This window comes from Mesorhizobium sp. M0816 (assembly GCF_040320005.1).
Taxonomy (GTDB): Bacteria; Pseudomonadota; Alphaproteobacteria; order Rhizobiales; family Rhizobiaceae; genus Mesorhizobium.
Map to the genome: position 1 here is coordinate 1 of NZ_JAMYOT010000032.1, position 54602 is coordinate 54602.

At 59.1% G+C, this 54602-nt stretch carries 29 protein-coding genes, 16 pseudogenes, 1 riboswitch and 1 other annotated feature; of the genes and pseudogenes, 17 read left to right on the top strand and 28 right to left on the bottom strand.

The annotated features are described in order from the left end of the window. Positions 1–509: 509 nt before the first annotated feature. From NKI17_RS37125 to NKI17_RS30840, 14 genes and pseudogenes are all read right to left on the bottom strand, one after another. Positions 510–1163, bottom strand: a complete 654-nt coding sequence (locus tag NKI17_RS37125) for a hypothetical protein (RefSeq protein ID WP_502894663.1) — start codon at positions 1161–1163, stop codon at positions 510–512. Positions 1164–1176: 13 nt separating this feature from the next. Further along, positions 1177–1865, bottom strand: a pseudogene (locus tag NKI17_RS30780) (IS6 family transposase). Between the two features lie 178 nt (positions 1866–2043). After that, positions 2044–2730 carry a response regulator gene (locus tag NKI17_RS30785; protein WP_352722050.1) on the bottom strand — a complete coding sequence of 229 codons (687 nt, stop codon included), beginning with the start codon at positions 2728–2730 and terminating at the stop codon, positions 2044–2046. A gap of 717 nt (positions 2731–3447) precedes the next feature. Further along, the gene (virB11, locus tag NKI17_RS30790) at positions 3448–4488 is read right to left on the bottom strand and encodes a P-type DNA transfer ATPase VirB11 (protein ID WP_023673699.1); all 1041 of its coding nucleotides are present in this window, start codon (positions 4486–4488) and stop codon (positions 3448–3450) included. Continuing rightward, the gene (virB10, locus tag NKI17_RS30795; protein WP_023679589.1) at positions 4472–5611 is read right to left on the bottom strand and encodes a type IV secretion system protein VirB10; all 1140 of its coding nucleotides are present in this window, start codon (positions 5609–5611) and stop codon (positions 4472–4474) included. Before virB10 ends, virB11 begins: the two co-directional genes overlap by 17 nt. Further along, the gene (locus NKI17_RS30800) at positions 5604–6488 is read right to left on the bottom strand and encodes a TrbG/VirB9 family P-type conjugative transfer protein (protein ID WP_023679588.1); all 885 of its coding nucleotides are present in this window, start codon (positions 6486–6488) and stop codon (positions 5604–5606) included. The genes virB10 and NKI17_RS30800 overlap by 8 nt, the downstream gene beginning before the upstream one ends. Then, a complete protein-coding gene (locus NKI17_RS30805; protein WP_023679587.1) occupies positions 6485–7198 on the bottom strand; it encodes a type IV secretion system protein VirB8 in 714 nt (237 codons plus the stop codon). The genes NKI17_RS30800 and NKI17_RS30805 overlap by 4 nt, the downstream gene beginning before the upstream one ends. Then, positions 7195–7353, bottom strand: coding sequence for a type IV secretion system lipoprotein VirB7 (locus NKI17_RS30810; protein WP_081731114.1), 159 nt, complete (start codon positions 7351–7353; stop codon positions 7195–7197). Before NKI17_RS30810 ends, NKI17_RS30805 begins: the two co-directional genes overlap by 4 nt. Before the next feature lie 27 nt (positions 7354–7380). Next, complete coding sequence (locus tag NKI17_RS30815; RefSeq protein ID WP_023679586.1) at positions 7381–8268, bottom strand: type IV secretion system protein; 888 nt, start codon at positions 8266–8268, stop codon at positions 7381–7383. A gap of 58 nt (positions 8269–8326) precedes the next feature. Further along, the gene (locus NKI17_RS30820) at positions 8327–9010 is read right to left on the bottom strand and encodes a TrbJ/VirB5 family protein (RefSeq protein WP_023673704.1); all 684 of its coding nucleotides are present in this window, start codon (positions 9008–9010) and stop codon (positions 8327–8329) included. Between the two features lie 13 nt (positions 9011–9023). Beyond that, entirely contained in the window at positions 9024–11393 is a 2370-nt protein-coding gene (virB4, locus tag NKI17_RS30825) for a type IV secretion/conjugal transfer ATPase VirB4 (RefSeq protein WP_023679585.1), read from the bottom strand. Then, a complete protein-coding gene (locus NKI17_RS30830; protein ID WP_023679584.1) occupies positions 11393–11719 on the bottom strand; it encodes a type IV secretion system protein VirB3 in 327 nt (108 codons plus the stop codon). Before NKI17_RS30830 ends, virB4 begins: the two co-directional genes overlap by 1 nt. Next, the gene (gene virB2 / locus NKI17_RS30835) at positions 11719–12024 is read right to left on the bottom strand and encodes a pilin major subunit VirB2 (protein WP_245274807.1); all 306 of its coding nucleotides are present in this window, start codon (positions 12022–12024) and stop codon (positions 11719–11721) included. The genes NKI17_RS30830 and virB2 overlap by 1 nt, the downstream gene beginning before the upstream one ends. Positions 12025–12098: 74 nt before the next feature. Next, positions 12099–12884 carry a type IV secretion system lytic transglycosylase VirB1 gene (locus NKI17_RS30840; RefSeq protein ID WP_023673708.1) on the bottom strand — a complete coding sequence of 262 codons (786 nt, stop codon included), beginning with the start codon at positions 12882–12884 and terminating at the stop codon, positions 12099–12101. Between the two features lie 1291 nt (positions 12885–14175). On the opposite strand from NKI17_RS30840, the gene virG (NKI17_RS30845) reads away from it, so the two are divergent. After that, positions 14176–14901: a two-component system response regulator VirG gene (virG, locus tag NKI17_RS30845; RefSeq protein ID WP_023685159.1), complete on the top strand. Its 726-nt coding sequence runs from the start codon at positions 14176–14178 to the stop codon at positions 14899–14901. A gap of 692 nt (positions 14902–15593) precedes the next feature. On the opposite strand, the gene virD4 is transcribed toward virG (NKI17_RS30845), so the two are convergent. The 3 genes and pseudogenes from virD4 to NKI17_RS30860 form a co-directional block, all read right to left on the bottom strand. Beyond that, positions 15594–17339: a type IV secretion system ATPase VirD4 gene (gene virD4, locus NKI17_RS30850; RefSeq protein ID WP_352726340.1), complete on the bottom strand. Its 1746-nt coding sequence runs from the start codon at positions 17337–17339 to the stop codon at positions 15594–15596. Between the two features lie 247 nt (positions 17340–17586). Further along, the gene (locus NKI17_RS30855; protein WP_023766568.1) at positions 17587–18453 is read right to left on the bottom strand and encodes a hypothetical protein; all 867 of its coding nucleotides are present in this window, start codon (positions 18451–18453) and stop codon (positions 17587–17589) included. A gap of 211 nt (positions 18454–18664) precedes the next feature. Further along, positions 18665–18967: pseudogene (locus NKI17_RS30860) on the bottom strand (transposase domain-containing protein); the annotation flags it as partial. A 43-nt stretch (positions 18968–19010) separates the two neighbouring features. On the opposite strand from NKI17_RS30860, the pseudogene NKI17_RS30865 reads away from it, so the two are divergent. Continuing rightward, positions 19011–20445: pseudogene (locus tag NKI17_RS30865) on the top strand (IS30 family transposase). Here the strand turns inward: NKI17_RS30865 and NKI17_RS30870 are convergent. Then, positions 20424–21323: pseudogene (locus NKI17_RS30870) on the bottom strand (IS3 family transposase); the annotation flags it as partial. The pseudogenes NKI17_RS30865 and NKI17_RS30870 sit on opposite strands and share 22 nt — an antisense overlap. After that, positions 20956–21072 (bottom strand) — a sequence feature (AL1L pseudoknot). Its footprint overlaps the pseudogene before it by 117 nt. Positions 21324–21608: 285 nt before the next feature. Here NKI17_RS30870 and NKI17_RS37130 point away from each other — a divergent pair. Continuing rightward, a pseudogene (locus NKI17_RS37130) lies at positions 21609–21743 on the top strand (IS6 family transposase); the annotation flags it as partial. Between the two features lie 83 nt (positions 21744–21826). Then, a complete protein-coding gene (locus tag NKI17_RS30875; protein WP_352726342.1) occupies positions 21827–23746 on the top strand; it encodes a potassium transporter Kup in 1920 nt (639 codons plus the stop codon). A gap of 127 nt (positions 23747–23873) precedes the next feature. Here NKI17_RS30875 and NKI17_RS30880 read toward each other — a convergent pair. From NKI17_RS30880 to NKI17_RS30890, 3 genes and pseudogenes are all read right to left on the bottom strand, one after another. Beyond that, positions 23874–24583, bottom strand: a pseudogene (locus NKI17_RS30880) (IS6 family transposase). A 50-nt stretch (positions 24584–24633) separates the two neighbouring features. Then, positions 24634–24797 (bottom strand): annotated as a pseudogene (locus tag NKI17_RS30885) (DUF1403 family protein); the annotation flags it as partial. A 230-nt stretch (positions 24798–25027) separates the two neighbouring features. Then, positions 25028–25405, bottom strand: coding sequence for a hypothetical protein (locus NKI17_RS30890; protein WP_023679574.1), 378 nt, complete (start codon positions 25403–25405; stop codon positions 25028–25030). A 293-nt stretch (positions 25406–25698) separates the two neighbouring features. Here NKI17_RS30890 and NKI17_RS30895 point away from each other — a divergent pair. From NKI17_RS30895 to NKI17_RS30905, 3 genes and pseudogenes are all read left to right on the top strand, one after another. Then, positions 25699–26429 (top strand): annotated as a pseudogene (locus NKI17_RS30895) (IS6 family transposase). Continuing rightward, positions 26426–26605, top strand: coding sequence for a hypothetical protein (locus NKI17_RS30900; protein ID WP_031194388.1), 180 nt, complete (start codon positions 26426–26428; stop codon positions 26603–26605). Before NKI17_RS30895 ends, NKI17_RS30900 begins: the two are co-directional and overlap by 4 nt. Further along, entirely contained in the window at positions 26605–27222 is a 618-nt protein-coding gene (locus NKI17_RS30905) for a hypothetical protein (RefSeq protein WP_023679572.1), read from the top strand. The genes NKI17_RS30900 and NKI17_RS30905 overlap by 1 nt, the downstream gene beginning before the upstream one ends. Positions 27223–27327: 105 nt before the next feature. On the opposite strand, the gene NKI17_RS30910 is transcribed toward NKI17_RS30905, so the two are convergent. Continuing rightward, complete coding sequence (locus tag NKI17_RS30910) at positions 27328–27534, bottom strand: acyl carrier protein (RefSeq protein ID WP_352907272.1); 207 nt, start codon at positions 27532–27534, stop codon at positions 27328–27330. Between the two features lie 144 nt (positions 27535–27678). Here NKI17_RS30910 and virG (NKI17_RS30915) point away from each other — a divergent pair. Further along, positions 27679–28393 (top strand): annotated as a pseudogene (gene virG / locus NKI17_RS30915) (two-component system response regulator VirG). 152 nt (positions 28394–28545) lie between these two features. Here the strand turns inward: virG (NKI17_RS30915) and NKI17_RS30920 are convergent. Next, positions 28546–37413, bottom strand: a complete 8868-nt coding sequence (locus tag NKI17_RS30920) for a Ulp1 family isopeptidase (protein WP_352907273.1) — start codon at positions 37411–37413, stop codon at positions 28546–28548. A 283-nt stretch (positions 37414–37696) separates the two neighbouring features. Then, positions 37697–38241, bottom strand: a pseudogene (locus NKI17_RS37135) (aldehyde dehydrogenase family protein); the annotation flags it as partial. Between the two features lie 507 nt (positions 38242–38748). Between NKI17_RS37135 and NKI17_RS30930 the strand changes: the two are divergent. The 3 genes and pseudogenes from NKI17_RS30930 to NKI17_RS30940 all read left to right on the top strand — a co-directional run. Then, positions 38749–39095: pseudogene (locus tag NKI17_RS30930) on the top strand (DDE-type integrase/transposase/recombinase); the annotation flags it as partial. Positions 39096–39932: 837 nt separating this feature from the next. Beyond that, positions 39933–40353 (top strand): annotated as a pseudogene (locus NKI17_RS30935) (type IV secretory system conjugative DNA transfer family protein); the annotation flags it as partial. Between the two features lie 596 nt (positions 40354–40949). Continuing rightward, positions 40950–43484 carry a two-component system VirA-like sensor kinase gene (locus tag NKI17_RS30940; protein WP_352724973.1) on the top strand — a complete coding sequence of 845 codons (2535 nt, stop codon included), beginning with the start codon at positions 40950–40952 and terminating at the stop codon, positions 43482–43484. A gap of 862 nt (positions 43485–44346) precedes the next feature. On the opposite strand, the pseudogene NKI17_RS30945 reads toward NKI17_RS30940, so the two are convergent. Together NKI17_RS30945 and NKI17_RS30950 are read right to left on the bottom strand one after the other, a co-directional pair. Continuing rightward, a pseudogene (locus NKI17_RS30945) lies at positions 44347–45039 on the bottom strand (oxygen-independent coproporphyrinogen III oxidase); the annotation flags it as partial. 907 nt (positions 45040–45946) lie between these two features. Next, entirely contained in the window at positions 45947–46105 is a 159-nt protein-coding gene (locus NKI17_RS30950; protein ID WP_023679701.1) for a hypothetical protein, read from the bottom strand. 149 nt (positions 46106–46254) lie between these two features. Between NKI17_RS30950 and NKI17_RS30955 the strand changes: the two genes are divergently transcribed. The 4 genes and pseudogenes from NKI17_RS30955 to NKI17_RS30970 all read left to right on the top strand — a co-directional run. Continuing rightward, positions 46255–47289, top strand: a complete 1035-nt coding sequence (locus tag NKI17_RS30955) for a Fic family protein (protein ID WP_352907275.1) — start codon at positions 46255–46257, stop codon at positions 47287–47289. A gap of 663 nt (positions 47290–47952) precedes the next feature. Next, positions 47953–48144: a hypothetical protein gene (locus NKI17_RS30960; RefSeq protein WP_023679698.1), complete on the top strand. Its 192-nt coding sequence runs from the start codon at positions 47953–47955 to the stop codon at positions 48142–48144. 189 nt (positions 48145–48333) lie between these two features. Next, a pseudogene (locus tag NKI17_RS30965) lies at positions 48334–48716 on the top strand (PfkB family carbohydrate kinase); the annotation flags it as partial. A 234-nt stretch (positions 48717–48950) separates the two neighbouring features. Beyond that, positions 48951–49492: pseudogene (locus NKI17_RS30970) on the top strand (transposase); the annotation flags it as partial. Positions 49493–49498: 6 nt separating this feature from the next. On the opposite strand, the gene NKI17_RS30975 reads toward NKI17_RS30970, so the two are convergent. Beyond that, positions 49499–49882 (bottom strand): isopentenyl transferase family protein, encoded by a 384-nt coding sequence (locus tag NKI17_RS30975; RefSeq protein WP_352907279.1) that lies wholly within the window; start codon positions 49880–49882, stop codon positions 49499–49501. Positions 49883–50030: 148 nt separating this feature from the next. Then, positions 50031–51476, bottom strand: coding sequence for an oxygen-independent coproporphyrinogen III oxidase (hemN, locus tag NKI17_RS30980; RefSeq protein WP_352907277.1), 1446 nt, complete (start codon positions 51474–51476; stop codon positions 50031–50033). 1008 nt (positions 51477–52484) lie between these two features. On the opposite strand from hemN, the gene NKI17_RS30985 reads away from it, so the two are divergent. Both NKI17_RS30985 and NKI17_RS30990 read left to right on the top strand, forming a co-directional pair. Beyond that, positions 52485–53642, top strand: coding sequence for a porin (locus NKI17_RS30985; RefSeq protein WP_352907278.1), 1158 nt, complete (start codon positions 52485–52487; stop codon positions 53640–53642). Positions 53643–54188: 546 nt separating this feature from the next. Continuing rightward, a riboswitch (TPP riboswitch) is annotated at positions 54189–54305 on the top strand. A 104-nt stretch (positions 54306–54409) separates the two neighbouring features. Continuing rightward, positions 54410–54602, top strand: a pseudogene (locus NKI17_RS30990) (phosphomethylpyrimidine synthase ThiC); the annotation flags it as partial.

Genomic DNA, 54602 nt, shown 5'->3' on the forward strand with positions numbered 1-54602 from the left:
CCGGCCTGCTGGTCACCACCGAAGCCATGATCGCGGAGGCTCCGAAGAAGGAGTCGGCTGGCGGCGGCATGCCTGGCGGCATGGGCGGCGGCGGCATGGGCGGCATGGGCGGTATGGATTTCTAATCCAGCCCCTATCAACCTACAGCGGAAAGGGCGGCAGCAATGCCGCCCTTTCCTTGTGTGCCGAACATGATCGACAACTTGGAGTGCGTCCCGAGGATCTCCTTCGAGCCTCACCGCATGGTCGAGAATTAGGATCTTGTCCGATCGAGCAATTCGCGGGCTCAACCTGGTCAAACCGGCGCCCCCTACGAACTGCCCGATCCTTGAGGATTCCGCTGCGCGACAATCACGATGATTCATTCAGTTGGTAGCTATAGGCGGTGAATCATGAGGGGCATTGAGGAGCGTGGCAAGGCGCCCATCTCGGCATTTAACCCCATCGAGCGTGATATCAGGGACAATTCTCTCATCGGACCGGCGGCTGGCGTTGAAGGACCCGGTGAATCATCCTGTTCTATAGTGGAGCAGACGCGCTCTGAGCCTCAAGATCAAGGGTTTCCTCCTCTGAGTATCCTTGATCTGCCGCTGGACATTCTCGTTGATATTGCTGAGCGGCTCAGCCCGATGGATCTGCTGAGGATGTCGCACACAAATCAAGAGCTGCGTGTCGCCGCGATGATAGTCGCAACGCCTCAAGAAAGGCGGATCCAGGTTCAGGCCATCTGTGGAGCCCTTGCAACCGGGCTCCAGCAGCGTCTCGTCGTCGTGGCAGAGGGGCCTCGTGACCCCGACGACTGCGCTTCGGCCTTGTGGGGCCTCGGAGCGGGCGTGGCAGCGCTTGCACCCGAGCTCCAGCGGCGTCTCATTCTCCTCGCCGAAGGGCTTGAGCCCAGGTCTCAGACCATTGCCCTGGAGGGCCTCGGAGCAGGCGTGGGTGGCCTTGCCCAACTTCAGCCGATCCAGGATTGCGATCAGCAGGTCATGATCTAGCGTCGTCATCACCAGCTCCCTCCGACCACCGCTTCGTACTCGGCGAGTGGCCGCAGCAAGGTGGCCGGGGGTGATCTTGATGCGCTCGGCGCGCACCGGCCCTTCGAAGCCGGCAACGCCGACAAAAGGCTCTGTCGCAAACCTGGAAATGGGGGTGTGAACGGCCATTTCGGCCTGTCCGTCAGGCAGCGAGGATATCGAAACAGCGATCGACAGACTTGTAGGCATACCTCGCCTGTCGCTTGCCCATCATGTGGATCATCTCGATGCCGGAGAGGATAACCACGGCGCTCGCCTGCGACTTGAAGCCGAGCATGGATGGAATGCGGCGCTTGATACGCCGGTGATCCTGTTCGATCCGATTGTTGAGATACCGGCTATTGCGGATGCGGATCGGCTTCAGCGGTCGCCGCGATCGCTGCCGCAGCCGGCTTTCAGCGTCGCAGGAAAGGATCGCTTCGTAATTGGTCTGGCTGCCGTCGGTGACGATGCGCTCCGGCCGGCCATGGCGCGTCAGCGCCTTGTGGAGGAAGCGTTGGGCCGCCACCAGGTCACGGTTTTCGCTGAAGAACAACTCGACCGTGTCGCCGAGGCTGTCGATGGCGCGGTAGAGATACATCCATGGCCGCAGACCTTGATGTACGTCTCGTCCATATGCCACTTGCTGCCGACCACACGCTTGCGCCGGTTGAAGCGCTCCAGCAGCTACGGCGAGAAGTGGGCGACCCAGCGATGCACGGTGGAATGGGCGACCTTCAAGCCGCATTCGGCCATCATCTCTTCCAGATCGCGCAGGCTCAGAGTGTAGGCCAGGTACCAGCGCACGCACAGCAGGATCACCGACTGGTCGAAATGGCGGCCGTTGAACATCACGTGCTCCTCCACAGCTGAGGCGTTTTTCTTGCCATGCTCCGCTTACCAAAAGGTTTGCGACAGAGCCGTTCGAACCGCATGCCGACACCATCGTCAAGGGCGGCCGCGATGTCCATTATGGCCACAAGCTCAACATGACGACGGGCAGGCAGTCTGTTCTTTCAATTTAGACCAACTATGCGGATGCCGCCTCAGTCAATTCAAGAAGGTAACCAATGCCGCGCACGGTCGTGATCCGTGGCGTTGCACCTGACCTACTCAGGTGTCCACGTAAGCGATAGATTCCGACTTCAAGCGCGTTGGCAGATACCTCGTCGTTGAACGAATAGAGGTGATCTTCCAACTGCGCACGAGGCACGATGCGGCCTGCACGGATAAGCAGATGCTCTAAAATACATAGTTCGCGGCGTGCGATCTTCAGAGGATGACCCGAGACGGAAACCTGTCGGCCGATCGGATCGAAATTGAGATTGCCAAATACAACGATGGGGTCGGTCACCTGTGTCGACCGGCGCAGAATGGCTCTCATTCTGGCGATGAGCTCATCGAAAGAGACGGGCTTGAGCAGAAAGTCGTCCGCGCCACCGTTGAAAATTGCAATTCGCTTCTCGAGATCGTTGATGCTACTCATAATGAGGGTTGGAACTGAATGCCCGTCGCTCCTTAGCTGTCTCAGCCAGCCCAAGCCATCGCCATCTGGCAGAGCCAACTCCAGCAGGAGAATTTCATAGGTTGCGCAACAAAATGCCCTCGACGCCTGTTCCAGGTTGCCAACTACATCAACGGCAAAACCGCTATCCCCGAGCGCAACTCGCACAGCGCGCGTAAGATCCACATGATGATCAATGAGCAGCGTTCGCATTTCACGTCCTATCAAGGTCGGACAGGTCACCGTCCGCTGTAAGACCGGGGCGACAGCGGAAGTCGCGCAACTCTTCGTAGTGTTCGTAACGCTCTTTCCGATGGGTGATCGCGGGAGCATGCAAGCCGCACGCCTGCAATAGTCGGGGATGGAACACGTGAAGACCTGTTGACGGGCTGAAACCGTCGGTCGGCCAGCCCACAATGCCACCGACTCTGCCTGCGATTTCTCTGCGCATCGATCCTCCTATGGGTTGGGTCGCAAACTCCAGCTGAGGTCGCAAGGCAGGTTGCGGCTTTGTTCATTGAGAGGACCCCCTGGAGGCAATACCAGGAGGATTCCCTATATGGCACTTCCCGATTTACCACCGGTCATTCCGAACCACGTTCGGCGGCTTTGAAGACACTCATTGAGCGCGGCTAGGTAAATCAAGGGTACGACCTGCCGGGTGTGGATGCCGCTTTTGAAGCAGGCATCGGCACCAGCTCGGTGAGCGTCGCCCGCGCAATTCAGCGGACGCGCTCGATACACCCAGTCGAATCGTGCCGCAACTTGCCGCGCCGAAAGGGCGCCCGAAGACTTCAGACTTGTGACCGAAGGTCTACGCCCAGTCCTCCTCCCATTATCCACCTCCCTCAAATCAAAGTGGACGTTCAATCTGAACAAATTACGCCATCGTATCACAAACGACTTACCGATCCCCGACGTGCTCTAGCCTTAGTGCTTGTTAAGAAGGTCGGCTACTGTCTCTCCGCGTCGCCGGGCATCGGCGGCGAGCCACACCTCCCCCACCTCATACACGTCGCCGTGGGTACTGAACGGCACAATGACGTCAATGGCAGCCGACAGCAGGTCAAGAAGCGTGTGGTCTTCCACAGCAGCTCCTTGCGGGCTGCTCTTGACGAGTGAAAAGAGCTTTTTAAAGCCTTGGACCGGATCCGCCCCATGAATCGTTGATATTGATCCCGCATGGCCGGAGACGACTTCGCTAAGGTAGGCCCAAGCAGCATCATCGCGCATCTCGCCAAGCAATATTCGATCAGGGCGCATGCGCAAGCTGGCTTGCAACAGTTGCTCGGCTGTCACCGCACCTACGCTTGCTCGGTCCTTCGGATAGAGTAACCGGACATGGTTCTCGTGCGGGATTGCAAGTTCGAGCGTGTCCTCGATACTTATCAGCCTCTCTTGCGGGGGTATAGCGTTGATCAAAGTCTTGCTCATTGTCGTTTTGCCGCTTCCAGTAGGTCCGCAAAGCAGCATCGTGAGCCGCCCGCAAACGCATGCTCGCAAAAATTGCTCCAAGTCACCATGGTCGTAGTGCTGAAGAATCGTTTCGTCCTGCCGCTCTTGGCGCTCCTTTCGTGACCGCCATTGATTCCAACGCGAGTATTCGTAGCGAGAAGAAACTTCCTTGAGTTCGGTCACACGACTTGAGGGACGCCGTATCGTCAGGCTTATTGTTCCTGAGGGAACAGCGGGCGGCAAACAGATCTGCAGCCGCTCTCCGTTCGGCAGCTCAGTCGCACAGAGGGGGCTTTGCGGTCCGACATCTTGCTTGCGCAGCGCTCCAGCGAGGATCGCGATGTCCTCCAGATCGTCATAAGATAGCGGTAGCGGATGTTTCGTGAAAACGCCGGCCTGTCGGACAAAGGCTTCCCCAGGCCGGTTGATAGCGACCTCTTCGGTCCTTGGCTCCTCAAGCCATTTCAAAACAGGGTTGAGAAGCAAACGCAATTGAGGGTCAGCCTCCGGTCGCATTGTTGTCTCTCCGGCGTTGGCGATGTTGGGGGGCTGGCGCCACGGCGATCGGTCTAAGATCGTATACATCTGAGAAATCGAGGTCCCGAGCCACAAAGATCGATACAGCATCTCCCTGGTTTTTCTTCAGAGTTGGCGGAACGTTGATCGTTGCTCTAAGGGTCGTGTCAACGGCTTGTCCGGCGTTGCTCTGGAAGCTGTTGATGCCGCTTCCTCCACCTGAGCTGCCAGCGTATTGACCGGCGGCCTGAAACGCGCCTTGAATGACGCTCATGAGCATTGCTCCGCCAAAGCGCTGCCAGAAGTGATTATCCACCGTGCCAGGCATTCCGGAGCGGCCGAGCTCGTCAGCGCCCGGCGACGCTAGCGAAACGAGGGCATGGTCAGGCGTTTCGATGCGCGTCCACAGCACGAAGACACGCGCATCCCCCTGTTGGAGACCACGCTGGATCTCGCCAATCACGGTCGTCCCGCGATCCAAAAGCACCACGTTGTTGGTGGCGCCGCGGACGTCTTTAGGTAAGACGCACTTCACATAACCCGGTAAATTTGTGTCGACTGCCGTTTGCAAAATGCAGGGAATTATCGTTCCTTGGGTAATCACGAGATCAGGGTGCGGCAAAAGTGTGGCCCGGCTTGGCTCCTGTATATCTGGCTTCAATCGCCCCGTCAGATCGCCAGCGTCTGAAATCTCATGCGAGGTCGCGGGAGCATCCCTATGGTTGTCTTCGCTCCGCTGACCGTCGTTGGGCATTTGACCGCTGCCACTGTAGGCGAAAATTGGTGTTTCCTCCGGCGGCGGATCAGCTGGCGCCGGAGGCGGCGTGGATGGCGCAGGATCTCCTGCCTGCGCCGCCTGTACGGGTGCTGGAGCTTCGGGAGCAATCTCAATCGGCACGGGGCGGAATGGCTCGGCGTCGGCGACAATTGGAGGTTTTGGCTGAGTTGGCTCGTCTTGTGTGCTGGGACGACCGCCGAGCCAGATGAGCGATAGAGATGAGATGAGAACAAGAGCAGCGACGGCCAACTTCTGCAATCCCGAAACATGCCGGCGGGCCGGCTCCGAGACCATCGATCCTGAGGCATGGACATCATGTCCCGACTGTGGGCCGGTTTCATTCATCGGCCGGGCCTTTCAAAACGCGCCACACGTCGGGTGTCACTGTACCGGTCCCTGGCGCTCGTCCCACAGGGTCATAAGCCCTGTTGAAAATGGACAAGACCGTATTGCCATCTCTCAGACGCCATTCCCGGGCGACTGCGGATACTTCAACATAGTCTCCTTTGACCGTGTAATTGGCAGCGGCTTCCTTGCCGTCGGGATTGATAATGTAGAGGGAGGGTATGCGGGAATTGCTTGCGAAGCCAAATACGGTGGTAAAGCCATTATCGAAAACTTCCAGCGGCGCCAGCGATCGATCGCCCTTTGCGACGTAGTGAAAATTGCTTTCGTCCGGACTGGTAGTTGCGGCGGGCCGATTCAACAAATCCTGAACTCTCTCGTCGCGCAGCACTTTCGCCCGGGCCTGACCAAGAATCGAGCGCCTTTCTGCGTCCTTTCTCTGAGCAGCAGCCTCATCAGCAGGATAGGTGAACTGCACACTGTAGTATAGGTCAGGTTGCTGCTCATCGAGTTTTGGCATCGCTCTCGTTGAAATACTGAAGACGTATCTCCGTGTACCGGACTCACTCTCGGCCAGCACGATGACCGGCTGCGGCGGGAGCATCCGGCTAGCCTTAAAAAAGAGATAGTTGGCGCGCGGGAGCGCAGCCAGGTCTTTGCTATTGGAAACGGCCACGGCTGCGACTGTCTCGTTGGCCGCGAATGTGACAACCAGCGTTGCCCCCACTGCGGTAGACAGGCGCACCACTTCGTCAGGACGGTAAGCCAGGTAGCGCATGCGCGCATCATGCTTGCCGGCAAGTGGTGTGTCTTCCGCGGACGCTTCCATCGTTAAGAAGAGTGAACAGACCAGCGCGAGAAACGCTCTTTTTGTCATGGCTGCACATAGCCCAGGTTCGATACGCTATCTTCCGAGCTTTGATAGGAAGTGACGAGTAGACCTCCCGGATTGGTGAGCCTCGATTGCCCAGGCAGACCCGTCAAGCGCTCGTAGCGGATGGTAGCTGTCCAGGTGGTCACTATCGGCATCTGCCCATCGACAACAAGCGTACGTTTGTAACGGATCTGTTGAACGTCCGGACTGATGTCGTTTGAAGAAATATGCCCGACCTCGAGCTTGCCGCGTTTGCCGACCGTGACTTGCGGCGAGGTGGGATTCGGATAGTTGAAGAAATCTTGATATTGCTGTCGCACAGCCGGCGCGCTGAAACTGGATACGAGGTCATAGGCGTATTGGGCTGTATCTGCTGTGTACCCCTCGCGCAGGCGTACATATTCCCACAGCGAAGCATTTATGACGGCTCGGTCTTGGGTTGCCGGCAGTCGAGAGACTGACACTTCGCTGTCGACGGTCCCATCCGGCCGGACCCAGAGGAACACAGGTACGAGCTTGGCCAACGGGACCATGGCAGCAATGGTAAATGCCTGGGCAACATTTCCTAGGACCGCCGCTGCGGCAAAGGCTATCAGGGCCTTTGACAGGCGCCGCGCAGACTTCGCTCGTGAAGTTTGAAACGCTTCCACCTTCTTATAGTGGGCGGCTAGCGTTTCTCTCTCCACCAGAAGGGCATGTTCAGGAACTTTCACTTTGGCTCTTCCGCGCATTCGACCTGAAGATCCTCAGGGGTGGTTTCCCATTGTCCCACGTTCAGTTGGAATGGGGCACCCGCGCATGTCGCAAGCCCATGGCTCGTCTTGCAGGCGGCCAAAGCGAGGATTGACAGAAGTAGGCAATATTTCATGTTTTTGGCACCGAGCTTGTCGATTGATTAACCACCCGCCGTTTTGGCAAAGTGGCGATTGAGGCTGTTAAGAGGTCGGTTCGCACCTCCCCAAGAGCCGCCGGCGATGCTGCTGGCGATCGTCGGAAGCGCGACGATCAGAGCGTCACCAGCTAGGAAAAGCATGTCGAGCTCGTAAAGCCCGATGATCTTGGCTGCTGTCGTGCCCGAGAATTTGATCATCAAAAGCATGGCTGCCAGCGAGACTGCTTCGGCAGCGATTACTATCGTTGCAACGATGTTGAGGAGGAGAAGCAGCAGCCCGTACGAGAGCAGTTGGCCGATCCATCTGGTGGCTATGTCTCGAGTGTGATCAAAAAGGTAGCCTACAAGGACCAGGGGGCCGATCGTCAAGAGCACCTTCGTCAGAATTCCAACGGCATCGTAGATCTCGAACGCTGTCCACAGCGCGCCGTAGAAAATCCATTGCGCTCCCTCGAAAGCAAGTATGTCCTGGCCGTTCATAGGCCCAATTTCGGAAGCAATCAGCTGAAAGACATACTGGCTTGAAGCAAACATGAGATCGAGCTTCTGGGGGATTCCGATGAAGGGCAAGTCGCTGCCACTGATGTCGTGAGCCAACCTCGGAATCGTGTCGTCGAAGAGCGCTTCAATGTACTGCTGATAGTTGGCCTGCCCTAAGATAAGGGCAACGACAATCGACACCATGATTACGCGCGAGATACCCCCGCGCGCATCGACTTGACCACGCATGACCAGACAGCCTTGGATTATTATCCAGAGCGTGACACACGCAACCAGAGGCGCACTGACCGCCTCTTGGATGTTTTCAAGCACTTTGTGCAGCCCGGACGTGAAGGCCCCATGAAAGATCGTGTGTATAGTCGTGAATGGCGCGGGAATTTTGAAATTCATGGCGTGAGCCTGATGTGTCCCTGATCAGCGCAGCTTAGCAGGATGAACTCTGTGTGGTTTACGGGAGGATGCTAAACATATTAGCGGTGTCCTGATGTTCGCGACGCTGCGTGGCGGCCTCCTCCACGGCGTGAAGGCTCCCTTGTGCAGTGGCCATTGTCAGCAGACTCGTGGCCTGGACATTTTGGATCATCGCATCGTGAATCTGCTTGAGGACCAGACCGTTGGTCACGGTGGCCTGCATAATATTTCCCGAGCGGGAAAGCTGACCAAGCGTGCCGGCGTTATCCTTAAGGCGCTTGTCCATCATGCCCAAAGTGTCGGCTGCAATAGCTGCGGCATTGGCGGCCCCGGCGATTTGTCCCTGTAACAGTTTCGCTTCTGAATCGGTGCCGTTGACTATCCGATTTGGGTCCTTCGCAATGTTACGGGCCATAATCGAAGCTGGCGCCCGAGCATCAAACATCTGCTCCTCCAGCTTATTGCTCGACGGGTAGTGATTTCCTTGGTTCAGTGAGCTTAGCAGTCCCGTGACAGCGAATGACGACGTTAGAATTGTCACCATTTCAATCGTGGTAGCGAGCGTCTCGATTGACCTCTCAAGGATCGCCGCATTGGAAAGCGCTGTTAAGGTCGCTTGTGTTTCTGTTACAGGGTCGCTGACGATAAATTGCGAACGGGCCTGTCCGTGAAGCAGAAGGGAAGCAGCAAGGGTCGTTACTGCAAGTTTGGCAAATTTCATGAATATTCCTCCGTCAGTCTTGAACTTCGTGGTACCGGGCCATGAACTTGTCGAGCCACCCACTTGGGGCGTCTCCGTGCTGGTTACGAAGCTGGTCGGCAAAGCGCACTGTGTTGGCCCGCCCCGAGAGTACGGCTACGTACTCGCGCATCTGCCCAAGATCGAATTCGCAAACAATACTCCCGCTATCGCGCTTGAGCAAAAACTTGCGGCTGCCGATTGCCATTCCCTGGCGGATTGCCTCGAACTCCTGCGCAGTGCACTTCAAGCCATCGACATACGCAGAGCGGTCCGCCGTCGGTGATGGGTAGAAAATTTTCGTCATACATTGCGCAACGAGACTAGCTCCGAGAGGCGATTCCAGAACGTGTTCAGGCTGCTGCGTTGCGAGTATCAACATGCCGTTGTTTTTGCGGACCGTGAGCAAGAACTTGTCGATAACGGCCGAGAATTGGGGGTTTAGTAGATAGAATCGAAATTCGTCGCAGCTCATGACGAACCGACGACCATCGACGATAGCGCCCACTCGATGCAGAAGGTATGCGGCGGCCGGTGCACAGACCTCCTCATATTCCAGGAGCTGCGTCATGTCGAAGCCCGTAATGGAGGCATCCAGCCTTACTTCGTCCACGTCGCCGTCAAAAGCCCATCCAAGCGCCCCCCCTCTACACCACCGCTGCAGCCGTGCTCCTGCGCCCTCGGAGGGGCTGTGCAATAGGAATTCGCGCAGGCCCGCAAGTGAGCGCATAGGGGGTTCGAACGAAAGCTGACGAACAATGCCGCGTTCCAGCCGACGGCTTTCCTCCGGCGAGATCGGACCACGGCCGTCACTCTCGATCAGGGCCATCAACCACTCGCGTAGAAAGTCTCGCGAGGCGGAGGTGTTGTCCAGTCCACGCAGAGGGGCCAAGCCGCTCGGAGCGCCTCTGCGCAACGCAAGATATGTCCCTCCCGTGGCTCGCACCAGCAGTTCACCACCCCGATCCTTGTCGAAGAAGACGATCGCACCATTGCGATCGACCAGGCTTTGCTCAAGCATCGCGAGGACAAAGGTCATCAGCGTCGTCTTGCCTTTGCCAACGGGCCCGAATATTGCCGTCATGCCGACGTCATTCTCATGGGGGATGTAGTCGAAAGAAGTTCCACCGTTTGTGCGAAAGCGCGCAACAGCATTGCCCCAGTGGCCGGAACTGGAACCGCTTGGGAAGTTCTCAAATGAGACGAGCCCGGCAAAATTGTGTGAGGTGATCGCCCCCGGGCGCGTGCGCCACCTGTTGTTCCCCGGAAGTTGGGACCAATATGCGGCCTCCATGCCGATGCCCTCTTGGACGATAACGGCGCCCGCGTCGGCCAGCCGTGCGCGGGCACTTGCTGCGCGATCTGCAAGGGTATTGAGGCTGTCGGCATAGACGCACAGGCTCAGATGATGCGAACCCATCACGAATTCGTTGCTTGCCAGTGCGTCCTCTGCCTCGGCAAGTTCATTGATCTGGGTGAGGGCCTTGTCGCCGGCACTCGTCATCTGGCTGGACTTAAGGCTTAGTTTGGCATGAGCTTGTGGGCGAGTGAGGAAGGAAAAGCTCTGGCTCAGGACAAGCGGGAAGTTGGCGGACAGCAAGGAATTTAGCATGCCCGGCCGCGTCGTCGCCGGATATTCACGGAACGAAAACAATGATCCGACGGAGCTATCCCCGGGCCTTCGAATCTCAAGCGCCCGCTTCCCGCAGATGACCTGGTCAGTGTAGATCGAGGCGCCAAGTGAGCCGGTAACCATCGGAACCGGAAGAAACCGGCAAGTCATCATGAGCCGAAGCGCCTCGCCGATTTCCGTGAAGAGCACGTTGCCTTTCTCTCGAATGCCCAACCGGCGCAGACCGTAACCGCCGAGTGCGCCAGCAATGATGTGCCAGAGGTCTTCCAGGCTCCGCATTTGGGTGGCTAGATCGTGCTCATTCCGTCTGCGGGACTTGGCAATCCGCAAGCCGATCTTGCCGATTGCGGTGCGGGGGGACACGATCAAAGTGAGGAAGTGATCGTTGCGAAAGAGCTTTCCCGACAGCACACGACGCTCGTAGGCCTCGCTCAGACTGCCAGCGAATGCACTTTGAAACTGGCGCGGCGCCGGCGCCGGCACATCGTTGTGTCTCACAAGATGAGCGTATATCGAGACATTGTCGTCGGCGATGTTGCGCAAGAGAGTGTTGAACGCGCGGCAGCGCGAGTTGCGCATCTCAGTGTCTTCCAAATCAAAGGGCAGACCGTTCACATGTGCCATGGCCATGATCGATCCGTCTTCCAGAATGACAACCTGATCGCTTACGTGACCAACATACGGAAGGTAGATCTCGCCAGACCTCTCGGTCCGGCCGCTGGCGCCGAACATTACACCATTCCTCTTCCGCGTTTCGGCACTCTGATCGGATTGGCGCTGACGCTTGCGCCTCCCCAGACCGGCCCGTCCACGCTTCTGCCGGCCGTCTGCAAATAGAGCAGCACGACGCTTGCCGCGTTATAGTCACGCTCAACAACCAGCCGTGCTCCGAACCAGAGTGGCGCGAGAACGATTTCGTAAAGCGGGTTCTGAAGGATAATGATAACAAGCCCAGCCAACATCATGAGCAATCCGGCCAGCGTCAGCGGCACCCCCAGAAACAGTGCGGGGCGCGTCGCCGCCACATAGAGGGTGCTCACTTCCAACCGGTCGCTCATCAGCCACCGCCTATGAGCGCCTTGCCCAGGAAGCTGGCCCCGAACATGATGACGATCCCTCCAACGACACCCGCAACCAGGCCAAGTGAAGCACGACCGAACATCCAAGAGATACCGATGGCTACGAGCCCGAGCACGGCCAGTGATTGTCCAAAGGGGCCAAGTATGAACGTGCAGATATTCTGGACCATCTTGGCAGGATCCGTCCCTCCGGTCACCTGAGCCGCGGCTGGCCCGCTGTAGAAGACCGTCCACGCCGCGCCTGCAGCAGCGGCCGGTACATATTCAGCCGCTATGCGCAGCATGGAAAAAGGCGAAGGAACACGCGTTTTAAGCGCACGAAGTATCTTGAGTGGCGTCATCATTGCATCTCCATGTTTCAATCGAATACGAGTTTGTTCGGGTTCGAGGGTTCCCGTGCTTTCGCAGCCTGGCTACCTGTCGGATCGGAGGGATCGGCCCCGGAGCGGTCTGGCTGATACGAGCCCCAGATGTCCCAAGAATCTTGGTTGGGCTGCTTCTTTCTATTGGCCTGTTGGCTCTGCTGGAGCAGAGGCGGCACGGCTTTCCGACCGGGTGCCTCAAGGTGCGGCACATCTCGAGCAGTCGGCTCCAGCGTTCTCTCAAGGAGACTTGAGATGTCCTTTGCGGCCGACTCGACCTTGCGTACATAACCGTTGGCGAAGCCATGCGTGACGTCGCCCGTGTTATAGGCCGAGATGGCACGGCGAAGCGCCAGTTGCTGTGCCACAGCAGTGGTGCCGCCGGCATACCGGCTTTCAAGCAAGTGGGCGGCAGCCGAAAGCGAGGCGCAGGGCTCGAAAGCCCTTTCCGGCGTGAGATTGAGCATGGCAAAGTTCTTGCTGTTTATCTGCATCAATCCAACATCGACAGAATGTTGTGCTTCGAGGCGTTCCTTGATGCCCCGCGTGGCTTCCAGGTGGTCTATCCAGCGAAGCTGCTCACCTGTGGTGTTGTCATGAGCCACCAGCGTTTCAAAGCCACTTTCAATCTTGGCAATCGCGGCGAGGGTGGACGGCGCAACCCAGGGGGCGCATTTGCGCGACAGGCTGCGGAACTCACGCGGAGAAAGTGGCGCGGGCTCGGCTGGGAGTGACATGGATGTCATCAGGACGATGGCCAGCGGCCAAGCTGCAATAAACATTCCCTATCACCTACCTTTCCAAGCCGCCGGACGGGTTCTGGCCCTGTCCGGCACGCGCTTATCGGGGAGGTTTGTTACTGTGTGATGTTCAAGTTCAGCTTTTCGGTTTCAATTGAAGCAAAGACCGTGTTCGTATCAGCGTGGGTGAGCATCTTGCGCATGCGTGGGTGGCGCGGGCCCGATCAGCCAGCGACATCCGGAGCATCTTGGTACAATGACTCCTGTACAGGATTGCTCGTCCCGGCCGTCCGTTGCTCCTGGAGTGTGGGCCGCGACTTTGGCGTCATGGATGGTACTTCTGTCAGCGCCAAGCCAAGGACAAAATGGGGAGCTTGGCGGGCTTGTTCAGGCTCGGGATCACCGTGGGGAATCGACTAAGGCGATAAAGCGGCCCAACTTTGCCGGTATGCTGCCGGTCCTTAAAGAGCAGCCATGCGCGGCCCTGCACACTCAGATCATTGCTTGAGACGCGAGCTCGTCCGTGAAGCTGGCTCGAAGGCGCAAATCCGCGGCGGCGAGGGTCAACTGGGAAGACGTGGCGGCGCAGCCCATCCTGGTGCGAGCCTCGTTCAGCTGTTCGGCCGCCGCCGCCAAAGGGTGGATCATGCACAGTCCCATCGGCAGATAACCGCACGTCATTGACGGAGTCCGACGGCGCAATGGACAAGCATAGTGACACGCTCAAGATGGAGGAGTTGCAGTAACTGAGAAATGTTAGCCCGGACGTTCACCGCAACCGGCGACCTGCCGGTCGCCGAACAGCATTTGAGGCCGCCGGCCACCTTGGACGAAGCCGGCTTGGCAGGAGACACACTATTTTGCACAAGGCCGCTGCAGCGAATCACGGTCTTCTTCCGCCGACCGCCTCTCCGATCAAGCCAAACGCCGCGCTGCTCAACCATGTCCGAGCTGGATCCACGAGCCGGAGGATATCGAGATGATCCAGGTCCGCAAACTCCAGGATGACCAGGATGCAACGGCATAGCAGGAAACTTGGCATCCATGAGGTCGAACTTGAGTGATATTGGCAGGCCTGCACCAACGGGGGAGCTCGAAGCGAAAAAGCGAAGGACCACACGGCAGGGTCATGTCGGCGCTTGGACCTGTCTGGTGGCCACGGGCTGCCTTGGTGCGGTCAATTCGCTGGGGATGAAAAGAACAGGACGAGCACGGCCTCACATTGGCCGCACGCAACGGCGAGTGGTATCAAGGAGCAGCTGTTCTGGGTCGGTGCCCCAGGGTTGCTCGGCAACAGGTTTAGACAAGGGGATTCAAGATTGAAGGTGCGCCGTTGAAACATGTTCTTGTCATTGACGATGATGCCGCAATGCGGCGCCTCATCGCCGAGTATCTCACGATGCATGCCCTGAAGGTAACCGCAGTCCACGATAGCAAGCAGTTTGACTATGTTCTTTCACGTGAGCCAGTCGATCTCGTGGTTGTTGACCTTAACCTAGGCCGGGAGGATGGACTTGCGATCGTCCGCAATCTGGCGACAAAATCGGATGTTCCTATCATAGTGATCAGCGGCGACCGGCTTGATGAGGCGGAAAAAGTGGTTGCACTGGAGCTCGGCGCAACCGATTTCATTCCCAAGCCTTTCGGGATGCGCGAATTCTTGGCCCGCATTCGAGTAGCGCTACGCCAGCGCATTTCTAGTCCGCGAACCAGAGAGCAGCGCTCATTTCGCTTTGGGGCCTGGAAGCTCAGCGTGAAGCAGCGGCGACTGATCTGTGCGGAGCGTGGCGAGGTCAAGCTTACCGCATGTGAGTTCAATCTCTTGATCGCATTTCTGGAGAACCCCCGCAACGTGCTATCCAGAGAACGGCTTTTGCTCGCGAGCCGTGTGCGTGGAGAAGAGGTGTACGATCGAAGTATCGATGTCCTAATCATGCGCTTGCGCCGAAAGCTGGAGGCTGATGCGGCCAACCCTCGCCTGGTCAAAACATCCCGTGGCGCAGGGTACTTCTTCAACGCTGACGTAGATGTTAGCTACGGAGGCACGTTGGCCGCGTGACAGTGAGCTATGCTGGAGATTGGGGTGACGAGGCTGATCAAGCCTTCCAACAGTACCAGCCTGATCAATTACGGCGAGAGCTACCGGTCCGGAGATCGCATCAGCGCCTCTCTGCATATGCACGCGGCCGCCTGAATTGCCGATTTCGCTCAGCTGCTGCTGAATGGCGACGGCTTGCGGCGTATTCAGGGCCCTCTGCGTCTCCGCTGGCCACAACAGCGCTGGGGAATGTTCATTGTTGGGACGACTCACTCGGGTGGCAGGTGGTTGCCCTGGTCAAGCGCATCCGGCGAAGGGCGGATCTGCTGTTCGCTGGCAGCCAAGACTGGGGGCGGCGGCCCGAACTCCGGCGTCCCAGAGCTTGCGAAAGCCTCCGACACGCTTCTGTTGAGGTCATCCCGTCCAGCGGGCATCCCTGGGTTGCTGAAAAAAGACGAGGCGGCTTGATGACCCTGCCCTCGCTGAAGCACCTCGCGAAACCCCTGTTCCAGTCGCAGAAGCTCCTCTGGATCGGTTGGCGGCTCGTCAGCTCGACCATCGAACAGCGGCCGGAGCGCCTCGGACACGTGCTGCTCAAAGCCCGCTCGCCGGGCCTGGACCGCTTGCCCGTCTTCCAAGCCGGCGTCCTGCACCTGCGACAAAGCTGTTACACGGGATGGATTGCTATTTCGCGGGTCCACACTAGCCTCACATCAAACTGTATCGTCAAAGTCCTGCGCCAATTCACACAGCGGGTCATCGAGTTGAGATTCTGCGGAGAGCGCCTCCTCTGCTCCCATCAAGGGCGCCGGCTCCGGGAGGGCGCCTGTCTGGCTTTCAAAGATGCGTTTCAGAATGCGATCCGAGAAATAACGCACCTTCCTCAATTTTAATGGTGGCAGACCTTTGATGAGAACAATCTCGTAGTCGTCATCGAGCAGCCGAACCTGTTCGGGACGCAATAGCGGTGCACCTTGATGGGAATTCTGAATGGTCCAGTCGAACGTTCGCGCCTGGCTGTGGGAAATCGATTTGGCTTCAAACGTGTATTCACCGATGGCCTTGGAAATGTAGTTCGGAGTCTCGTCATCAGCCGTGGCCATGAACACTTGCAGTCCGGTATTGCTGAGAAAATTCTGCTTGCCAGCCTCTCCATAAGCTCCCGTCAGTGCCGAAAGGCTTTGGATGATGAGCATGAAACGCCCCTTGTAGCCCGCGATAGTCGTGATTGCGGTCTCGATCGCCTCCAGCTTACCCAAGTGCTTGAACTCGTCGAGCAGGAAGAGAACCTCGTGCTTTTCATCCCGGCGGGCCAGCGACCGCTGCAGAATTGAAACGATTTGCTGAAAAAACAAGCGTATCAAAGGCGCGATCACCTCAAGGTCGTTCGGACCAACGCAAAGATAGATGCACGTTCTGCGACGGCGAAGATCATAGACCGAAAAGTCCGAGCGACTTGTGGCCGCCTTTACAGCGGGATCCGCCCACAGGTTGAGCCCGCCATCGCCGAGCACGGAAGTGTAGGAGGTTAGGATTTTCGTATCGTTCCCCGCCATGTCGTCGAAGATGCGTTGTGCCTCTTTGTTCTGGGTCTCCATGGCGAGTCGCGCGAAGAGCTTAAACTTCTCCCCCGGCTGGGCGAAGAGGTCATAGACGGCGCCGATTGTTGGCGTGCCCCGCTCGATGCAGGCAAGGATTCCCGCGACAAAGATATCTCGCGCGCCGCTGACGAAACCTTCCGCGCCCTCCCCCTTGGCCGTAATCAGGTTTGCGGCCAAGCGGCGGGCTTCGGTGAATTGCTGCTGTGGAGGCAGCGCTATAAGATCCAACAGCGGATTGTAGCAGTTTGTGCGCCGCTCCGAATCCAGCGGCGCGAATTTAAACACGTCGTCACCTGCGGCTTTGCGCGCCCTCGAGGTGAGCTCAAAGAGCTCCCCCTTGACGTCCAGAGCTATCACCGAGCCTTTGAATGTAAGTAGCGTTGGAATGACTATGCCGACGCCCTTGCCAGCGCGGGTCGGTGCAACGATGAGGCTGTGAGGCTGCTCGCCATTTGTCAGGTAGTAGCCAGGCCAGAAAGGGCCACTTGTCTTCCCAAACACCGGCCCTGTCACGCCACGGTATCGTCGCAGATATCCCGTGCGTCGCATTTCATCCACTCGAGCCCAACGAGCCGTCCCGTGGTGTTCGAGCTTGCGGCGCAATACGATCTGCTGAATCAGCAAGACGACCGCGGACGTCGAGAGCACGATAGCCGCGCCCCGATAGAAAACGGGGGTTGCGAAACCCAAATAGAAGGGCGTCTCAAACCAAAAGGCACGGACATCAAACGCCATCAGAGCCTCGCCGCTGCCGCCGTGGCGGAAGGTTGCGTAAAGACTTGCCGCACAGAAGCCCACGGCGAGTGAGCACGCGATGCTAATGGCTATGTTGGGGGGCGTCGTTTTTGTTGAAAGCATTGTTCCATTGCCGGATTAGCCGTAGCTAATGCTGCGCGTGCTTCAGAGACCGAACCGGCGTCGCGCGATGTCGCCGCTCGACAGATCGATGCCGCAGTGGGTGGTGCGATGCTTGCAGCGCATCACCCGGCAGACGTGGGTTTTGAAAGTTACACTAAGCAGGTACGTCAACGGCCAGCGAATTGGAAACGGCAAGGCCGTAAACGGATTTCGGGAGAGAAAGCGTCACTGTACCATGGCCGAGACCTCAACGGCCGGAGCGATCTCTGCTTCTGGTGGCCTCCATTAGGTCCTCTCGGGCGTGATTGAAGGCGTGGTTTATGGACCGCCCGATTTGAGCACCCCGCTGCAGCTGTTCATAGGAGGTTTGCGGGCCTACTGTATCACGGACTGCAGCCTCAATACCTGCTATGTGGCCGTCCAGATTCGCACTCCGTTCCTCTGCTGCATGCTGCGGCGGCGGCATGTGCGGCAAGATGTCTTGCATGCCGGGAAAAACTGAGTGAGCTTGGGCCTGTTGATTTGCGTCTAACTGTTGATACATGTTGAGAATAGCATTGGATGCCATCATCCTGACATTGCCATCCGGATCAGAAGAAGCCAATCCAATGGCCTGATCAAGAATGCGAGATTTGTTTTCGTCAGTAAACTTACTGAAGTGTGGCGCAACGTAATAAGCTCCGAGAGCTTGCGACGGCGGATCCATGTTGCCAATGCGATTAACAATAGCATCTTGCAGCCCTGGCGTTAGGTAATCGCCTAGATTACTGGCCGCTCCGACTTTCTGCAATGCTATGTCATCCGTGCTGTACCCCAATTCGGCTGTTAATGTCGCGGCCAGATCGATGGCTGATCGTCCAAGCCGATTGGTCCGCCTTTCAAATCTCGCGAGGTCAGTTTCTGGCCCGGGTTGAGTGCCCCGAACGGCTGTTCGCTCGTGCGTCCCGAGGCCTTTGAAGCCCCCAAGATTTCGCGCTGTATCGCGCGGGTTAGCGGTTACCAGCCGTTCTGCAACATCGCTCAATGGCCCCTCTGGAACGTCACGGAGGCTACTGCTCCCCACGCCTTGAGATGATCTTGCAGCTGCACGTGCCCGTTTGTTATCGCGATCCATTGCTCGCCTCCAAAGTAGTTATTCTACCCAATGAGGTTACCACCGAAGCTTGACCTGCTAAACCGATATGATGTTACAGTTGTAGTATGGCAAAGGGTTCCCAGCTCTGTGGGTCTGCCAAGTGCCCGTCCAAGCCGAAGAAAATACGATGAAGCTGGCATCAAATGCGATGTGAACTGCCCCGGGCATTCCGGTGGCCGTTTCGTTTGAGTCACGCGGCTATGGCTGGTTCATCCAACATGGCGTAGTAGCGTTCCTCGGCTTCGGCCGGCGGGATGTTGCCGATGGGCTCCAGCAGCCAGCGATTGTTGAAGCAGTCGACCCATTCGAGCGTGGCGAACTCGACGGCCTCGAATGAGCGCCAGGGTCCGCGTCGATGGATCACCTCGGCCTTGAAAAGACCGATGATCGTTTCCGCGAGAGCATTATCGAAAGAGTCGCCGACACTGCCCACTGCGGGTTCGACGCCGGCCTCCGCCAAGCGCTCGGTGTATTGAATGCTGACGTGTTGGGCGGATTCAACCGGTCGTCGCAACACCAAGGGATTGGAGGTTGCAATGACGGTTCACCAACGCGCTTCAGATCGGTGCACTCGAAAGAAGCTAGATTCGCCCGGGCGTCCGCCTGCCTGGCAGCGTGAGAATCGCTTCCGGTTCTGGCAAGCTATTGCCTTGGGACATTCGAGCGAGGAGGCCGCACTGGATGCCGGTACATCAACGCCTCTTGGTCCGCGCTGGTTTCGGAGTGCAGGAGGGATGCCGCCAACGCATTTGGCGCCGTGGGCGAAGCCGCCTTCGGGGCGATATCTTTCTTTCGGGAGCGCGAGGATATTGCGCTTGAGCTTGCCAAGGGAATCGGCATCCGGGCCATTGCTCGTAAACTAGGTCGGCCGCCGAGCACAATCTCGCGGGAGGTCAGGCGCAATGCCGCGACGCGCAGCGGCAATCTGGATTACCGGCCAGTGCCGCCCAATGGCACGCCGATCGTGAGTCCCGGCGGCCTCCTGGCAAGCTGGCGGTCAATCCGGCTCTGCGTGAATATGTTGAGGAGCGCTTGGCCGGCAAAGTCACCAACCCCAATGGCGCCTCATTCGAGGGCCCCAAGGTGGGTATGGAAAAAACGACAGAGCCGGAGGTGGTCGGCAGCCTGGAGCCCCGAGCAGATCGCTAAATCGGCTTCAGATCGATTACCCAGAGGATCAAACCATGCGGATCAGCCACGAGACGATCTATCAGTCCTTGTACATTCAAGGACGCGGAGCATTGCGCCGAGGACTGACCGCATGTCTGCGTTCAGGCCGAGCGTTGCGCGTACCGCGCGAACGCGCGTACCGCGCGAACGGGCCCGAGTTCGCAACAAGTCCTTCATTGGAGACGCCCTTATAATAAGCGACCGTCCGGCCGAAATTGCCGATCGGGCTGTCCCCGGACATTGGGAAGGCGACCTCATCCTTGGCCTCGGAAGCTAGGCGATCGGTACGCTCGTGGAACGAAGTTCACGCTTCACAATGCGTGCTTCACCTGCCGCGCATGCATGGCTATCAGCAGAGCCTGCGCATCAAGAACGGTCCACCACTTGCAGGCCACGGCGCTGAAGCAGTCCGCAGAGCCATAGCCCGATCCATGGGCAAACTTCCCGAGCAGCTGCGTCAGTCGCTGACTTGGGACCATGGAGCGGAAATGGCGCAGCAGCCGACCTGCGCATCGACACCGGGCTCGAGATTTACTTCTGCGATCCCCAAGCCCGTGGCAGCGAGACTCCAACGAAAACACCAATGGCTTGCTGAGACAGTACTTTCCAAAGGGCACGGATCTCAGTCGGCACACAGCCCGGGAACTGGACGCAGTTGCCCATGCTATCAACACAAGACCGCGCAAAACGCTCGGCTGGAAAACACCTGCCGAACTCCTCGACCAGCTCCTTGGGGGACAGTATGATGCCGGTGTTGCGACGATCCGGTTGAATCCGCCTTGGCTGCCTCTATCGCTGTGATGGATGAGCCCGCCTCCCCGCGCGGGCCGCCGATCATGGAGAGCCTGTTCCAGGGCATCGAGAACGAAGGCTGCATGCGCCGTCCGGCTCACCCGCCAGCCGACGATCCGACGGGCATAGGTGTCGATGACAAAGGCGACATAGACGAAGCCCGTCCAGGTCGCGACGCAGGTGAAGTCGGAGACCCGCAGCATGTTCGGCGCCGGAGCATGGAACTGGCGGTTGACGTGGTCGAGAGGGCAAGGTGCGGCCTTGTCGCTCACCGTAGTGCGGATCGGCTTGCCGCGGACGATGCCTTCGAGGCCCATGGCCTTCATCAAGCGGGCAACCGTGCAGCGGGCGACCTCGAAGCCCTCGCGACGCAACCGCCGCCAGACCTTGCGAATGCCGTAGACGCGGAAGTTCGCCTCAAACCCGTCGGACCTCATCCTTCGAGGCTGTATCCCATCTTGCCCGAGCCGACAGCCGGCAGGGGTCGACGCGCTTGGCGACATGGTCGTGGTAGGTCGACGGGGCGATCGGCAGCACCTTGCAGATCGGCTCAACCCCATGCGCCTTGCGGTGATCGTCGATGAACGCGATCGTGGCCTGAACCGGCGGTCGAGCTTCGCCTGGGCAAAATACGCGGAAGCCTTGCTCTCGTTGGCCTGCGAAGCTCGCGGCTCTCGCGTTCCAGAGCCTTCAGTTTCGTCGCAGCATCCGTGGGAACTCCGGCGCGCACGCCGCCGTCACGCTCGGCTTTCTTGCAGCCGATCTTGGCGGCGATCGATGAAACCGCCGCCCACCGCGACGTATGCTCGCGTTCGTGATCCAGAACCAGCCGCACCGCGGGGGGTCCGGACCTCGGGAGAGAACTTGTTGGTCGCCTTGCTTGTCATGGTTCCACCTTCTCAGGAGTTGGAGCCTCCGATCAACCCGGGGCGGCACACAACAAGGGTCACGGATCAATCTGGGCGGGAACCCTAGAGAATCAGCCCTCAGAGCCTTTGGTAATAGACCGACCCCTCGCACCTGTTTGGGCTGGGTGTACAAGTCAGGTTTTCATCAGGTTGGACGAGTATGTCTGGCAGCCAGAGCGCGACCACTTCCGTGCCCGCCCGCTCGTCTGGCAGACACACAAAGGAGAAAGATATGCCGTCAGCTACAAGCAGCGCCATCGTTTCCTGCCGCAGATCATCGCCCATCCGGTCTGGCCCTCCTTCAGGTCCCCTTTAGCCTGTGTCTCGTCGAGGAAATGGCCCGGGAGCGGGATCGTGGTTTCGTATGAGACAATCCGCCGGTGCGGCAACAAATGCGGTCCGCATACGGAGCCATTACCTCGCGGCACTTGATATTGCAGTGCAGCAAAGGTAGAGGGCCGCCCCTTATCGGAGTGTCGTCCATGGTCCTTACCAATACTGGTAGCGAGGCAGAACCCGTCGAACAGTCGAGCCATCCGGCAATCGAACAGCAAAGCCCCAAGGTGCTGATGCTAGGCGCGCTCGGCGTTGTCTATGGCGATATTGGCACCAGCCCGATCTACGCGTTCCGTGAGGCGCTGGTGGCGTCGTCGGGCGGCAATGTCGCCGAGCGCGGCGATATCCTCGGCGTGCTGTCGCTGATCATCTGGTCGCTGACGATCATCGTCACCATCAAGTACATCATGTTCGTGCTGCGCGCCGATAACGGCGGCGAGGGCGGCGTGCTGTCGCTGATGGCGCTGGCGCGCGGCAGTTTCCCCAAGCGCTCGGCGCTGATGCTCGGCATCGGCATCGTCGGGGCATCGCTTTTCTTCGGTGATGCCGTCATCACACCGGCGATATCGGTGCTGTCGGCGGTTGAGGGCATGAATGTCGTCACGCCGACCTTCCAGCCCTATGTCGTGCCGCTGACACTGGTCATTCTTGCCATGGTGTTTGCGGTGCAGCGCTTCGGCACGGGCGGGGTAGGATTGGTGTTCGGCCCGGTGACGGCGGTGTGGTTCCTGGCAATTGGCCTTTCCGGGCTCAACCACATCATCGCCGATCCGGAAATCCTGTGGGCGGTGAGCCCGCACTACATCGTCGCCTTCCTGATCAATTCGCCCGACGTCGCTTTCGTGACCATCGGCGCCATCTTCCTCGCCGTCACCGGCGCCGAAGCACTCTATGCCGATCTCGGCCATTTCGGCCGCAAGCCGATCGTGCTGGCCTGGCTGGCGATCGTGTTTCCCTGCCTGCTGCTCAATTATGCCGGGCAAGGCGCCTTCGTGCTGGCCAAGAATGGCGTCGTCGGCCATCCATTCTTCGAGATGAACGAAGGCTGGACGCTGATCCCGATGGTCGTGCTGGCGACGGCCGCGACTGTCATCGCCAGCCAGGCGGTCATCTCCGGCGCCTTCTCGCTGACCCGGCAGGCGGTGCAGCTCAATATGCTGCCGCGCCTGGAAATCCTGCACACCTCGGAGAAGCAGTCGGGCCAGATCTACATGCCGCGCGTCAATCTGTTGCTGGCGCTGGCGGTGATGCTGCTGGTCGTCGGTTTCGGCGAATCGAGCAAGCTCGCCTCCGCCTATGGCATCTCGGTGACCGGCAACATGCTGGTGACGACGGTGCTGCTGTTCGTCGTCATGACCCGGATCTGGAAATGGCGGCTGTGGGTGGCGGTCGCCATGACGGCGCTGTTCGGCTTCATCGATGTCGGCTTTTTTGCCTCCAACATCGTCAAAGTGTTCGAGGGTGGCTGGGCTTCGCTGGCGGTGGCCTTCACCATTGTGCTGGCTATGTGGACCTGGGTGCGCGGCAGCCGCTATCTGTTCGACAAGACCCGCCGCAACGAAATCCCGCTCGATTTCCTCGCCGGCAATCTCCTGAAGAAAAAGCCGCAGCTGGTGTCCGGCACCGCGGTGTTCCTGACGAGCGATCCACTCAGCGCGCCAACCGCGCTGATGCACAGCCTGAAGCACTACAAGGTGCTGCACGAGCAGAACGTCATCCTTTCGGTGGTGACCGCGCCGCAACCGGTGGTGCCCGACAGCGACCGGGTCAAGATGGAGACGGTCAACGAGCTGTTCATGCGGGTGACGCTGACCTTCGGCTACATGGAGCAGCCGAACATCCCGCGCGCGCTGGCGATCTGCCGCAAGCAAGGCTGGAAGTTCGACATCATGACGACCTCGTTCTTCCTGTCACGGCGTTCGCTCAAGGCCTCGCCCAATTCCGGCATGCCGGTGTGGCAGGACCGGTTGTTCATCGGCCTGGCGCGTACGGCGGCCGACGCGACGGAGTACTTCCAGATCCCGACCGGACGCGTCGTCGAGATCGGAACGCAAGTGACGATTTAGGGCATGCCGCGGTTGAGAAGAATCGGTGCTGTCACATTGATTGAGCGGTAAGGAAATTCAGGTAGCAGCGCGCCCGGCACTGTAAGTTTCAGCGGCTTGATGCAGCGATAGCTGGCCGGGACGGCTGTCACGCTGTGGCGACACACGCGATTTTGTTCCAGATTTGCATGGGGCGTTACGCAGGTCTCGATGTTGAGCCGATGACAGCGCATTGCAGGGAAAGTGAGCAGGTCGGCAATCGGATCATGGATGGAAACGAACCGCTGAAGCTGGCGTGCCGACTTGAAGCGTTTCATGATCCTTTCGCGTCGTCGGGTCGGCTGGTGCGAATTTTCCGCTCGATTATTCAGGCCTGTGTGCGACCGGTGTTCGACGCCGGGCATGAGGTCGCGCATGGCGGCATCATAGGATCGGAGCTTGTCGGTGATCATGATCCGTGGTGTCCGCCCTTGAGCTTTCAGCAACTTGCGCATCAGACGCTTTGCCGCCTTGGCATTTCGGCGGCTTTGTACCAGCACTTCGAGGACGAAGCCGTCCTGATCGACGGCACGCCAGAGCCACTGCTTCTTGCCACTGATAGCCACGACACATTCGTCGAGATGCCATTTGTCGCCCAGGCAGCCGGCTGATATTGATCTCCTGGGCGGAATGCCGTCCGAATTTCTCCGCGCAGCTTCGAACGGTCTGATGCGTGACGATGATGCCGCGGGCCGCCAGCATGTCCTCAACCATGCGCAGGCTGAGCGGAAAGCGAAAGTAGAGCCATACCGCGTGCGCAATGATCTCGGCGGGAAAGCGGTGGCGACCATAGAGCGGATCACGAGCAACTTCTGACATGGCCCAATGTACGCACATCTTCATAAGCTGTCGGTTGACTTTACGATGCCGCGCCAAGCGAGCAGCATCCGGCCGGCGGGGCCGACCCCGTCTCCCGGCCGTGAGCAGAACGGCATCGCGCAGGTGCCGCTTCATCCTCGACGCGGCCAGCCTGCTTTGCCGTTACCGCCGCCGCCGAAAGCGCCAGGCGTTGCCGCCAGGCGCCGATCCGCCGGCAGCGGTTCGCCGATGATCCGATTGCCAACCAGTTCCACTTTCCCCCAATACCTGCGTAACGCCGCCATGCAAATCTGGAACAAAATCGCGTATGTCGCCGCAGCATGACAGCCGTCCCGACCAGCTATCGCTGCATCAAGACGCTGATATCTTTACAGTGCCCGCACGCCTCTCGCGCGCCAACGGCCAGTCGGGTGTCGCGAATGAGGCGCGCTGAAGCCATCCGGCTCAGCCGATCATGGCGCTTCGGTTGCCGGGTTCGAGGTCGTGGCCTCTGCCGCTGCGCGATTCTAGCATTTGCGCCTTGGAGAGCTCTGCTTCAGCCTCGGCGAGGCATGGCTCGGCTGCGGTTCTCTGCCGCAGAAGGTCCGATTGCGAATTCTTGACGTTGTCACGACGTAGGCGAGCGGCCTTGGCGAACGTCGGATAAGCGAAATGATTGACATCGGAGATGCCGGCCTTCGTTTCCTCGGCGTTTAACTGGAAGTCCAGTTCTCGCGCCATGCGTTCGAAATCGGCAATCATGATGTCTAGCTGGTGCAACTGTCGCCGCTTCTCATTCACCTGAAATTGCTTCAGTCGGACCAGATTACCTCGTGGCTTCATGACTCGGTACTCCGGTACCCATTTCGTCCAATCAAACCGCTCTCTCCCCTTAACGTTAGGCCTACAGCGACTCTCACGTTTTCTGCTGCGAGCGGAAACATATTTTCCAAAATCCTTGGCCGATGGCTATGAGTTCAATGGCATCGACAAGCATGCGAGCGGGGGACTTAAGGGGCGGTAAAAAAAGGCGGAATAGGGCGATTTTCACAATGTCTGCATATGAACGCGTTGAGACTGCGGCGGGCTTGACACACAAAGCAATCGTCAAGATTTGCGACATGGACGCCGGGGGCATGAATACGCCCGCCGTCAGCTACACGCCCCCCGATTTCCGCCGCCTATTATCGCCCACGCGGTCTGGCTTTATTTCCGGTTTCCGCTGAGCCTGCGCCTGGTTGAGGAAATGCTGCTGGAACGCGGCATCGTGGTTTCGTATGAGACAAGTCGCCGGTGGGGCATCAAGTTCGGGCTGGACTGCGCTCGCTGCTTGCGCCGCAAGCCGCCGTGCCGGAATGATGTCTGGTACCTGAACGAAGTGGTCGTCACCATCGCCCGGCAAAAAGCTTTGGTTGTGGCGCGCCGTCGACCAGGATGGATATGTGCTGGACGAAATCGTGCAAAACCGCCGCAACACCAAGGCCGCCAAGCGCTTGCTGACGCGGCTGTTGAAGAAGCAGGGGCTCGCGCCGAAGCGCATGATCACCGACTAGCTGCGCTCGTATGGAGCGGCAAAGCGACAGGTGATGCCGGACGTCAAGCACCGGTCGCACAAGGGGTTGAACAACGGAGCGGAGAATTCCCATGTGCCGCCGCGAAAACGGGAGCGGATGATGCAGGGGTCCGATCGCCGGGAGGCCTGCAACGCTTCGTCTCGACCTTGTCAGCCCTCCGCAACCTCTTCGTCCCGCCCCGCCCCAAACGTTCTGCTCTCGCCATACATGTTCATCGCCTCAGCGCGATGGCGCTGGTGATATCACGACGCGTTTGTACCGCTCGACCTACGCCACAGGTGCCGACGCTGTGACGAGCTTCGTCGGTCGCGTGTCGAGTGACGGCACCGGGGACAATTATCGTCGACCGCAGTCCATTGCCCAGACCAAGGCGCTTCTCGGCGTCGGCACGATGGCAAATCGCAGCGTCACGATCTCGGCCGCTGCCCCTTCTGGCGGCGTGGACGGTGATTTCTGGGTGCAGCCGTAATGGCCCTTTACGTCAAAGCCTCCGGGGTCTGGGGGGCGGCCAGCGCCGTATGGGTGAAAATCTCAAGCCTCTGGACCAAGGCTCGACAGGTCTATGTGCGCAGCTCGGGCGTCTGGGAGAAAATGTTCCCGATAGATCTGGTCTTCAATGGCACTCACGAAGACTCGACTGCCACGACCGTTTACACCCACACCAGCATTCCGCTTCTTGTCGCGCCACACGCTAATCGTCGTGTCATCGTGACAACTGAGACCACTGACACCGAAAGTGCAGTGACCGTCAACAGTATGACGATTGGGGGTGTGGCTGCCACCCTTCTCGCTCAGGTGGAAAGCATCTTCAATTCTGGTGTGGTCTATCTGTCAGTGTGGTCAGCCCTCGTGCCAACCGGTACGACGGCAACGATCGTGACCACGTATAGTGAGAGCGTGTTCCGTGACTACATGTCGGTCTATACGACCACCAATTGGGATGGTGTGGTGGGCACTGTTGCCTCTGACAACAATTCAACGGGTGGCCTGACAACGACCGTCAGCATTGGTGCCCTGGGCGCAGCGATCGCAATTGCGGGCAACGCCACCAAGGGGGCATCGGCACTGCGACATGGACCGGGCTGACCCAACAGTTCTCAAACACACCAGTCACGAATAGAAACCACAGCGGAGCAATGGCAATAGCTACCGCCGCCCAAGCTGCCCTCACCGTAACCTGTGCCTACAGCACTACTCCAGCACTTGCCGCACTGCTGGTGGTTCCGCGGTGCGCAACTCCTGACTGGCGACGGCGTCGGCGACATGCCTTACGGACTCGTATTGCCAGAGCTTGTAATCGTCGACAAACCAGCCAAGTCGGCTCTCGATCGCGGTAGCAAGCTCGTTATAGTCGAGGCTGTCGAGGCCGAGATCCCGCATTCTGGTTGTCATCGACACCTCTACTTTTTCGGCAACTAGAGCGTTGAGGGTTTTGAGAACCAGTTGTTCAATTTCAAGTAAATCACTAATACATGCCTTTTGCTTGCAGATTCAGGTAATGCAACCCTGATCGGGGCGCAACCCCCAAAACGAGGTGTGCCGTTGAAACATGTTCTTGTCATTGACGATGATGCCGCAATGCGGCGCCTCATCGCCGATGCATGCCCTGAAGGTAACCGCAGTCCACGATAGCAAGCAGTTTGACTATGTTCTTTCACGTGAGCCAGTCGATCTCGTGGTTGTTGACCTTAACCTAGGCCGGGAGGATGGACTTGCGATCGTCCGCAATCTGGCGACAAAATCGGATGTTCCTATCATAGTGATCAGCGGCGACCGGCTTGATGAGGCGGAAAAAGTGGTTGCACTGGAGCTCGGCGCAACCGATTTCATTCCCAAGCCTTTCGGGATGCGCGAATTCTTGGCCCGCATTCGAGTAGCGCTACGCCAGCGCATTTCTAGTCCGCGAACCAGAGAGCAGCGCTCATTTCGCTTTGGGGCCTGGAAGCTCAGCGTGAAGCAGCGGCGACTGATCTGTGCGGAGCGTGGCGAGGTCAAGCTTACCGCATGTGAGTTCAATCTCTTGATCGCATTTCTGGAGAACCCCCGCAACGTGCTATCCAGAGAACGGCTTTTGCTCGCGAGCCGTGTGCGTGGAGAAGAGGTGTACGATCGAAGTATCGATGTCCTAATCATGCGCTTGCGCCGAAAGCTGGAGGCTGATGCGGCCAACCCTCGCCTGGTCAAAACATCCCGTGGCGCAGGGTACTTCTTCAACGCTGACGTAGATGTTAGCTACGGAGGCACGTTGGCCGCGTGACAGTGAGCTATGCTGGAGATTGGGGTGACGAGGCTGATCAAGCCTTCCAACAGTACCAGCCTGATCAATTACGGCGAGAGCTACCGGTCTGGAGATCGCATCAGCCCCTCTGTCGTCAAGAGAGCTGTTCTGCTTGACCCCAGCCATGGAGCTCAACGCCCCGCGTCGGAGCGCTCCCTGCTTCTGAAGGAAGCCATTAGGTCCGCTCGGGCTTGATCGGAGGCTTGGCTGATGGACGTCGTGGTTGCTTCGCTCAGTTGCCGCCCCATGGCGCGGCTTTGCGGATTATCAGTCCTCTGCCTCTTCGCCGGTCTCAACAGCGCTGTGTAATGTTCATTGTTTATGATGACGCCCCCGCTGTTCACGAGGTTGCTCCTGTCAAGTGTACTCGTCAGTCCGTCCTGGGCCTCGCGCTTCTTGCCCAAGTCCCGTTCAAACGGCGCTGGCGCGACTTGTTGAGCTCGAGAGATGGGTCCCTGCTCTCCTGCGTGGCCATGAGCTTGTGCCGCGGTCTGCGCAGCGGCGTCCCCAATGGCACGAGCCTCCATGCCGACTGCGTCTTCCGGACGAGCAGCAAGGGCAATTTCGCGCCCGAGTGCGAACTTCCGGACATGAGTTAGTGCACTGATGTCAGCGGTTTTCATATAGCGCTTGGCATCTTCATCCAGCGACCGCTCGTGAAGCCGATCCGCAATCCCCGGCTTTTTGTTTTCAACCAGGCATTGACTGAAACGTCTAAGAGCAGACCCATAGACCTCAACGGTACGGGGTTTCGGCCCGGTCGGCGCTGCCTCGTACGCTTTGATGAGAGCCGCTGTGTACTCTCTGATGAGCACGGCGTCGGCAGGGTGGGGATTCAGGGCAGGGCGGCCCACCACTGGCGCTCCGCCCGCCCACGTCTTGAGACGACCCAGTGACCCAGCCACGGCCGAGGGGCCGCCACCCCAGATCTCGTACTCCTTGCGATCCCGATCCAGCGACGAATCGTGAAGCCGATCCGCAATCCCCGGCTTGTTATTTTCAACGAGCCAATGACCAAAGCCGAAAAGAATATCTACATGGCGCTTGACCGTGATCTCCCCGATCTTACCGGCATAGAGTGCTGACCTCAGCCCTTCGACAAGGGTCGCATCGTTGGAATAGAGAGGACCCTTGTCGGGACCGGAGACCACTTTTGGGCGATCTGGCTGCACCGCCGCCGGCACAGAACGAGCATGGTCACGCAACTCGACCCGTGCGGGGGGATTCAGATCAACCACTGACGAATCCGGCGCATGATGATGGCGCGCCGTTGAGTGACCCGGCTGCAGCACCGAGGCACCCAGCATCGACCTACTGCCTCCGGCGTACGGCGCCGCGGCGTGTTCTTGTCCGCTCCCTTGCATCATGGGCTGCGCTTCCCATGGCAATGCACCCACTTGATGGGTGGAGGCCTGCATCAGCACGCGAGCGCCTGAATTGCCGATCTCGCTCAGCTGCGGCTCAGTGGCAACGTCCTGCAGACGACTGTTCGGGGTCCTTTGCCTCTTCGCTGGTCTCAACTCCGCTGTATCATGCTCACGGTTGATGAGGACCTCCTCGCTTGGTAGCTGGTTGCTCCTGTCCTGTGCAGCGATCCGCTCGTCCGGCGCGCCCTGGTCGCCGTAGATCAGGGGACGAAAGGACTCTGCGGGATCCGAGGCTTGGTGATGGGGCCCAGTTGGCACGAAAGACGATGCCAGAACAGCGTCGTCTTCATTAGCTTTCCCAGGGGGGAGATACTCTGGCCAACTGTATTCCTCCTGCGGCCCGCTGTGCTGCGCAGCGGCGTCCCCCTTGCTCTCAAGACTCTGAAATTTCAATGGGTCCCCGGGAGCAACGTCTGGCGCTGACTGGCCGAGCCGCTTGATCTGCTGGTGAAACGTCCCAACGGGGCTTTCCTTAACCGCGTCTCGGGCCTGTCGGTCCATGAGTTCAAAGTTCGTAAGATTATTTGCCGTTCCGAATGTATTGTCACCCCTGAGGCGGGTTTGTAGTGCCTGCCGATTGACGACGAGGTTGTTGAGGTTCAGGTTATCTGGCTGCGATTGCAATCGCCCAACCAGCGCCCGCGTGCCGTCCACCACGTAGACTCCGCAATCCACCACGTTGCTCTGCTGGGCGATGCGGGATACGCCCACGCGGGTCTCCAGGCTGGCGCCCAGATTTTCTGCGAGCTCTTTTGCAAGCGTGTCATTGCATCCGTTGTAGGAGTCATAATGATAGGCAACCGGCCGCTCCCGGTCGCTGCGATCAACGAACAGCAGCGACCAATGGGTGCCGCGCTCCGCAAGAGTCTTACCGCCATCGCTCACTGGCACGAACAGGAAGTCGGCTGTGTCGTTACCGTTCTGATTATGGACGATGCGCTGGAATGCGCTTAGCATGACGCTCTTGGAGCCCAAGCGCAGATGATAATTGGCTACGAGGGGATCCACGAACCGCGTCCGGGCGGCGAGATCTGGATTGTTCCCCTGCAACTCCTGCTCCAGGAGTTGGTAATCCCTCTGGATATGTTCGTCGCCTAGCAATTCCAATGCGCCGAGCACCCGCCCGTCTTTAGCTTTCCCAGGGGGCTTCTCTGGCCGACCCAATGCCTCCTGCGGCCCGCTGCGCTGCGCAGCGGCGTCCCCAATGGCACGAGCCTCCATGCCGACTGCGTCTTCCGGACGAGCAGCAAGGGCAATTTCGCGCCCGGGTGCGAACTTCCGGAGATGAGCTAGTGCACTGATCCTCCGGTTACCACCGGAGTTCACATAGCGCTTGGCATCTTCATCCAGCGACCCCTCGTGAAGCCGATCCGCAATCCCCGGCTTTTTGTTTTCATGCAGGTATTCACTGAAACGTATAAGAGTAGATCCATAGACCTGAATGGTACCGCGATTCGGCCCGGTCGCAGGCGCTTCTTTGTACTCTTTGATGAGAGCCGCTGTGTAATCTCTGATGAGCGCGGCGTCGGCAGGGTAGGGATTCCGGACAGGGCGGTCGACCACTGGCGCTCCGCCCGCCAACGTCTTGAGACGACCCAGTGCTCTAGCCACGATCGAGGGGCCACCCCTGCTCTCGTACTCCGAGGGGCCACCCCTGCTCTCGTACTCCTTGCGATCCTGATCCAGCGACGATTCGTCAAGCCGAGCAGCAAATCCCGGCCTGTTATTGTCAAAGAGCCAACGACCAAAGCCGAGAAGAGAATTTACATGGCGCTTGACCGTGCTCTCCTTGACCTTACCCGCGTAAGCTGACCTCAGCCCTTCGACAACGGTCGCATCGTTGGAATAGAGGGGACCCTTGTCGCGACCGGAGACCCCTATTGGAGGATCTGGCTGCACCGCCGCCGGCACAGAACGAGCATGGTCACGCAACTCGGACGGTGCGGGGGGATTCAGATCAACCACTGACGAATCCGGCGCATGATGATGGCGCGCCGTTGAGTGACCCGGCTGCAGTACCGAGGCACCCAGCATCGACCCACTGCCTCCGGCGTACGGCGCCGCGGCGTGTTCTTGTCCGCTCCCTTGCATCATGGGCTGCGCTTCCCATGGCAATGCACCCACTTGATGGGTGGGGGCCTGCATCAGCACGCGAGCGCCTGAATTGCCGATCTCGCTCAGCTGCGGCTCAGTGGCAACGTCCTGCAGACGACTGTTCGGGGGCCTTTGCCTCTTCGCTGGTCTCAACTCCGCTGTATCATGCTCACGGTTGATGAGGACCTCCTCGCTTGATAGCTGGTTGCTCCTGTCCTGTGCAGCGATCCGCTCGTCCGGCGCGCGCTGGTCGCCGTCGCGCCAGATCAGGGGACGAAAGGACCCTGCGGGATCCGAGGCTTGGTGATGGGGCCCAGTTGGCACGAAAGACAATGGCAGGACAGCGTCGTCTTCATTAGCTTTCCCAGGGAGCTCGCGCCCGAGTTCGGACTTCCGGAGATGAGCTAGTGCACTGATCCCACCGGAGTTGTTATAGCGCTTGGCATCTTCATCCAGCGACCCCTCGTGAAGCCGAGCCGCAATCCCCGGCTTTTTGTTTTCAACCAGGTATTCACTGAAACGTCTAGGAGCAGATCCATAGGTCTGAATGGTAGCGGGATTCGGCCCGGTCGGCGCTGCCTTGTACTCTTTGATGGGAGCCGCTGTGTAATCTCTGATGAGCGCGGCGTCGGCAGGGTCGGGATTATTCAGGACAGCGGCGCGGTCCAGCACTGGCGCTCCGCCCGCCCACGTCTTGAGATGACCCACTGCTCTAGCCACGTCCGAGGAGCCACTCTTGCTCTCGTACTCCTTGAGATCCGGATCCAGCGACTCCTCGTGAAGCCGAGCAGCAAATCCCGGCCTGTTATTATCAAAGAGCCAACGACCAAAGCCGAGAAGAGAATTTACATGGCGCTTGACCGTGCTCTCCAATGCTGACCTCAGCCCTTCGACAATGGTCGCATCGTTGGAATAGAGAGGACCCTTGTCGCGACCGGATACCCCTATTGGAGGATCTGGCTGCACCGCCGGCGGCACAGAACGAGCATGGTCACGCAACTCGGACGGTGCGGGGGGATTCAGATCAACCACTGACGAATCCGGCGCATCATGATGGCGCGCCGTTGAGTGACCCGGCTGCAGCACCGAGGCACCCAGCATCGACCCACTGCCTCGGGCGTAGGGCGCCGCGGCGTGTTCTTGTCCGCTCCCTTGCATGAGTTGCGCCTCCCATGGCGATCGTAGAAGGTCCGCGTGCGGAATCGAGTCGAAATATCCCGACAAATCAGCGTCGACCATCTGCTTTTGCGACCGAGCCAGCGTTTCGGCCACCGCGGCCTCGCCAACCGCGGAGGGCGTCTCCTCAGCCCTGGCGAACGCTGGCCCGGCAGGCGCCGCCGGCACAGAACGAGCATGGTCACGCAACTCGAACGGTGCGGGGGGATTCAGATCAACCACTGACGAATCGCGCGCCGTTGAGTGACCCGGCTGCAGCACCGAGGCACCCAGCATCGACCCACTGCCTCCGGCGTAGGGCGCCGCGGCGTGTTCTTGTCCGCTCCCTTGCGTCATGAGTTGCGCCTCCCATGGCGATCGTAGAAGGTCCGCGTGCGGAATCGAGTCGAAATATCCCGACAAATCAGCGTCGACCTTCTGCTTTTGCAACCGAGCCCACCTTTCGGCCACCGCGGCCTCGCCAACCGCGGAGGGCGTCTCCCCAGCCCTGGCGAACGCTGGCCCGGCAGGCGCCGCCGGCACAGAACGAGCATGGTCACGCAACTCGAACGGTGCGAGGGGATTCAGATCAACCACTGACGAATCCGGCGCATCATGATGGCGCGCCCTTGAGTGACTCGGCTGCAGCACCGAGGCACCCAGCATCGACCCACTGCCTCCGGCGTAGGGCGCCGCGGCGTGTTCTTGTCCGCTCCCTTGCACCATGAGTTGCGCCTCCCATGGCGATGTATCCACTTGAGGGCCGGGATCATGCACTGGTTCGTCCATTTGCTTTTGCAACCGAGCCCACCTTTCGGCCACCGCGGCCTCGCCAACCGCGGAGGGCGTCTCCTCAGCCCTGGCGAACGCTGGCCCGGCAGGCGCCGCCGGCACAGAACGAGCATGGTCACGCAAATCGGACGGTGCGAGGGGATTCAGATCAACCACTGACGAATCCGGCGCATCATGATGGCGCGCCCTTGAGTGACCCGGCTGCAGCACCGAGGCACCCAGCATCGACCCACTGCCTCCGGTATGCGGTGCCAGGTGCTCGTCCCCCAGCATCATGGGCTGCGCCTCCCATGGCAATGCACCCACTTGATGGGTGGGGGCCTGCATCAGCACGCGAGCGCCTGAATTGCCGATCTCGCTCAGCTGCTTAGCTTTCCCAGGGAGCTTCTCTGGCCGACCCAATGCCTTCTGCGGCCCGCTGTGCTGCGCAGCGGCGTCCCCAATGGCACGAGCCTCCATGCCGACTGCGTCTTCCGGACGAGCAGCAAGGGCAATTTCGCGCCCGAGTGCGGCGTACGGCGGGAACTTCCGGAGATGAGCTAGTGCACTGATCCACCGGTTACCACTGGAGTCCAAATAACGCCTGGCATCTTCATCCAGCGACCCCTCGTAAAGCCGAGCCGCAATCCCCGGCCTGTTGTTTTCATGCAGGTATTGACTGAAACGTCTAAGAGTAGCCGCATAGTCCTGAGTGGTTTTGGGATTCGGCCCGGTCGCAGGCTCTGCCTCGTACTTTTTGATGAGAGCCGCTTTGTAATCTCTGATGAGCTCGGCGTCGACAGGGTCGGGATTCAGGGCAGCGCGGCCCACCATTGGCGCTCCGCCCGCCGACTCTTTGAGACGACCCAGTGCTCTAGCCACGTTCGAGGAGCCACTCTCGCGCTGGTACTCCTTGAGATCCTGATCCAGCAACGGATCGTCAAGCCGAGCAGCAAATCCCGGCTTGTTATTATCAAAGAGCCAACGACCAAAGCCGAGAAGAGAATTTACATGGTCCGTGACCGTGCGCTCCCCGACCTTACCGGCATAGAGTGCTGACCGCAGCCCTTCGACAACGGTCGCATCGTTGGAATAAAGAGGACGCTTGTCGCGACCGGAGACCACTACTGGAGGATCTGGCTGCACCGCCGCCGGCATAGAACGAGCATGGTCACGCAACTCGAACGGTGCGGGGGGATTCAGATCAACCACTGACGAATCCGGCGCATGATGATGGCGTGTTTCCCCGGGAACAACGTCCCGTACGAACACCGAGTCTGGGTTGCCTTGGTCCGGCGCGACTGGAGCCAGGGCTCTGTCGTGCAACGCTCGCGCTGACTGGCCGAGCCGCTTGATCCGCTGGTGAAACGTCCCAACGGGGCTTTCCTTAACCGCGTCTCGCGCCTGTCGGTCCATGAGTTCAAAGTTCGTGAGATAATTTGCCGTTCCAGATGTATCGTCACCCATGAGTCGGGTTTGTAGTGCCTGCCGATTGACGACGAGGTTGTTGAGGTTCAGGTCTGGCAGGTCTGGCTGCCATCTTTGCAATCGCCCAACCAGCGCCCGCGTGCCGTCCACCACGTAGACTCCGCAATCCCACTCGTTGCTCTGCTGGGCGATGCGGGGTAAGTCCACGCGGGTCTCCAGGCTGGCGCCCAGCCTTTCTGCGAGGTGTTTTGCAAGCTTGTCATGCCATCCGCTGACGGAGTCATAATGATAGGCAACCGGCCGTTCCCGGTCGCTGCGATCAACGAACAGCAGCGACCAATGTTTGCCGCGCTCCGCAAGAGTCTTACCGCCATCGCTCACTGGCACGAACAGGAAGTCGGCTGTGTCGTTACCGTTCTGATTATGGACGATGCGCTGGAATGCGCTTAGCTTGTCGCTCTCGGAGCCCAAGCGCAGATGATAATTGGCTACGAGGGGATCCACGAACCGCGTCCGGGCGGCGAGTTCTGGATTGTTCCCCTGCAACTCCTGCTCCAGGAGCTGGTAATCCCTCTGGATATGTTCGTCGCCTAGCAATTGCAATGCGCCGAGCACCCGCCCGCTGGGGTCGCCGAAAACACCAAAAAACCCTTCGACCGCGGGGGACATCCCCTCAGGAAAGAGCTCTGGCGAGGCGGAATTCCCCGCCCGCAAGCTGGGCGGAGCGAATTCCGGTGGCCTCAGTGGCACCTCCTCGCTTGGTAGCAGGTTGCTCCTGTCCTGTGCAGCGATCCGCTCGTCCGGCGCGCGCTGGTCGCCGTCGCGCCAGATCAGGGGACGAAAGGACTCTGCGGGATCCGAGGCTTGGTGATGGTGCCCAGTTGGTACGAAAGACGATGGCAGAACAGCGGCGTCTTCATTAGCTTCCCCAGGGAGCTTCTCTGGCCGACCCAATGCCTTCTGCGGCCCGCTGTGCTGCGCAGCGGCGTCCCCAATGGCACGAGCCTCCATGCCGACTGCGTCTTCCGGACGAGCAGCAAGGGCAATTTCGCGCCCGAGTGCGGCGGACGGCAGGAACTTCCGGAGATGAGCTAGTGCAATGATCCTCCGGTCACCACTGGAGTCCTTATAGCGCTTGGCATCTTCATCCAGCGACTCCTCGTGAAGCCGAGCCGCAATCCCCGGCTTGTTGTTTTCAACCAGGTATTCACTGAAACGTCTAAGAGTAGCTCCATAGTCGTGAATGGTTTGGCGATTCGGCCCGGTCGCAGGCGCTCCCTTGTACTCTTTGATGAGAGCCGCTTTGTACTCTTTGATGAGCACGGCGTCGGCAGGGTCGGGATTCAGGACAGCGCGGCCCACCATTGGCACTCCGCCCGCCGACTCTCTGAGACGACGCAGTGCCACAGCCACAGTCGAGGAGCCACCACTGCTCTCGTACTCCTTGAGATCTTCATCCAGCGACTCCTCGTGAAGCCGAGCAGCAAATCCCGGCTTGTTATTTTTAAAGAGCCAACGACCAAAGCCGTAAAGAGAATTTACATGGCGCTTGACCGTGTCCTCCTTGGCCTTACCCGCGTAGAGTGACCTCAGCCCTTCGACAACGGTCGCATCGTTGGAATAAAGAGGACGCTTGCAGCCGCGACCGTCGGAGACCACTATTGGAGGATCTGGCTGCACCGCCGCCGGCACGGCGGAACGAGCATGGTCACGCAACTCGAACGGTGCGGAAGGATTCAGATCAACCACTGACGAATCCGGCGCATGATGATGGCGCGCCGTTGAGTGACCCGGCTGCAGCACCGAGGCACCTAGCATCGACCCACTGCCTCCGGCGTACGGCGCCGCGGCGTGTTCTTGTCCGCTCCCTTGCATCATGGGCTGCGCTTCCCATGGGGCCGCGCCTTCGATGAGGCTCAGGTCTCCCTGAGACGGATGAGGATGGAACGGGTCTGGCAGAGCCGGAACGCCGGGGGCGGGAATTTGGGCAGCGGCTTGGCGCGCCTCGCCCGAGCGCTGCTCAAAGCCCTCTTGCCCGGCCTGTGCCGCTTGCTCTTGAGATGCCGGGGGCTGCACCTGCCGCCAACCTGTTACATTGGATAGGTCAAATTTGTGCCGGTTCACGCTAGCCTCACGTCCACAGATCAGCTGAGCAACCTACTCGGGCATACTTACGAGAAGCTGACGAGGTCCGCGGTCCCGGAGCGGGTAGGCCTAATTTTCTGCGTGCCGATTGCGCTGGCGCGACGTAGCCCGGCCTTTTGCCAGCTCGGCAGCTACGGCTCGCAAAGAGCGTCGTAAGGCTTGCGGAGCCGCCCCTCAGCTCCCGTCGAGGAGCAATCCACAATTCACATATTTGGAGATGGCTCGCTGGTTTACCGGTCTGCGAGCCCTGCAAGCCCATGCTTCAGATGCCGCCCGTGCCGAGGTATTTCATTTCGAGGTAGTCCTCGAGGCAATGGCGGGAACCCTCCCGCCCGATGCCGGACTGCTTCACTCGGCCGAAAGGCGCGGCTTCCGACGACATGCGTCCCGTGTTCATACCACTATGCCATATTCCAAGGCCTCGGCCACACGCAAAACACGCTTCCGTTTGAGGCACAAATGTGGGGGAAGGCCGTAGATCGTGTCGTTGGCCTCATGCACGACCTATCCGCATCGTCGAAGCAATCACAGGCGCCAGCCGCCCGAATGTCTCTTTCTTGCGCGATGGTCATCTCGCTGGAGACAGGACCGATAGTTCGACGTGCCATTCGCGCGATGCGTTTGCCCCCGCATCGAATTCTGCGGCCTTTCGCGACGGCATCGGCGATATGGGTTTCGATTTTGGCCAGAGCCTGCCTGTCGATCAGCGCACCGATCGCCACTCCGGAGCAAAGCCCTCGCCAACGATAAGTGGCGGACTTTCTCCACGAATTCTCGACAAACACCTTCGTGAACGCCTGACTGGACGGGGGTAGCCATGCCGAACAGGTCGCATAACCACGCCATCGTTCGGCGACTGCAGCCGCGAAGCGTCTCGAACACATCGGCTCGATGCGGTTGCGTCCAGAATGCATCAGCGAGCGGCGGGAGTCTTCGCTATATTCGCCCCCGACATCCCGAGGTCCACCAGCTTGCCTGCCAAAAAGGGGTGTTGCATGAATAAACCCGCTTTCGTCGCCGTCAGCCGCGTGCCCAGCAAGGACGACAGCCTCCATAGCAAGAATGCGAGATGATCATGGTATTCAGCGGCAGCGTGCCGGCGAAATTGGGTTTTCGGCAAGCCAAATAGCGCGATGCAGAAGGATGGTGAGGATTTCGCGTCCGCCACTGCGATGCATAGAGCCACCCTTCGGAACCGACCAGCGCAACAAAGCTCGTTATGCGGCGCGTAGGTTCGTAGACGCTTATCCAGTATCGAGATAACAAGGCCGCTGCGCAGGAACGAACTATGAGAGCGCACCCTGCGAGAGGTTGCGCTTGCTGACGCGGCTGTGGAAGAAGCAGGGGCTCGCGCCGAAGCGCATGATCACCGACTAGCTTCGCTCGTATGGAGCGGCAAAGCGACAGATGATGCCGGACGTCGAGCACCGGTCGCACAAGGGGTTGAACAACAGAGCGGAGAATTCCCATGTGCCGCCGCGAAAACGGGAGCGGATGATGCAGGGGTCCGATCGCCGGGAGGCCTGCAACGCTTCGTCTCGACCTTGTCTGCCCTCCGCAACCTCTTCGTCCCCCGCCCCAAACGTTCTGCTCTCGCCATACATGTTCATCGCTTGCAAGCCATCGCCGAATGGAAGGCCGTGACTCGAACGCCCGCATGATTCAGCAGCAGCAGCCCTCGGCCGGCCAATTTCAGACAACGTGACAAGCCCGACCAACAAGCCTGTGTCGTCAAATCGCCAAACCGACGCAAATTGTCGGACAGGGGAGGCCGCTGAGCCTCATCCGCTTCGATGAGAGCGGCGTCGGCGGGTTCTGTCGCAAACTTTTCGGAAAGGTCATTTGCCGCAAAAAATCGCTTGCGGCATCGCGACGAGCACTGAAGTCGATCAGCATCCGCAAGAGCCAGTATGTCAGCAACCGGGCTCGAACACATCTCAACCGGTGAAAAGGTTCTCGAAGTCCGCGAGGCCCCCGCGGCGGTCATCATCATGTACGCGCTGCGGCACCTCGAAACCGCTTCCCTTGGCGTCGGATCAATCGTGTTGAATCAAGGGCTTGAGCAAGCCTGGTCCCAGGAGGCGGTTTCAGGTGCATGGGGCAGTACTATTCACAAGAGGGTGCGAACGGGGCATAGCGTGCTCACTCGAAGGCGTCAGCGGGAGCGTCAGCTACATAGTCGATAACACGCGCTTTTTACCTCGGTCTCGGCTCGCAACGATGGATTGCTAACGGCGAACTCATGCTGGTCGGCAAGGCGATACTGGCTGGAGCATCAACTCGGCCGACGAGAGTGGCCACACCATCCTAGACAGGATCGGCCGATTGCCCGGCATCGCCGCTCTGCAAAAAGCACAGCGGGCATCCAGACGTTGCCGGGTTGACTATGGGTGTCCGAACCGCGAAAAGAGGCCGCTCTTTATGAGTGGCGTGCGCTGGCAGTCTAACCCCAAGCCCCCCGCCCGGGCTGCCGGCGCGCTTCTAGGAACATCGAGGTAGATGACGAGACTCCGAACTACATTTCCAAAGCTATCGGTGGATTCACATTTCAAGCCCAATCGATTTCCTACAGCCAGGCGCGAACGTTCGATTGGAACGTTCAGAATCACATCAAGGTGCACCGCTGTTGCGTCCCGAACAGGTGCGGCTGCTCAATGACGAGTACGAAATCGTTCTCATCAAGGTCTGCCACCATTAAAATTGAGGAAGGTGCGATATTTTTCGGATCGCATTCTGAAACGCATCTTTGAAAGCCAGACAGGCGCCCTCCCGGAGCCGGCGCCCTTGACGGGAGCAGAGGAGGCGCTCTCCGCAGAATCTCAACTCGATGACCCGCTGTGTGAATTGGCGCAGGACTTTGACGATACAGTTGATGTGAGGCTAGTGTGGACCCGCGAAATAGTAATCCATCCCGTGTAACAGCTTTGTCGCAGGTGCAGGACGCCGGCTTGGAAGACGGGCAAGCGGTCCAGGCCCGGCGAGTGGGCTTTGAGTAGCACGTGTCCGAGGCGCTCCGGCCGCTGTTCGATGGTCGAGCTGACGAGCCGCCTACCGGTCCAGAGGAGCTTCTGCGACTGGAACAGGGGGTTTCGCGAGGTGCTTCAGCGAGGGCAGGATCATCAAGCCGCCTCGTCTTTTTTCAGCGATCCAAGGATGCCCGCTGGACGGGATGACCCCAAGGGAAGCGTGTCGGACGCTTTCGCAGCAGCCGGCTCTAGGCACGCCGGAGTTGAGGCCGCCGCCCCGCCAGTGTTAGCTGCCAGCCAACAGCAGATCCGGCCCTCGCCAGTTGCGTTTGACCGACCGGTATCATCCTCGGCTGCTGCAGGCGTGCGCTTGTATGCCCCTTCGATGATCTCTCGGAAGACCAGTTCCGAAAACTGCGATCAGTTGCCCGCCTTGTGCTGCCGCCTCGCCGTCGAGGTCGAAACGCCCGCGAATCAATGGAAGGTCAGCGGGCCATGGGGGCAGAGTGCAACGGCGTCTACACCGCCTATTTGAGGGGAGAGGTACACTTGGCTTTCCTGTTCCAGCAGCATCCGGCCGCACACCGACGCGATGGGGAGCTAGAATTCAAATCGGACCTTCGCAAGGCACGCACCGCGGATCAAACGTCGTTCGTTTGGGAAAAATGGCTCAGTACCGACAAAGCTTCTGTAATGGCCCTAGTGGCCTCGGTTGCGCTCTTGGTCGCGATACAGTGGCAAGACCCCCAGATCAACGAGGCGGTCCTAAGCGAACTGCGGACGATTCAGATCAACTACGCATTGCTCCAGCGAGACGTCGCCCGCGCCGACATGGTATTGGACTTCCGTTCCGTTGCTTCTACCGGGCAAGCATTAAAAAGGAACCTTCAAAACTACCAACGCCTTGTTGAGATTTCGCGCAATGAGAGCTCCGGGGTGCACTCCAGGTTGGTTGCACAGCTCAAAAATTCCCTCGAAAACACAGAAGCTGCCATCTCGGCCTCGGCCGCGCAAAATGAGCTTCTGCAAAGCTCTCTCGTACGCTTTGCTCGCTCGGCTAATCGCCTTCGGGGGGGAGTGTCGAACAGGCCTGAATTTTCCAATCTGATCCTTCAATTTTCGGCCAGACCGGGATTCAGCCTCGCATTACAAATCGATCAGTCTCTCCGCCGACTTCCTCCTAGCCAGGACCAAGTCACGGAGGATGTTGCCCGCGAGGGCCGCGCTATCCTGTCCTCAATGTTGAGGTTGGACCGCGCTGTCAATCGGATCCCATCCTTCGACACGTTCGCCAAGGCTGCCGAATTGGAGCGAGAACATCTGAACGCCTACAGCTTCGCCAGCGCGCAAGCGCAGCGTACACGACTTTTCTTTGGCTTGGTGTCCATATGCCTCTGCTTGTTTGCGACCATTCGAGCCTCCACGCTGCATGTGCGGACGAACCGGTTGGAAAGGCGGTTAGAGCTTGAAGCGGCGATGAGTGAGATCGAAGCTTGTTTCATTGACAGTCAAGCAACGAAGGCTTCGCGGCGCTTCTCCACCGAAGCAGCGCTTAGACTCATTCAATGCGTTTTCGATGCGGATCAATGCGCGCTTGCTCTGGTGGATCCGAGTATCAGCAGGAATACCGAGTACTTTGTCGCGAACAAGCGCATGCGCGTCTGGAACGCCACGCTAATCCATGAAGTCGTCTCACTTGTACACCCGGAACAGCCAGTGTTTCGCGTCGTTCCGGCGTCGGAAGTGGTTCGGACTGCCGTAGGCACTACCGGTGTTTGTCAAATTGTTGGTTGCCGGGCCTCCGATCAGCAGGCTGCGGTTTGTATCCTTGTTTTTGAAGGAGATCGCTCACCACCCTCCACAGACGACCTCCTGGTTCTGGCGAGCGCTACTGTGCGTTTAGGCAACCATCTTGAAATGCAACGTGTACACACGGAACGTAACCTTTTTGAGAGTCGATGGGAGCATGCGGAAAGGCTGACGGCTGTCGGCACAATCGCAAGCGGCGTTACACATGAATTCAATAATGTTCTAGGAGCAATAGTCGGCTACGCAGAGATGGCTAAAGGTCTTGTGCGTCGCCCCTCGAGAATTCGGGGCCACATCGGCCAAATTATCTTGGCCAGCAACCGAGCCAAACTGATTATTGATCAAATTTTGTCACTAAGCCGAAATCGGAAGCGCGTGACGATGCCTTTCGACGTCTCGGAGAGTGTAATGGATCTCGCGCCATTGCTGCGGGTTACACTTCGTGCGGATGTTCAGTTGAACCTCAAGATCAACGAGTGGCAAACGGTGATCGAGGGCAGCCCGACCGAGATACAGCAGATCCTTATGAATCTATGCAAGAACGCGTCGGAGGCTCTCTTGAATGAGGGCCGTGTCGAGATTAGCGTTTCTCGCGCTCACGTCTGTCAAACGAAGCCCGTGGCTAAGGGCAACTTGAAACCGGGAGATTACGTTCTCCTCTCCATCAGCGACGATGGCCAAGGAATCGCAAGTTCGGTGCTTCCGCATATCTTTGAGCCCTTTTTTACCACGCGCTCTCGCGTCGGCGGGACCGGACTGGGTCTTGCTGCAGTGGACCGCCATGTGAGCGCGCTCGCAGGATGCCTTGACGTCACCTCGGCTGTTGGCCGAGGTACACGCTTCGATCTCTACTTACCGGCCTGCGCTGAGGAGCAGGTCAGAGCTGATAGCGCTTTCGGCCCATGCGATGGATCACTTGGCAACGGAGAAATCATTGCAGTCGTTGACCCCGATCCAGCAGCGTTGGAGATCTACAAGGATAAGATCGCCGCGCTGGGTTATAAGCCGGTCGGCTTCGCGACCTTCGAGAGTCTTTGCGACTGGATCGAGAGCGGGAAGGCAGCCGACCTCCTAATTTTCGATAAAGCGACTTTCCTCGGGCCAGGACAGCCCGAAGCCGTACGTACCACCCTGATGACGGTGCCCATCATCGTCGTTGGTGGAAGCGACCCCATGCCGATCACATCTGGTAATCAGACCTTCGTCCTTTGGCTAGCCAAACCGGTCTCGTCCAGGACGATGGAGCATGCAATTCGTAGGATGATAATGGCATGATGCCGCCGACGCGCTCAGGATACCGAGCTACCGAGGCAGTCGGAGGCGGAGCCGGCTGGGATCCAGCAAATACAAGAGCGTCGGACGATCTCTGCGCACCCGGCTCATGGCGAGTTCCCCTCGAAAACTGTCGTCGGCTTCCGCCCAAGGAAGGGCTCCCCGACCACGGCAAACCTGCCGCCGTGCTCGTGACCGTCAAGGACAAGTCGCCGCGCGATGGGGTCTGCGGGCCTCCATCCTTGACAAGTCACTGCGCGCTGGCGGCGACAGGCGACGGGTAATATAAGGTCGGGACGAGGAGATGGTCGCCAATCGGTCACGCAAGATGGTTGACGAAATGACTCGAGAGCAAAGCTTGACAATCATCGCCCCATTCACGCCAGACTTCTCCTGTGCGTTCATCATCGGCTACGGCTCCTCGCTGCCCCGACAAGGCTATCGCCGCCCGGCCGGGCAAGCGATATCCCAGGTTCCGACGTGTTCCTTTCATGCTTGATGGACCTAGGCCCCGGCAGGGCGGGAGCATGAGGCTGGGTTCTCGGTCGCGGATCTGTGAGGCAAGCACGGGGTAAGCGACGGCTCGACCCACCATTGGGAAGGCCGGCTTCGGCACGGAGGTGCGGCCTCGGCGTTGAGAGGCATCGGATCGGGTGTAGCAGGACTTTCGAACTAACTGCCGACAACACACTGGATAGGCTGTTCTCGTCGTTCGGTCCAGTTCACCAACGCCTATGTCGACATTTTACGGCGCTTCACTACTAACCGGGCACCGCACGATGGCAGCTCGTTCTCTCCGGCAAAAGATACTCCCTTTGTTAGCTTCCGTGTGTTGCTTGCCCTCACCTGCGGGATACGTAAGGCCATCCCTAAAAGCATCAAAGGCGGCAGCGACAGCGCGAGTCAAAAAGCGATGCTCCCGCCGTACGCGGACAAAACCGTTTTCGAAAACCACTATCCCGTCCTTGGCCAGGATCGCCAAGCGCTCAGCTGAATCGAGAAGACGGATCGGATCAGATCCGTAGGCGGCACAGATTGCCGGCAAATCGGCCTCAAAATCGCACATTAATCGCTCGATAATTGCGGCTCTCGCGCGGTCGTCGTCGGTGAGGCGATGGCCCTTCGATGTCGCCAGTCGGCCATCTGCGATGTGCTGGATGTAGGAATCCCGTGTAACTTCGTTTTGAACGTACCCTTGGCCGATGCGGCCGATAGCCGACGCGCCGAAACCGATCAGGGTTCTGCAGGTATCGGCAGAGTAGCCCAACGAGTTACGTCGCAAGCGACCTGTTTCCTGTGCCAGCGCGAGCTCGTCGTGCGGCAAGGCGAAATGGTCGAGCCCGATCTCTCGGTAGCCGGCGGCAACCAGCGTCACGGCGACAGCCGCATGCTGTTCAGCGCGGGCAGCGCTGTGGGGAAGAAATTCCGCCTCGATGAGGCGCTGGTTCTTTATTTGGGATGGGATATGCGAGTAGCCGAACAAGGCAAGCCGGTCGGGGCGCATGGCGACCGCCGCCCTCGCCGTCTCGACGCACGACTCCACCGTTTGACGCGGCAGGCGTCCCATGGTGATAACAACCACCTTGCCGCTGAGCTCGCCTGTGTCTTTGCGTTATGCCAGTCCGTTCCGCTTAGATGTCTTGGCTGTTCCCGCCGAGACCTCACGCGCACCGTTTTATTCCCACCATCCCTCCCCGTCAGCTCCGCCTGGGAAATTCTGCCAGCTTGCCGGATCCGACGAGATAATGCAGCGCTGGGACGGACTTTGCTCGCCAGCTAGCGACCGTGGTGATCTCTGCCAAAAGGACGAGGCCATGAACGCGATCGGCGCTAACGGTGGGCGTTTGTATAAGCCTTGGGGTGGGAACTGGGCCTTCTATGCTGGCGCCACATACAAGCTCAACGAGACAACTTCGTTCTACCTTCGGCTCTCCCGGTGACCAGCTCTCAGTAGCGTCGCGGCAAACGTTGCCTATGGGCTTCTTTTCGATTTCACAGCTACGGCGACTCCAAACTCAGCAGTCGGCAAGATGGAAGCTTCCAACGGGAACTGCCCAATGCGAACAAGAAGAGCAGTGTCGGCAGTAATCCTGCGCCTCGAACGCTCATCCTAACGCCGTGAAGCGTTGAGCTCCGAGGTTGAGCAGACCAAGCCCGCAACACGCTCCAAGAGAACGGCGCATAGAAGCCATACGAGATTGTAGCCTAGCCTCGGGGCCGGACGTTGTTTCATATCAGACCGGTGGGGATGAAGCCTGCCATCCAGCACCCGGTCAGTTTCAGGTCAAACTTGAACTCCCAGTCGGGTCAGAACGCGATCAACTGGCAGTCCGACGCACTTAAAAATGACAAATGGATCGCCTGCTTTTGGGCCATCCATGGGGAATTCGGGCGCGAGAGAACAAGCTCACACAGCATAAGCGAAGCTCCAGGCGAATCTTGCGCTGGCCGAGGCAGAACCATGTTTAAAGCTGCCTGTTTTCCACCTCGAACCTGTCTGAGTCCGGCCGATCGTCATAGATCGGCCAAAGCATCGGCCAGATGGCTCCCCCAATTACGGTTTGTGCATAGTTGTCAGTGCGATAGGCCTGCCGAACATCAGCCATGATCATCATCGGCAGCATCGATTTGTGTCCAAGCTTGGCAGCGGTGGCAGTGCCGAGGCCCGCAAGTCCGCATGCCGACGATCGGCCAGAAGATCGGCCAAACAATCTGGTCAACTGAAAATTTATGTTTATAATCACGCATTTGGCGGAACCCAAGATCGGCCGATATGGAAGAGAGCGTACAGCGCATCGAACCGGCACGCCTACCCGATGTATCCGAAACTATCTCGGATGCGCTGGTAGAGCTGTCGGCGACGTCGGCTGTTTTGGGCAAAAGCCTGCACTCGCGTACCGCAGCCAACCTAGCCGATCTCGTGCGCATCATGAACACCTACTACAGCAACCTGATCGAAGGCCACGATACGCGCCCGCGCGACATCGAACGGGCGCTGGTCGGAAACTTCGATCGAGACGAGAACCGCCGCAATCTGCAGCTCGAGGCGGCCGCGCACGTTCGCCTGCAAGCCGAGATCGACCGCCTGGCTGCCGATGGGCAGTTGCCGGAACCGGCATCGGTAGGTTTTCTTCGATGGCTGCACGCGGAATTCTATCGCGATGCCGAAGCGCCCATGCTGACCATCAAGGGTGCCGGCCGTGAGTTCGTCATGGCGCCAGGTGAGTGGCGATCGAAGCCAGAGCATGACGTCGCCATCGGCCGGCATGAACCGCCTTCGAGCGATCGCGTCAACGATTTCATGCAATACTTTGCCATGCGTTATCGCTTCGATAAGCTGGGCAAGGCCGGACGCATCCTGACCATTCCTGCCGCGCATCACCGCTTCAACTACATTCACCCGTTTCCGGACGGCAACGGACGCGTCAGCCGATTGATGAGCCACGCCATGGCCCATCAGGCCGGGATCGCCGCGCACGGGCTGTGGTCGATCTCACGAGGCTTGGCACGTGGCGTGAAAAGCCGAATGGATTACAAGAGCATGATGGATCATGCCGATATGCCCCGCCAGGGTGATCTCGACGGACGTGGCAACCTCTCCGAACGCGCGCTCGGCGATTTTACCTTATGGTTCCTGCAGGCGTGTATCGATCAGGTGAGCTTCATGACCGGACTGTTCGATCTCGACACGTTGGCCAAGCGGCTGTATCGCCATGTGGAGCGCAGTGGTCTGAAGCCCGAAGCCGGCCGCCTCGTGGAGGAAGCGCTCACGCGCGGTGAGTTTGACCGCGGCGGCATCCCGTATTAGCGGACTACCCGAACGTACGGCGCGTCGACTGTTCAATGACGTAATCGCGCTCGGACTATTGGCGTCGGAAACGCCAAAGGGCCCAGTGTCCCTACGCTTTCCGGCGGACGCTCTGGACGCGCTGTTTCCGAAGCTTTTTCCGGAAACCTAAAAGCATAGGGCGCTCACGATCTTAAGCCACTTCTCCTCGGAACCGGAAAGATTGTCGCCGGATCGCCCGAAGCCGCAGACCACCTCGTCGACAGCATGAGGATGTCGTGTTTGCGCAGCACCGCCTGAACCTTTGGAAAATAATCCTCCTGTGGCACCAGCATGCCGCCGGCGCCCATGATCGGCTCGGCGAGCGGATCAGGGCGTCGAGTTCCTGGGCCAGGCGCGTTGTCCGCCGGCCGGCAGACCATCCAGATAGTGAAATGGCCGCGCCGCGAATATGACGGGAAGCGGCGGCAGGTTGAAGGACTTGTGCATGTGCGGCAGGCCACTCAGCGCCGCGCCCGTGAGCGCCAGCGAGTGGTCGTCGGCGGGCTCGATGGCGCTATCAGGTCGGGGACTCGACCTCTATGATCATCACCGATTTAATTCAAATTTGTCTGTATATATTGACGATTGCACTACCTTCACCTCGTAAACGGCAATGCGGGCGGATAGAGAGGGTCCTATGATATGACAAGCGATTTTTCCGCCGCCCGAGGGCATTTAGATCGAGCGTATGACTACCTTTGTGGGGATGACCCGATGAGTCAAAGGGGCCGCGAAGCCTTGGATCTGCTAATTGAGGCGGTTGCCGTCGAAGAGTTCAAGCAGCCACGCCAAAGCGCGGAGGTGCTAAGGTTTCCGATCGGGCGCCGCTGCTGAGGTCATCTCCACGGCTGCCATGTAGCCTCAGGTGGCAGGGACTCGCCGCCCCGTGAGGGCCGGGAGAACGCATTGGCAAAAGGAAAGCCCACTTGCCAGACCCGCGCCGGCCGGCGTGGTAAGAAGGCCGGCGGATTCCCAAGCGGAGACATTGACGCCGGACTATGACGTTCTTTGCATCGGCAATGCAGCGCCGGCAACACCGCCGCCGGCGTAGGCAGCTTCGGCGGGCGCGCCGCCTTCTTCGGCAGGTGTGGAACGACCTCTCGGCGAGATCTACGCCCACGACATCCACGCCCAGGGCGTCGCCTTCGACACCGAACCGCTAGTGGGACAACCACCGACGGCATGCTCGATGATCTTCGTCACGCCCGATGGCGAGCGCTTATCTCGGCGCCTGCTTCGAACTCGGCCCCGACGATGTCGAACGGGACAAGGCTTCGGGCACCAAGGTCACTTATTTCGAGGGCTATCTGGGGGACCCGCCGCGCGCCAAGCAAGCGATCCGGCAGACCGCGCGGCTGGCGCATGCCGCTGGGCGCGAAGTGTCGATGACGCTGTCGTATTCGTTTTGATTCGACCCCTACCGCGACGAGTTCGTCGAGCTGATCCGCTCCGGCACGGCAGCAGCAGGTCGTCTGGATCGCCGGGACTATCCGGGTGAGTACGTCGGGGTAGTGTGCTGAGAGTTCTGCAAATTCGCTGAGAGGGGGCGGTCATGGCAGGCTGGTGATTGTTCACGTCACCTGATTCCCGCGAAGGAACGCCACCATGACCAAGACTGAAGTTAAGACCGCCAGCGCTGCCGTCAAAGCAAGGGCATCGGGTTGGACGTGTCCGACGATCATGCCGGCCTGGTGGCAGCGATCGGCGAGGTGATCCCCGAAGCCGCCTGGCAACGCTGCTACGTGCACTTCCTCAGGAACGCGCTCGATCATCTGCCGAGGAAGCACGGCGACGACTGCCTGCAGGAATTGCGCTGGCTCTACGACCGGCGCGATCTCGCAGAGGCCAGGGCTGATCTTGCCGCATGGCTTGCCAAATGGTCGGCCCGCTATCCGGTCTGACAGGCTGGGCCGAGGATGCCATCGAACAAACCCTGACCTTCTTCAGGCTGCCGAGACAGCACCACAAGCATCTCAAATCCACCAACACGCTGGAGCGGCTCAACGAGGAAATCCGCCGGCGCACCTATGTCGTGCGCATCTTCCCCAATACCGAAAGCTGCCTGCGCCTGGTCAGGGCCTTGGCCGTCGAGACCAATGAAAACTGGATGGAGGCCAACCGATACATCAACATGGACGACCTGCGCGAGCACAAGAAGCTCGCTCTGCGCCAAGCCGCATGACCAGCATCATGGCCGCCCCATTTTGCAGAACTTGACGCACACAACCCGCTTTGCTCTCTCTACAAAGGCATCGGAGTTGCCGAGCCGCCACCGCCTTACATGCCACTGAAAGCGCCAGCCCGATGCTGACTCGCGCCATGTGAATTGAGAAGGGAGATCGAGCCGGCTGCGAGTGAGCCCAGGCTGAGATCTAAGCTCATCCACGTGCATGATCAGCTTACGACGGGTAGTCACGGCGTGGATGTGCCCGCGGTTAGGGGGCGTATCCAAGTAAACCCGCTGGGTAGATTGCAGTTCGGAATCCGAGGCACGCTCGCTGCCCGTAGCGATTTGAGGACAGCATTGTACACGATCCAACGCAATGACCGGCCGTCCGATCTCTCGTCCAATTTAAATTGAAACGTCTGTCTTGCCGCTGCAGGTCGGCCCGTAAATCAAATGGATTAGCATGTGTTTACCGCTTAGAAGCCCTTGTTTTTCGAACTGCCGACAACACACTGGATAGGCTGTTCTCGTCGTTCGGTCGAGTTCACCTCGCCTATGTCGGCATTTTACGGCGCTTCACTACTAATCGGGCACCGCACGATGGCAGCTCGTTCTCTCCGGCAAAAGATACTCCCTGTGTTAGCTTCCGTGTTGTGTGCTTGCCCTCACCTGCGGGATACGTAAGGCCATCCCTAAAAGCATCGAATGCGGCAGCGACAGCGCGAATCCCAAAGCGATGCTCCCGCCGTACGCGGACAAAACCGTTTTCGAAGTCCACTATTCCGTCCTTGGCCAGCATCGCCAAACGCTCATCTGAACCGCGAAGACGGATCGGATCAGATCCGTGGGCGACACAGATTGCCGGCACGTCAGCCTCGAAATCGCACATTAATCGCTCGATGATTGCGGCTCGCACGCGGTCGTCGTCTGTGAGGCGATGGCCCTTCGATGTCGCCAGTCGGCCAGCTGCGATGTGCCGGATGTAGAAATCCCGTGTAACTTCGTTTTGAACGTACCCCTGGCCGATGCGGCCGATAGCCGACGCGCCGAAACCGATCAGGGTTCTGCAGGTATCGGCAGAGTAGCCCAACGAGTTACGTCGCAAGCGACCTGTTTCCTGTGCCAGCGCGAGCTCGTCGTGCGGCAAGGCGAAATGGTCGAGCCCGATCTCTCGGTAGCCGGCGGCAACCAGCGTCACGGCGACAGCCGCATGCTGTTCAGCGCGGGCAGCGCTGTGGGGAAGAAATTCCGCCTCGATGAGGCGCTGGTTCTTTATTTGGGATGGGATATGCGAGTAGCCGAACAAGGCAAGCCGGTCGGGGCGCATGGCGACCGCTGCCCTCGCCGTCTCGACGCACGACTCCACCGTTTGACGCGGCAGGCCGTAGATGAGGTCGAAGTTGATCCGGTTTACTCCATGCCGGCGCAGCATTTCCACGGCAGCCGACGTCTGGGCCTCGCTCTGGATTCGGTTGATCGCTTTTTGAACAATGGGATCGAAGCTCTGTACGCCCAGGCTCGCGCGGTTCACGCCGGCCGCTCCCAAGCCTTCCGCCATCTCGGGCGTGAGCGTGCGTGGATCGATCTCGATGGCGACCGTAGCTGTTTTCGAGATGGCGAAGCGGCATCGCAGGAACTCCATCAGAGTGAGGAGCTCGGCTGGTCCGATGAGAGACGGCGTTCCGCCGCCGAAATGTATGTCGCTCACGGGCAGCGTCTTCGGCACTAGCTCCGAAACCAGACGGATCTCGTCACGCAGCGCCGCCAGATAGTTGAGGATGGGCGCATCATGGCGGGTGATGGTGGTTGGGAAGCCGCAATACCAGCAGGCTGATCGGCAGAACGGAACGTGCAGATAGAGTGACACCGGATCATCAGCCGGCAGGTTCCTGAGCCATTCCTCATAAGCGTCGGCGCCGACCGCCCCCGAGAACTCCGACACAGCCGGATAGATAGTGTACCAAGGCAGCCGGGCCTCTCGAAATTTCGTGGTCTGCAACGGTCACGGTCCCATGCTGATAACATCCAACCTTACCGTTGCGCTCGCCTGCGTCTTTGCGCTATGTCAGTCCGTCCCGTTTTGGGCTTGAAATTTTTTTGAGCAATGGGCGCCGTTCAGTCTTGGCTGGACAGCGATGGTCTGAGCGCACTCGGTCAGCGACTGACGATGGTGTTCCCGCCGAAATCCTCACGCGCACCGTTTTGTTCCACCGTCCCTTCCCTTCATCTGCGCGTGGGAGATTCTTCTGAGCGCAGATGCCGCCTCCGATGAGACAATACGGTGTTGGATCCAGACTTTGCACGCCAGCTAGCGCCGCCCATAATGATCTCTGCCGTCTCGATGAGCTCGTTGTGTGAATTGCTGGCAAGAAGCATTAGCTGTGGCGCGCCGCTTTCAGCACGAAAACCTGCTCGACGCGACCGTCAGGTCCGCCGCAATGCCAAGGCTGGCGCCTACCGACTCAGTGGTGCAAGGCTGCGGCGTGTGGTTATCGACCACCAGCTCGCCCAAGTGACGGCGTCGTACCGAGCGGTGGCCGCCGCATGATGCCTCAACGGCGGGGCTCACAGGAAACATGCCGTCGCCATTAAGCCAAACTGTCGCGAAGCGAACAGACGAACCGTAGCCGAAACGTTTGCCGTTCGTGCTTGGGTGGATCCGCAAGGCAAAAAGAACGGAAGCGCGAACCAAGGTCCGCCCGCACATTTGAGCTTCAAGCCGCAGCTGGGTCGTCAGGGTGGCACGTCATTTGCAGTAGTACCCTTTGTGAGGCCCGCCGCGGAGGCGAAAAGGTGATTGTACAAAAATGTTGTATGACCGTCTGGGAGTGATAACTACGTAATATATGTGACAACAAGTCTCAATCACATTCTAAATTCCCCTGAGCATTACCACGACAGGTGCATCAACACTCCTAGAATTCCGCCTGATGCGCCATCAATCGTTTGCTTAGCAAAAATCATTTATCGGTCTCGATTCCTTTTACTATTTAGACGGAGATCAACAATGAACATTAGGAGCCTCCTCCTCGGCTCAACTGCGGCACTGATTGCCGTTTCCGACGCTCGCGCCGTGACCGCCGTTGCCGAGCCTGACCCGACTGAGTACGTTAAAATCTGCGACGTCTACGGCTCGGGCTACGTCTACATTTCAGGCACTGAGACCTGCCTGCGCATCGGCGGCTATGTCCGTTACGACGTCGGCTTGGGCCATGTCGGATTGTTTGACCACGCAAGAACCTCGGATGTGAAGACTGGTGAGGATCAGGGCACATGGCAAAACAACACGCGCTTCGCATTGAAAACTTGGACCGGCCAGGAGACCGAGCTCGGCACGTTGAAGACCTATACCGAAACCCGCATGAACTTCGGTAACCGCGACGCTTCGGTTTCGGACAGTTCTCGGTCCTATGCCTTCAACGGAGACAGCACCTTGACTTTCGCCTGGATTCAGCTGGGTAGCCTCCGAGTTGGTAAGGACTGGTCGGCCTTCGACATGTTTATTGGCGGCGCGGGTGACGTACTCAACCAGACGCCGGTTCCATACGGCGCTTTCGATACCAATGTGGTTCAGTACCACTTCGACGCCGGGAACGGCTTTTCGGCCGTGGTTTCGCTCGAAGAAGGCTCGGGCGTGGTCGGCACAATCGACAGCTACGCTCCGCACCTAGTCGGCGGCTTGAAATACACACATGGCTGGGGCGCGACCACCGGCGTTGCCGCTTATGATAGCAACTACGAATCGGTGGCCGCCAAGGTCCGTGTCGACATCAATGTCACCAACGAACTGTTGCTGTTCGGAATGTTCGGCTACGGTTCCAATGGCAAGCTCAACGACGACTCCACGAACGCGATCGACGCTCATGGTCGCGGCTTCTATAAGAGTTGGGGCGGGAACTGGGCTTTCTGGGCTGGCGCCGCTTACGAGCTCAACGAGACAACTTCGTTCAACCTTCAGCTCTCCGGTGATCAGCTCAACAACCATGGTGTCGCTGCAAACGTCGCCTATGCGTTTCTTCCAGATTTCACAGTTACGGCGGAACTCGACTATGGCCGCTACGGCAACTTCGCCGTCGGCAAGGTGGACGCTTCCAACGTGACCTGGACCAACGCCAACAAGAAGAGCAGTGTCAGCGGAATCCTGCGTTTCGAACGCTCATTCTAATGGGATGAAAGGGTTGAGCTCCGAGATCCGGTTGAGCGGACCAATCCCGCAACACTCCAAGAGAACGTCGCATGAAGCTATACGAGATTGGAGCCTCGATCTCGGGGCCGGACGATGTTTCATATCAGATCTGGTCCGGATGATCGCGCAGGCGATATTCATCGCTCGATTATGTGTTTTGATCTGCAGCTCTTTCATTTCCTCATCCCTTCCGCCCGCTTGACGGACCCTGCCATCCAGCAGTACCCGGCCAGGTTTTCCAAACTCGAAGGCCCAGTCGGGTCAGGACGTGTTCAACTTGTTGAGCGATTGTGGGGTGCGGCCCGACGCACTTGAAATCGCAAATGGATCGCCTCCGTTCAGCCATCCCCGCGGAAATTCGGGCGCGAGAAAACAAGCTCCAGAGCATAAGCGAGGCTGATCGAGGAACAGACGATTCTCAGGCGACGCTCCATCCGATCTTGCGCCTGGCCGAGACGATCGCCCGACGATCACCGCCGCGGCCCGAATGCGCTTGACAAGATAGCGCTCGCCCGTTCAACCTGAAGCATTCACCAGGGGAGTCCCGGCAAGGGGCTGAGATACTGCTGGCTTTCGCGGCGCAGTGACCCGTTGAACCTGATCCAGTTCATACTGGCGTAGGGACGGTGCAAGCGCTTTGCGGGAGTTTATGCCCGAGGTCCTGTTTCGGCAGGTCGACAGAAGCGTCTTTTCATCCTTCCGGCACAGAACTGGGTCTCCAATGCAACGAGCAAAGGAGCCTCAAGATGAATGCCCTCACCCCCGCCGTCTCGACGGGATCGCTGCCCGCCTCCCGCAAGATTCACAAGCCCGGCACCATCCACCCGCACATCAAAGTGCCGATGCGCGAAATCTCCGTCCATCCGACGGCAGGCGAGCCGCCGGTGACCGCTTACGATCCGTCCGGCCCCTATACCGACCCGACTGTCGAAACCAGCA

Excerpts from the sequence above, each read along its gene's own strand:
- NKI17_RS30875 (WP_352726342.1), top strand. The coding sequence starts at position 21,827 with ATGGTCCTTACCAATACTGGTAGCGAGGCAGAACCCGTCGAACAGTCG.
- NKI17_RS30830 (WP_023679584.1), bottom strand. The coding sequence starts at position 11,719 with ATGAGCGACCGGTTGGAAGTGAGCACCCTCTATGTGGCGGCGACGCGC.
- NKI17_RS30810 (WP_081731114.1), bottom strand. The coding sequence starts at position 7,353 with ATGAAATATTGCCTACTTCTGTCAATCCTCGCTTTGGCCGCCTGCAAG.
- NKI17_RS30855 (WP_023766568.1), bottom strand. The coding sequence starts at position 18,453 with ATGGATCGCGATAACAAACGGGCACGTGCAGCTGCAAGATCATCTCAA.
- NKI17_RS30840 (WP_023673708.1), bottom strand. The coding sequence starts at position 12,884 with ATGTTTATTGCAGCTTGGCCGCTGGCCATCGTCCTGATGACATCCATG.
- virB2 (WP_245274807.1), bottom strand. The coding sequence starts at position 12,024 with ATGCTGCGCATAGCGGCTGAATATGTACCGGCCGCTGCTGCAGGCGCG.
- NKI17_RS30985 (WP_352907278.1), top strand. The coding sequence starts at position 52,485 with ATGAACATTAGGAGCCTCCTCCTCGGCTCAACTGCGGCACTGATTGCC.
- NKI17_RS37125 (WP_502894663.1), bottom strand. The coding sequence starts at position 1,163 with ATGGCCGTTCACACCCCCATTTCCAGGTTTGCGACAGAGCCTTTTGTC.
- virB4 (WP_023679585.1), bottom strand. The coding sequence starts at position 11,393 with ATGTTCGGCGCCAGCGGCCGGACCGAGAGGTCTGGCGAGATCTACCTT.
- NKI17_RS30785 (WP_352722050.1), bottom strand. The coding sequence starts at position 2,730 with ATGCGAACGCTGCTCATTGATCATCATGTGGATCTTACGCGCGCTGTG.
- virB10 (WP_023679589.1), bottom strand. The coding sequence starts at position 5,611 with ATGAATGAAACCGGCCCACAGTCGGGACATGATGTCCATGCCTCAGGA.
- virB11 (WP_023673699.1), bottom strand. The coding sequence starts at position 4,488 with ATGCGACCGGAGGCTGACCCTCAATTGCGTTTGCTTCTCAACCCTGTT.
- NKI17_RS30950 (WP_023679701.1), bottom strand. The coding sequence starts at position 46,105 with ATGCTGCCGATGATGATCATGGCTGATGTTCGGCAGGCCTATCGCACT.
- NKI17_RS30815 (WP_023679586.1), bottom strand. The coding sequence starts at position 8,268 with ATGAATTTCAAAATTCCCGCGCCATTCACGACTATACACACGATCTTT.
- NKI17_RS30960 (WP_023679698.1), top strand. The coding sequence starts at position 47,953 with ATGACAAGCGATTTTTCCGCCGCCCGAGGGCATTTAGATCGAGCGTAT.
- NKI17_RS30890 (WP_023679574.1), bottom strand. The coding sequence starts at position 25,405 with ATGAAGCCACGAGGTAATCTGGTCCGACTGAAGCAATTTCAGGTGAAT.
- NKI17_RS30800 (WP_023679588.1), bottom strand. The coding sequence starts at position 6,488 with ATGACAAAAAGAGCGTTTCTCGCGCTGGTCTGTTCACTCTTCTTAACG.
- NKI17_RS30820 (WP_023673704.1), bottom strand. The coding sequence starts at position 9,010 with ATGAAATTTGCCAAACTTGCAGTAACGACCCTTGCTGCTTCCCTTCTG.
- NKI17_RS30905 (WP_023679572.1), top strand. The coding sequence starts at position 26,605 with ATGGCCCTTTACGTCAAAGCCTCCGGGGTCTGGGGGGCGGCCAGCGCC.
- NKI17_RS30955 (WP_352907275.1), top strand. The coding sequence starts at position 46,255 with ATGGAAGAGAGCGTACAGCGCATCGAACCGGCACGCCTACCCGATGTA.
- virD4 (WP_352726340.1), bottom strand. The coding sequence starts at position 17,339 with ATGCTTTCAACAAAAACGACGCCCCCCAACATAGCCATTAGCATCGCG.